The organism is Streptomyces sp. SAS_281 (assembly GCF_052542855.1).
The window spans coordinates 1-56,445 of sequence record NZ_JBMNDO010000049.1; the positions used below are offsets into that span (position 1 = coordinate 1).

Sequence of the window (56,445 nt, forward strand, 5' to 3'; positions counted from 1 at the left end):
CTCTCCTCGGGGAGCCCGGCCCGCGGGCTGTCCGGGAACCCCCCGGAAGGCTCAGAACGTCTGAAGCGTCACCAGGCTGATCCGCAGCCCGGCCCCCTCGCCCTCGCCCTCGATCCGCACCCGCTGCCCCGGCCGCAGCAGCCGCAGGCCGCCCGCGTCGAAGGCCGCCGCGTCGAAGTCCACCGGGGTGCCGTCGTCGAGCAGCACACTGCCGCTCCGCGTCTCGGGGTCGTACGTGTACGAGGTCGCCTGCATGGGTGCAGACTATCGGTCCCGCGCGGACGCCCCCGCGGCCCAGCGGCCCGCCGTGAACGGGCCGACGCCCAGCTCCAGCGCCACCCGCAGATCCTCGCCGGTGTCCACGTCCCGGCGTACCGAATCGATCCCCGGCAGCGAGATTTCCACCGCGCCCGAAGCCAGATGGCGCACCCGGGACGGTCCGCCGAAAACGGGCCGCAATTCCACCCCCGGAGCAGCCGACAGAAATGTCGTCCCGATTCCCGCCGCATCGGGAACAAATGCGCGGGGAAAAGCGGCAGAGAATTCGAGGACCCGGGACAATTCCGCCGGGCGCAGGGCGGGCAGATCTGCGTTGAGCGCGGCCAGCGGAGCCCCCGGCCTGCCCGCCCTGACCGCCCGCTCACCGTGTGCGAGGGCCGCGTTGAGCCCCGACCCCGGGGCATCGGGTACGACCAGGGCGCCGAGCGCGGCCAGCGCCGCTCCCGCCACCGGGTCGTCCGTGACGACCACCACATCCGCCACATCCGGGCAGGACAGCGCGGCGGCCACCGTGTCACGGGCGAAGGCGAGGGCCAGCCGGGGGCGCAACAGTGCGCCGGAGGCGGGCGCCAGCCTGGTCTTGGCCCGCGCCAGGGGTTTCACCGGGACGACCAGGGACCAGCGGCCGGCCGGGTCGGTGTTCGTGGCGGTCCCTCCCTCGATACGCATCGCCGCCTATTCTCGCCTGCCGGTGCGCCGACCCGGAGGGTCGCTCCCCGGGGCGAGGCGTACGGTGTTCTCGACAGAGCAGGGGCCTGGGGCGAGACTTGACCCTCGGTAGTCAGGCAGCAGACAGCTCCACGGTCTTGTTCACAGAGGAAAGGTGTCCGAGTGTCCCGCCGCACAATCGGCTTCTGGTACCGCCTGGCGGCGGTCATCGCGAAACCGCCGCTGGTGCTTCTGTTCAAGCGCGACTGGCGGGGAACGGAACACATTCCGGCCGACGGCGGATTCATCACAGCGGTCAACCACAACTCGTATCTGGACCCGCTCTCGTACGGGCACTTCCAGTACAACACCGGCCGCGTGCCGCGCTTTCTGGCCAAGGCGGGGCTCTTCAAGGGCACCTTCATCGGCACGATGCTGCGCGGCACCGGCCAGATCCCCGTCTACCGCGAGACCACCAACGCGATGGACGCCTTCCGGGCCGCCGTCGGCGCCATCGAGCGCGGCGAGTGCGTCTGCTTCTACCCGGAGGGCACCCTCACCCGCGACCCCGACATGTGGCCGATGGCCGGCAAGACCGGCGCCGCCCGCGTCGCGTTGATGACCCGGGCCCCCGTCATCCCGGTCGCGCAATGGGGCGCCAACGAGGCGATGCCGCCGTACGCCACGGAGAAGAAGATCCGCCTCCTGCCCCGCAAGACCCTCCGGGTCAAGGCCGGGCCGCCGGTCGACCTCTCCCGCTTCTACGGCCAGGAGCCGACGCCCGAGGTGCTGCGCGAGGCCACCGAGGTGATCATGCGGGCCGTCACCGCGCAACTGGAGGAGATCCGCGGGCAGCAGGCACCCGCCGAGCCCTACGATCACCGCAAGGCCCGGGCCGAACAGCGGCGCAAGGCCGAAGGAGAGGGACTCACGTGACGCACCCCGCGAAGGCCGCCGTCTTCGGAACAGGCTCCTGGGGTACCGCCTTCGCCCTCGTCCTCGCGGACGCGGGATGCGAAGTGACGCTCTGGGGCCGCCGGGCCGAACTCGCGGAGGCCGTCAACAGCACCCGCACCAACCCCGAGTACCTGCCGGGCATCGAGCTGCCCGCCTCGGTCCGGGCCACCACGGACGCGGCCGAGGCGCTGCGCGGCGCCGACTACGCGGTGCTCGTCGTACCCTCCCAGACGCTGCGCGCCAACCTCGCCGACTGGGCCCCGCACCTGGAGCCGCAGACGGTGCTCGTCTCCCTGATGAAGGGCGTCGAACTCGGCACCGCCAAGCGGATGAGCGAGGTCATCGAGGACGTCACCGGGGTGTCCGACGACCGCGTCGCCGTCATCACCGGGCCCAACCTCGCCAAGGAGATCGCCGAACGCCGCCCCGCCGCGGCCGTCGTCGCCTGCCGGGACGAGTCCGTCGCCCAGCGCCTCCAGGCCGCCTGCCACACCCCGTACTTCCGCCCGTACACCAGCACCGACGTGGTCGGCTGCGAACTCGGCGGCGCCGTCAAGAACGTCATCGGCCTCGCCGTCGGCATCGCGGACGGCATGGGGCTCGGCGACAACGCCAAGGGCTCGCTCATCACCAGGGGCCTCGCCGAGACGATCCGGCTGGGCGCGGCCATGGGCGCCGACCCGCTGACGTTCTCCGGTCTCGCCGGCCTCGGCGACCTGGTGGCGACCTGCTCCTCGCCGCTCTCGCGCAACCACACCTTCGGCACCAACCTCGGCCGGGGCATGACGCTCCAGGAGACCATCGCCGCCACCAAGCAGACCGCCGAGGGCGTCAAGTCCTGCGAATCGGTGCTCGACCTGGCGCGCAGGCACGGCGTCGAGATGCCGCTGACCGAGACCATCGTCGGCATCGTCCACGAGGGCAAGCCGCCGAAGGTCGCGGTCAAGGAGCTCATGTCGCGCAGCGCCAAGGCCGAACGGCACTGAGGCCACCCGGGTCCCACCCGCCCCGGGCGGCCCGTGCCGCGCTGACGTGGCTTGAACCAGCAGGTACGCTCATCGCGATATGAGCAGCGAGAACCCCCCCCAGAGCCCGGAGCAGCAGCTCCGCAAGCCGCGCGTTGCCGTCGTGTTCGGCGGCCGCAGCTCCGAACACGGCATTTCGGTGGTCACGGCCGGCGCCGTCCTGAACGCCATCGACCGGACCGCGTACGACGTCCTGCCGATCGGCATCACGACGGACGGCCGCTGGGCGCTCACCGCCGACGAACCGGAACGCATGGCCATCGCGAACCGCACCATGCCGGACGTGGCGCAGCTGGCCGAGTCCGAGGAGGGCGGGGTCGTGCTCTCCGTCGACCCCGGCAGCCGCGAAGTCGTCTACACCGAGCCCGGCGCGGTGCCCAAGGCCCTCGGCGAGGTCGACGTCGTCTTCCCCGTCCTGCACGGCCCGTACGGCGAGGACGGCACCCTCCAGGGACTCCTGGAGCTGTCCGGTGTGCCGTACGTGGGCGCCGGGGTCCTCGCCTCGGCCGTCGGCCAGGACAAGGAGTACATGAAGCGGGTCTTCACCTCCTTCGGCCTCCCGGTCGGCCCGTACCTGGTGGTGCGCCCCCGCGAGTGGGACACCGACCCGGCCGCCGCCCGCGAGCGCATCACCGGCTTCGCCGCCGAGCACGGCTGGCCGCTCTTCATCAAGCCCGCCCGGGCCGGCTCGTCCATCGGCATCACCAAGGTCGAGGACGCCTCCGGTCTCGACGCGGCCATCGAGGAGGCCCGCCGCCACGACCCGAAGTTCCTGGTCGAGTCGCTGCTGAGGGGCCGCGAGATCGAGTGCGGCGTCCTGGAGTTCGAGGACGGGCCGCGCGCCAGCGTGCCGGCCGAGATCCCGCCGGTCACCGCACACGACTTCTACGACTTCGAGGCCAAGTACATCGACGCCGCCTCCGGGATCGTGCCGGCGCCGCTCACCGAGGAGCAGACCGCCGAGGTCCAGCGGCTCGCCGTCGAAGCCTTCGACGCCTGCTCCTGCGAGGGCCTGGTGCGCGCCGACTTCTTCCTCACCGAGGACGGCGGCTTCGTGATCAACGAGATCAACACCCTGCCGGGCTTCACCCCGATCTCCATGTACCCGCGCATGTGGCAGGAGAGCGGCGTCAGCTACCCGCAGCTGGTGGACCGGCTCATCCAGGCCGCGCTGACCCGGCCGACCGGCCTGCGCTGACCCGGCGGAACACGGCGAAGGGTGTGCGCTCCCCGAGAGGAGCGCACACCCTAGAACCGGTTCGGGATCGTCTTCTTCACCGCGGGGGCGAACGCCGCGAGCGGGGTCGTGTCATGCGCGTACGCCTCCGAGAGCGACACCTCGACGTACGTCTCGCGCAGGGTCGTCGTCAGCCGGGGGCCGTCGCCCTCCCGTTGCTCCAGCATCCAGTTGACCCCGCTCGCGGTGATGCCCTTCGACTGGTCGTCGTCCATCTTCGCGGGGCGCTCCACACCGCAGCGCAGTACGATCGCCCCGTCCCCCCACCCGGCGGTCAGCTCCGAGGAGGGTTCGGGGTCACTCCGCTCCAGACCGCCGACGGTGTCCGGCAGTTCCCGGTCCAGCGCGCGGCAGTAGGCTGCGGCTTCCGGGGACGGCGAGGGCACCGTGACCGACGCCGTCGCGTCGCCCCCGGAACAGCCCGCCGTCAGCAGCACCAGGGCGGCGGACGGAACGAGGAGCGCGGGGTGGAGGAGCCGGCGGCTGGAGGACGTCACCGGCCCAGCGTAGACGGGGGCTACAGGTGAACGACCGGGCAGGTCAGGGTTCGGGTGATGCCGTCCACTTGCTGGACCCGCGCCACCACCATGCGCCCGAGCTCGTCCACCGTGTCGGACTGGGCGCGCACGATCACGTCGTAGGGACCGGTGACGTCTTCTGCCTGGATGACTCCCGGGAGCTTGGAGATGGTCTCGGCGACGGTCGACGCCTTGCCCACCTCGGTCTGAATGAGGATGTACGCCTGTACCACGGAACCTCCAGGGCGGCCACGAGGATCATGTGGGGGAAAGGGACGCCACGTTATCGCGTCGTCGCGCGGAGCGGGGAGACCCGCGGGCCGGATGACGTCCTCAGCGTGGCGTACAGAACGCGCAAGTTGACGTAACTCTTGACAGTAGCGACAGCAGAGACGGCACGCGACCGCGAGTGGGGCGGCGCGCACGGGGGACAGGCCGGAGCGTCCGGCCCGACAGATGAGAGGTGACACTCGGTGAAGGCAACCGTGGGCGAGTTGGGGGAGTTCGGGCTCATCAAGGAGCTCACGTCCCGGCTCACCACCACTCCGGCGGTCCGGCTCGGCCCGGGCGACGACGCCGCGGTCGTGACAGCCCCCGACCGCAGGGTCGTGGCCAGCACGGACATCCTGCTGGAGGGACGGCACTTCCGGCGCGACTGGTCGACGGCGTACGACGTCGGCCGCAAGGCCGCCGCGCAGAACCTCGCCGACATCGCCGCCATGGGCGCCGTGCCCACCGCGCTCCTCCTCGGCCTCGTCGTCCCCGCCGAACTCCCGGTCACCTGGGCCGCCGAGCTGATGGACGGACTGCGCGACGAGTGCCAGGTCGCGGGGGCGGCCGTGGTCGGCGGGGACGTCGTGCGCGGCGACCTCATCACCGTCTCGATCACCGCGCTCGGCGACCTGCGCAACCACGAGCCCGTCACCCGGGCCGGCGCCCAGCCCGGGGACGTCGTCGCCGTCACCGGCTGGCTCGGCTGGTCCGCCGCCGGGTACGCCGTGCTCTCCCGGGGCTTCCGCTCACCGCGCGCCTTCGTGGAGGCCCACCGCCGCCCCGAACCGCCCTACCACGCGGGCCCCGCTGCCGCCGGGCTCGGCGCCACCGCCATGACCGACGTCAGCGACGGGCTCGTCGCCGACCTCGGGCACATCGCCGAGGCCAGCAAGGTCCGCATCGACCTGCGGTCCGGGCTCATCGACGTGCCGTCCCAGATGTCGGACATCGGGCAGGCCGTCGGCGTCGACCCCATGCAGTGGGTGCTGACCGGCGGCGAGGACCACGCGATCGTCGCGACCTTCCCGCCCGACGTGAAGCTGCCGGCCCGCTGGAAGGTGATCGGCGAGGTCCTCAACCCCTCGGCGCTGCCCCAGGTGACGGTCGACGGGGCGCCCTGGACCAGCAAGAACGGCTGGGACCACTTCGGCGACATCGAGGACGCCCAGTAGATTGCGGCGTATGCCGATACCTCTCTCCGTACCGCCCCGCGTGCTCACCGTCGCCGGATCCGACTCCGGCGGCGGTGCGGGCATCCAGGCCGACCTCAAGACGATGCTCGCGCTGGGCACGCACGGGATGAGCGTGCTCACCGCCGTCACCGCGCAGAACTCCCTCGGCGTCCAGGGCGCCTGGGAACTGCCCGCCGAGGCGGTCCGCGCCCAGTACCGCAGCGTCGTGGACGACATCGGCGTCGACGCCGTCAAGACCGGAATGCTGGCGTCCGCCCCGCTCGTGGAGACCGTCGCGGAACTTCTCGCGGACACCGGGGCGCCCGTCGTCGTGGACCCGGTCGGCGTCTCCAAGCACGGCGACCCGCTCCTCGCCGCCGACGCCCTCGAATCGGTCCGTACGAAGCTGCTCCCCGTCGCGACCGTGGCGACGCCCAACCTGGACGAGGTGGCGCAGCTCACGGGCATCACCGTCACCGACGAGGCCGGGATGCGCCGGGCCGCCGGCGCGCTGCTCGCATTCGGACCCCGCTGGGTCGTGATCAAGGGCGGCCACCTGCCCGGTGAGCCCGTCGACCTGCTCACCGACGGCAGCGAGGAGCACTGGCTGCGCGCCCCCCGCCACGACAACCGGCACACCCACGGCACCGGCTGCACCCTCGCCTCCGCCATCGCGAGCCACCTCGCACGGGGCGCCGGGGTGCCGGAGGCGGTCCGGGCCGCGAAGGCGTACGTCACCGGGGCGATCGAGGCGGGCTTCCCGCTGGGCGCGGGCATCGGCCCGGTCCGCCACGCCTGGCGGCTGCGCGACGCGGGCTGACCGGCAGGCGTGAACCGTACGGGTACAGCAAAAAGCCGGTCCACCGAGGTGGACCGGCTTTTCGGGCAACCGGTAGGGCTGCGCTACGACGGGAACGTCAGCGCGCGACCTTGCCGGCCTTGATGCACGAGGTGCAGACGTTGAGCCGCTTCGGCGTCCGACCGACCACGGCACGCACGCGCTGGATGTTGGGGTTCCAGCGACGGGACGTACGGCGGTGCGAGTGCGAAATGTTGTTGCCGAAGCTCGGCCCCTTGCCGCAAACGTCGCAGTTGGCAGCCACGGGTCACTCCAAAGACTTCAGATGCACTTACAGTGAATTCCGGTACGCCGGATTCAAGGACTGAAGTGGCGGTACCGGGGGAATGGCCCGACTTTCATCGGGCAACCGAAGCAGCATACAACGCCTGCTCCGGAGATACGAAACTACCATGTCTTCCGCCCCCGCCCTCCCCGCCCCCGGACCGCCCGCACCCTCCGACCGGGGCTAACCTGCGGTGCAGCCAGCCGCCCCGCCCCCGTCACGAGTCCCCGTTCCGAGTCCCGTCCGAGGAGGACCCGAGGTGCCGCAGACCGCCGACGAACCGGATGCCGTCGCGGTACGGAGCTGGTGCTCCCTGGCCCTCGAAGCACTCGGCCGGGAGCGGGAGGCGATCGACGCGATCAACGTCTACCCCGTCGCCGACGGGGACACCGGCACCAACCTCTACCTGACCGTGGAATCCGCGGCGGCCGCCGTGGAAGCGGTCTTCGCCGCCCACGAGACCGGCACCTCGGTGCCTTCAGCGGCGGACGCGGTACGGGCCATGGCCCACGGTGCCCTCATCGGCGCCCGCGGCAACTCCGGCACCATCCTCGCCCAGCTCCTGCGCGGCATGGCCGGCGTCCTCGCGGAGGGCACCGGCGGCGACCGGATGCGCCTCGCCCTAGACCGGGCCGCCGCTTGGGCCCGCGAGGCCGTCGCCCACCCCGTCGAGGGCACCGTCCTCACCGTCGCGGACCGGGCCGCGGCCGCCGCCGCACAGGCGGCACCCGGCGCGGACACGGCCGAGGTGGCCAGGGCCGCCTACGAGGGCGCCCGCACCGCGCTGGACGCGACGCCCGGACAGCTCCCCGCCCTCGCCAGGGCCGGGGTGGTCGACGCCGGCGGGCGCGGCCTGGTCACCCTCCTCGGAGCCCTGGTCGAAGCCGTCTCCGGACGGGGCCCGGAGCGGCCGTACGAGGCCCCCGTCCCGTTCGTCCCGGCGGAGGGCGAGGAGGCGGAGTGCCCGGCGGGCGACGACGGGGACGGGGGCGGCCCCGCCTTCGAGGTCATCTACCTGCTGGAGGCCGGGGACGAGGCCGTCGAGCGGCTGCGCGCCCGGCTGGACGCCCTCGGCGACTCCCTGGTGGTGGTCGGCGGCGACGGCCTGTGGAACGTCCACGTCCATGTGGACGACGCCGGCGCCGCGGTCGAGGCGGGCGTCGAGGCCGGCCGGCCGTACCGCATCCGCATCACCCACTTCGCCGCCGACCGCGCCCACGCCCGCCCCGAGCCCGCCGGGCGCGCGGTCGTCGTGGTCGTCCCGGGGGACGGTCTCGCCGCCCTCTGCCGGGAGGCCGGCGCGACGACCGTGCTCGCGCGGCCCGGCGAACCGCCCGCCAGCGGCGAACTGGCCGACGCCATCCGCCGCGCCCACGCCCGCGAGGTGGTCCTGCTCCCGAACGACGCGGACCTGCGCCACACCGCGGCCGCCGCCGCCGGACAGGCCAGGGCCCACGGCGTCCGGGTCGCCGTCATCCCGACCCGGGCCGCCGTCCAGGGCATCGCGGCCCTCGCCGTCCATGAGCCGGACCGCAGCTTCGACGAGGACGTGGTCGCGATGACCTCGGCGGCCGGCGCCACCCGCTACGCCGAACTGGCCGTCGCCGAACGGCAGTCCTGGACCACGGCGGGCATCTGCCAGGCCGGGGACGTCCTCGGCCTCATCGACGGCGACGTGGCGGTCATCGGCCAGGACGTCCCCGGCACGGCCCGCAAGGTGCTGGACCGGATGCTCGCGGCCGGCGGCGAACTGGTCACCCTGGTCCTGGACGAGAACACCCCGCCCACGCTGGCCGAAGCCCTGGAACAGCACGTCCGCGACGGCCACCTCGCGGTGGACACCACCACCTACCGGGGCGGCCGCCAGGGCGCGCCGCTGCTGATCGGCGTCGAATAGCACCCGGCGCGACGACGGGCCCGGGCGGCGCCCGACGGACAACTGTCACTGCCGTGGTGTGCAATGGATCGCGTGTCTGCGTTCGAAGAACCCCTCAAGAAGCTGCTCGGCGGACCCACCGCGAAGGTGATGGCCGAGCACCTCGACCTGCACACGGTCGGTGATCTCCTCCATCACTACCCGCGCCGGTACGAGGAGCGCGGCCGGCTCACAGCGCTGACCGACCTCCCGCTGGACGAGCACGTCACGGTCGTCGCCCAGGTCGCCGACGCCCGCGTCCTCACCTTCAACGGCGGACGCGGCAAGCGCCTCGAAGTGACCCTCACCGACGGCCACGGCCGCCTCCAGCTCGTCTTCTTCGGCCACGGCGTCCACAAGCCGCACAAGGAACTGCTGCCCGGCCGGCGCGCCATGTTCGCCGGCAAGGTCTCGGTGTTCAACCGGAAGATGCAGCTCGCCCACCCCACGTACCAGCTGCTCGACACCGCCTCCGTGGACGACGCCGAGGCGACCGAGGCGGTGGACGCCTTCGCGGGCAAGCTGCTGCCGATCTACCCCGCCTGCAAGCAGCTCGACTCCTGGCGGATCGCCAAGGCGGTCGACGCCGTGCTGCCCAGCGCCCGCGAGGCCGTCGACCCGCTCCCCGAAGCCCTGCGCGAGGGACGCGGCTTCACCTCGCTGCCCGAGGCCCTGCTGAAGATCCACCGCCCGGCCACCAAGGCCGACGTGACGGAGGCCCGGGACCGGCTCAAGTGGGACGAGGCGTTCGTCCTCCAGGTCGCCCTGGCCCGCCGCAGGTACGCCGACACCCAGCTCCCCGCCGTCGCCCGCAGGCCCGTCCCCGGCGGCCTCCTCGACGCCTTCGACGCCAAGCTCCCGTTCACCCTCACCGACGGCCAGCAGAAGGTCTCCGGCGAGATCTTCGGGGACCTCGCCACCGAGCACCCGATGCACCGCCTCCTCCAGGGCGAAGTCGGTTCCGGAAAGACCATGGTGGCCCTGCGCGCCATGCTCGCCGTGGTCGACGCGGGCGGCCAGGCCGCCATGCTCGCCCCCACCGAGGTCCTGGCCCAGCAGCACCACCGGTCCATCACCGAGATGATGGGGGAGCTGGCCGAGCATTGGGGCCTGTGGCGCGAAGCGCCTCTCGACGAGGGGCGGCGGTCGGGCGACGGGCGGGCGCTCGGCGGGGCCGGCCAGGGCACCAAGGTCGTGCTGCTCACCGGGTCCATGGGCACCGCCGCCCGCCGGCAGGCGCTGCTCGACCTGGTCACCGGTGAGGCCGGCATCGTCATCGGGACGCACGCCCTGATCGAGGACAAGGTCAAGTTCCACGACCTGGGCCTGGTCGTCGTGGACGAGCAGCACCGCTTCGGGGTCGAACAGCGCGACGCCCTCCGCTCCAAGGGCAGGCAACCGCCCCACCTCCTCGTCATGACCGCGACGCCCATCCCCCGTACCGTCGCCATGACCGTCTTCGGGGACCTGGAGACCTCCGTCCTCGACCAGCTCCCGGCCGGCCGCTCGCCCATCGCCAGCCACGTCGTCCCCGCCAAGGACAAGCCGCACTTCCTCAGCCGCGCCTGGGAACGGGTCCGCGAGGAGGTGGAGAACGGCCACCAGGCGTACGTCGTCTGCCCCCGCATCGGGGACGACGAGGACGACGCCGCCAAGAAGAAGGGGAAGAAGGCAGCCGAGGAGGACGGCGGCAAGCGGCCTCCGCTGGCCGTCCTGGAGATCGCCGACCAGCTGGCCAAGGGGCCTCTGGACGGACTGCGCGTCGAGGTGCTGCACGGCAGGATGCAGCCCGACGACAAGGACGACGTGATGCGCCGCTTCGCCGCCGGCGACGTGGACGTCCTGGTCGCCACCACCGTCATCGAGGTCGGCGTCAACGTCCCCAACGCCACCGCGATGGTCATCATGGACGCCGACCGCTTCGGCGTCTCCCAGCTGCACCAGCTGCGCGGCCGGGTGGGCCGCGGCTCCGCCCCCGGGCTCTGCCTGCTGGTCACCGAGGCCCACGAGGCGAGCCCCGCCCGCGCCCGGCTCTCCGCCGTCGCCGCGACCCTGGACGGCTTCGAGCTCTCCCGCATCGACCTCGAACAGCGCCGCGAGGGCGATGTGCTCGGCCAGGCCCAGTCCGGGGTGCGCTCCTCGCTGCGCGTCCTGAACGTCATCGACGACGAGGAGGTCATCGCCGCCGCCCGCCAGGAGGCCGTCGCCGTCGTCGCCGCCGACCCCGGCCTGGAGCACCTGCCCGAGCTGCGCACCGCCCTGGACGCCCTGCTCGACAAAGAGCGCGAGGAGTACCTGGACAAGGGGTGAGGCCGCCCGCCCCCGGGCGCCCCGTCCTCCCCGACGCCATATCGTGGGAGGTACGGCGCCCACGGCACCCCGCGCGCCGCCCCGACCCGAGGACCAGACACCCATGACCCGCGTGATCGCAGGCGTGGCCGGCGGACGCCGCCTGGCCGTCCCGCCCGGCACCGGCACCCGGCCCACATCCGACCGCGCACGCGAGGGCCTGTTCTCCACCTGGCAGGCGCTCCTGGGCACCCTCGACGGGATGCGGATCGCCGACCTCTACGCCGGCTCCGGGGCCGTCGGCCTCGAAGCGCTCTCCCGGGGCGCCGCCCACGCCCTGCTCGTGGAGGCCGACGCCAAGGCCCTGCGCACCGTCAAGGAGAACGCCCGCACCCTCGGCCTGCCCGGCGCCGAGGTCCGCGGCGGCAAAGCCGAACAGATCGTGACGGGTCCGGCGCCCGCGGAGCCGTACGACGTGGTCTTCCTGGACCCGCCGTACGCCGTCACCGACCTGGATCTTGGCGAGATCCTGCTCACACTCCGTACGCAGGGGTGGCTCACGGGCGACGCACTCGTCACCGTGGAACGCAGCACCAGAGGCGGAGAATTCAGCTGGCCCAAGGGTTTCGAGCCATTGCGGGCCCGTCGCTACGGCGAGGGAACGCTTTGGTACGGTCGCGCCGCCGCCACGTGCGAAGACGCACGATGACCGGACCGGAGAGCGAGGGAATCAAGTTGCGCCGCGCCGTATGCCCGGGGTCGTTCGACCCCATCACCAACGGACATCTCGACATCATCGGCCGAGCTTCGAAGCTGTACGACGTCGTGCACGTCGCGGTGATGATCAACCAGTCCAAGAAGGGCCTGTTCACGGTCGAGGAGCGGATCGAGCTCATCCGCGAGGTCACCGCCGAGTTCGGCAACGTCGAGGTCGAGTCCTTCCACGGCCTGCTCGTGGACTTCTGCAAGCAGCGCGACATCCCGGCGATCGTGAAGGGCCTGCGGGCCGTCAGCGACTTCGACTACGAACTCCAGATGGCCCAGATGAACAACGGGCTCTCCGGCGTCGAGACGCTCTTCGTGCCGACCAACCCCACCTACAGCTTCCTGTCGTCCTCCCTGGTCAAGGAGGTCGCGGCCTGGGGCGGCGACGTCTCCCACCTGCTGCCGCCGGTCGTGCAGCAGGCCCTGACCGAACGCCTCGCACAGCGCTGATCCACTGACAGCACGTCAGCCGTACGCACCGCAGGTGTCGGGCGGGCGCCGACTGGCCGTACAGTCGTCCCGTCCGTCTCCAACCGGCAGTAGAGAGTGGCGAGCACACGGTGGACGTGCAGAAGAAGCTGGACGAGATCGTCGCGACGGTCGGGAACGCCCGGTCCATGCCCATGTCGGCGTCCTGCGTGGTCAACCGCGCCGACCTGCTCGCGATGCTCGAAGAGGTGCGCGAGGCCCTGCCCGGCTCGCTCGCCCAGGCCGCCGAGGTCATCGGCGGCCACGAGCAGCTGGTGGAGCAGGCCCGCCAGGAGGCCGGCCGCATCATCGAGAACGCCCACGCCGAGCGCACCGCCCTGATCGCCGACACGGAGATCGCCCGGCGCTCCCAGGCCGAGGCGGACCGCATCCTCGCCGACGCCCGCAAGGAGGCCGACGAGGTCCGCGCGGAGGCCGACGAGTACGTCGACAGCAAGCTCGCCAACTTCGAGGTGGTCCTCACCAAGACCATCGGTTCCGTCGACCGGGGCCGCGAGAAGCTCCTCGGCCGCGGCCAGGGCCTGGACGAGCAGGGCTACGAGGACCCGGACTTCGCCGAGGCCCCCGAGCGCAGCACCGACCCGGACACGCTCCGCCAGCGCGCCGACGCGTACGTGGACACCAAGCTCGGCGCCTTCGAGGCGGTGCTCGCCAAGACCCTGGAGGCCGTCGGCCGGGGCCGGCAGAAGCTGCACGGCCGGGTCGCCACCGACGAGCTCGGCGCGCACATCGCCGCCCAGGACGCGGCCGGCGAGCAGGGGCACACCAGTGACGAGGACCACTGGGCCGGACTGGCCGAGGTCGCCGCCCCGCAGCCGCTTCCGATCCCGCACCAGGCCGAGCCGTACGCCCAGCCGGAACCGCAGTACGCCCAGGGCTACGGCTACCAGGACCAGCAGCAGGACGCCTACCAGGCACCCCAGCCCCAGCAGGACGTCTACGGCTACCAGCAGCAGCCCGACCCGTACGCGGCCTACCAGCAGCAGGGCTACGACCAGGGCCAGGCGCAGGACGCGATGCAGACACAGGGCGGCTACGACGCCTGGCAGCAGCCGGCCCAGCCCCAGCAGCCCCTTCCGCAGCACGGCGATGCCGCCCTGGACGAGACCAGCCTCTTCGACACCAGCATGATCGACCTGGACCAGCTGCGCCGCTACGAACAGGAACGCTGACCGCCGGAAGAGCCCGGATTGGGAGCTGGGCGGTGTGTCCAGTATCCTGGCTCTTCGGTCGCGCGTATGTCCGCGATCCCGGCTGCCCGCTTCGACTCCGGACGGGCCGGCCCCCTCCCACCACGCGTGACGCGTTCGATCCGAAAGCAGGAGAAGCCCTGAACGGCCACCTCGACCACCGAAACCCCCTCGTGTTCGACACGCACGAGCTGGGCCGGCGTCCCGGTGCCATGAAGCGGCTGACCCGCACGGCGGACGCCCCCGCCGACCTCGGTATCGGCGACGTCATCGGAGTGCCGGAAGGCGCGCCGGTGAAGCTGGACCTCCGTCTCGAATCCGTCATGGAGGGCGTGCTCGTCACCGGGACCGCCCGTGCGACGGTCGAGGGGGAGTGCGTAAGGTGTCTGGAGCCGCTGAGCCGCGAGGTCGAGGCGGACTTCCAGGAGATGTTCTCGTACCCTGACGCCGATGACCGGAACCACGGCAAGCCCGCGGACCCGGTCGACGACGCCGAGGACGACGAGGACAGGCTTTTCCTCGAGGACGGCTTGTTCGACCTCGAGCCGGTGCTGCGTGATGCGGTGGTGCTCGCACTGCCGATGCAGCCGGTGTGCAAGGAATCCTGTGCCGGTCTGTGCTCCGAGTGCGGAGTCAGGCTGGACGAGAATCCGGGCCACCACCACGATGCCGTCGACGCTCGTTGGGCGGCACTGCAAGGACTCGCCGACACCGTTCAGGACGGCGAGAAGGACAACATGGGCGGCGCCGCACCCGGCGTCGACAAGAAGCAGGAGAAGTAGCCGTGGCTGTTCCGAAGCGGAAGATGTCGCGCAGCAACACGCGCCACCGCCGGTCGCAGTGGAAGGCTGCGGTCCCCACCCTGGTTTCGTGCGAGCGCTGCCAGGAGCCGAAGCTGCAGCACATCGCGTGCCCCAGCTGCGGCACGTACAACAAGCGCCAGGTCCTCGAGGTCTGAGCGGCTGGTGAGAGGCCCGATGTCTGAGTTGTCCCACGCCAAGAAGCAGGCAGACAACGTCAACACAGCCTCGTCCCACACGCTTCTGGAAGGGCGGCTCGGGTACCAACTCGAGTCCGCCCTTCTGGTGCGTGCGCTGACCCACCGTTCGTACGCGTACGAGAACGGCGGTCTGCCCACCAACGAGCGGCTGGAGTTCCTCGGGGACTCCGTGCTCGGTCTGGTGGTCACGGACACGCTGTACCGCACCCACCCCGACCTGCCCGAAGGCCAGCTGGCCAAGTTGCGGGCCGCGGTGGTCAACTCGCGTGCGCTTGCGGAGGTGGGCCGCGGCCTCGAACTCGGCTCCTTCATCCGGCTCGGCCGCGGTGAAGAGGGCACGGGGGGCCGGGACAAGGCTTCCATCCTCGCCGACACCCTGGAAGCGGTGATCGGCGCGGTCTATCTCGATCAGGGCCTCGACGCGGCGTCCGAGCTGGTCCACCGGCTCTTCGACCCGTTGATCGACAGGTCCTCGAACCTCGGCGCCGGCCTGGACTGGAAGACCAGCCTCCAGGAGCTCACCGCGAGCGAGAGCCTCGGAGTCCCCGAGTACCTCGTCACGGAGACCGGCCCGGACCACGAGAAGACCTTTACTGCTGCTGCTCGCGTCGGTGGTGTCTCGTACGGCACCGGCACCGGCCGTAGCAAGAAGGAAGCGGAGCAGCAGGCGGCCGAGTCCGCCTGGCGCGAGATCACCGCCGCCGCCGAGGCGCGGGAGGCGGCGGCGAAGGCCGTCGTCGACGGAGGGGCCGCCGACACCCCTGCCGACCCCGCCCCGTCCACGGACGTCGCTCCGGCCTGAGCATGTGAGAACCCCCCGGTGCCGCCGTGCACCGGGGGGTTCTTCCTTTCCCCGTACGCCTTTCGTCCCAGGAGCCGTGCCGTGCCCGAACTGCCCGAGGTCGAAGTCGTCCGCCGAGGCCTGGAACGCTGGGTCGCCGGGCGGACGGCCGGTGAGGTCGAGGTCCTGCATCCGCGCGCGGTCCGTCGCCACCTCGCGGGCGGCGTGGACTTCGCGGCCCGGCTCACGGGGACGCGGTTCGGGACGGCGATGCGCCGGGGCAAGTACCTGTGGGTGCCGCTGGACGAGGCGGCCGGCTCGCTCCTCGGCCACCTGGGCATGAGCGGTCAGCTGCTCGTCCAGCCCGAGGGGGCGCCGGACGAGAAGCATCTGCGGGTCAGGATCCGGTTCGCCGACGCGGTCGGCACCGAACTGCGCTTCGTGGATCAGCGCACCTTCGGCGGCCTCTCGCTCCACGAGAACACCCCGGACGGGCTGCCCGACATCATCGGGCACATCGCCCGCGACCCACTGGACCCGGCGTTCGACGACGCCGCCTTCCACACGGCGCTGCGACTGCGCCGTACGACGATCAAGCGTGCGCTGCTCGACCAGTCGCTGATCAGCGGGGTCGGCAACATCTACGCGGACGAGGCGCTGTGGCGCGCCCGGCTGCACTACGACCGGCCGACCGCGACGCTCACCCGCCCCAAGTCCGCCGAACTCCTCGGCCACGTCCGCGACGTGATGAACGCGGCCCTGACCCAGGGCGGCACCAGCTTCGACAGCCTCTACGTGAACGTGAACGGTGAGTCGGGCTACTTCGACCGTTCGCTCGACGCCTACGGCCGCGAGGGCGAGCCCTGCCACCGCTGCGGTACGCCGATGGCCCGGCGCCCCTGGATGAACCGGTCCAGCTACTACTGCCCCCGCTGCCAGCGCCCGCCGCGCGTCAGGCCCTAGTTTCCCGGGCGTCGTAGCGGGCCCGGGCCGCCAGGACCTCGGGCATCCGGCCCTCCACGAAGTGGATCAGGCCGAGCAGCCGCTCCGCGACCTCGTGGCCCAGCGGGGTCAGCTCGTAGTCCACCCGGGGCGGGTTGACGAGCTGGGCCTCGCGGTGCACCAGGCCGTCCCGCTCCAGCGCGTGCAGCGTCTGGGAGAGCATCTTCTCGCTCACCCCGTCGACCCGGCGGCGCAGCGCGTTGAACCGCAGGCTCTCCTCGTACAGGGCGCCGAGCGTGAGGGCGCCCCAGCGGCCGGTGGCGTGTTCGAGCAGACCGCGCGAGGGGCACTGCTTCGAGAACACGTCGAAGGGCAGGTCGTCCATTGACGTCTCCGGTGCGGTGCTCTGGTCCATGAAACCAGCGTACGCCCGCACAGCGCTTTCCCTGAGTCAGTGTGATCCGGGGGAGGCGAGTGGGGCGTACGAGATGGCGCGTACGGCGGTGCCTCGGGTCAGAAGCCGAAGTCCTGGGTCCACCAGGGGCCGCCGGCCCCGTAGTGGACGCCGACGCCGAGCGTCTTGTAATCGCAATTGAGAATGTTTGCGCGGTGGCCGTCGCTGTTCATCCAGGCGTCCATCACAGCCTGCGCGTCGGCCTGTCCGCGGGCGATGTTCTCGCCGCCGAGGCCCGGGACACCGGCCGCGTCCGCCCGGTCCCAGGGGGTCTTGCCGTCGGGGTCCGTGTGGTCGAAGAAGCCGCGCGCAGCCATGTCGTCGCTGAAGTCCTGGGCGAGCGAGGCGAGCGAAGCGCTCGCGGTGACCGGGCTGCACCCGACCTTTCCGCGCTCCTCGTTGACGAGGGCCAGGATCGCGGCCTGGGCCGAGGCGGCGGTGGACTTCGGCGTGCTGCTCTTCGACGGGGCCGGCGCGGAGGACTTCGGGGCGGCCGGCGCCGAGCTCTTCGCGGCCTTCGTGGCCGGGGCCTTCGACGTCGAGGAGGAGGGTTCGGCCGACTTCTTCTTCCCGGCCGACTCCTTCTTCCCGGACGCGGTCTTCGACGGCGACGCGGACGTGGAGGGCTTGGCCGTCTTCGAGTGCGAGGCAGAAGCGGAGTGCGAAGCGGAGGGCGAGTGGAAGGCGCCGGGCGAGGCCGAATCGGAGGGCTTCGACGTCGCGGAGTGCGACTTCTTGGGCGCGGCAGGGCGTTCGGTGCCCCGGCTCGCCGGCGCCGAAGCGGAGGAGCGGTCGGAGGGCGATGCGGTGATGCCCCCCTGGGTGAGCAGGTCCGGGGCGGCCTGGGAACGGATCTGGTCGGCGGCCGGACCGCCGCCCACGGTGTAGCTGTCCCCGCCGGGCAGCAGACCCGACGCCACGGCGACGGCGCCGACGGCCACGGCCGCCGAGACGCCTATGAGTCCGGTGCGCACGGGGATCGCGGACCGCTTCCTGCGGCCCGTCCCGCGGTGCCGGGCCGAGACCCCGTCCGCGTTCTCCTCAGCGGCGGGGACTGCGGCGCTGCGTCGATGGCGTCCCATCTGCTGTGCCCTTCTGACGACCTGGACGTCGTTTTCGACGCCCGTGCTCACCCGAATGAGTGAAGCTTTTGCGAGGGGACTGTACGCCATGGCGAGTCGCCGGAACGTGCTCCGAACGCAAGGGGACCGATAGCGTTCGGGCATGAACGAAGATGTACGGCTTACCGCTTGGGTACGCGGCCGAGTACAGCAAGTAGGCTTCCGCTGGTTCACCAGGGCAAACGCTTTGGAGATCGGTGGCCTCACCGGTTTCGCCCTCAATCTGGACGACGGCCGGGTGCAGGTCGTGGCGGAGGGCCGGCGTGACAATTGCCACCGTCTTCTCGATTGGCTCCGTTCCGACGACACACCCGGCCGAGTCGACGGCGTGACTGAGATATGGGACACGCCGCGCGGCGGATACGACGGATTCGCGATCCGCTGAGACCGCTCCCGAAAGGCCCGGGAAAGGGCTCGTGTTCGGCCCGTGTTCGATGCGCGGCGGGTGGTGACGGCATACGCCCCCGTCGCGCGTACACATGAAATGACCTGCGGAATGTCCGGATGGTTGCCAAGATTCGGTTGGCATGCCAGGCTGCCGCCCAAAGGATGATCTCCGTACCCCTGAGGGCCCCGTCGGAGAGCCGCGCCGCATGATCGTCTCGCCGCGCGCCCCGGGACGCCCGCCTCTGCGGGGTGTGATCGTGTTGACCGTCAAACTTTTTGGTGAGACTCTGAAATCCCCGCGCACCTCAGCTGTTCGGCAGAGCTGGTAGGCAGCAGGACAGCAGTGACAGTGAGCACTGCCGAACACCGCGGGTGCGATCCCTCACGACCCACACCGCATCGGTCGGTCACTCATTGTGGAGGACCATCCATCATGGCAAAGGCGCTTCTCGGTTACGTCGGCGGTTCCGACCCGCGACTCCTCGCCGAGATGCGACGGCTCCAGCAGCGCGTCCAGGACCTCGAATCCGAGCTCGTACGGATTCAGGAGGAGAACGACGCGCTGAACGCCGCCGCTCAGCACCAGTCGCTGCTCGACAGCATCGACATCGACGTACCCCAGGCGGAGCCGGCACTGACCTGACCGGCACGACGACCTGACCCGCACGGCACACCCGCATTCTCCGTCGCGTCGCGGGTACGCGTGCGGTACCGCCTGATCCACAGAATCACAGGGGACGCTTCGGCGTCCCTTCTTTCTTTTCCCCCCGGCCTCGCGCAGGTCCCGCCCCGGACATACACCCCTTCCCTTACCGTCTGATGTGCCCTGCACCTTCATCAGCGAAACCGAGAGCGAAAGGTAGAGTCCGGCGGCGTGCACCTCAAGGCCCTGACCCTGCGCGGTTTCAAGTCGTTCGCCTCCGCCACGACGCTGCGGTTCGAACCCGGCATCACCTGCGTCGTCGGGCCCAACGGGTCGGGCAAATCCAATGTGGTGGACGCGCTCTCCTGGGTCATGGGAGAACAGGGCGCGAAATCCCTGCGCGGCGGCAAGATGGAGGACGTGATCTTCGCCGGGACCACCGGCCGCCCGCCGCTCGGCCGGGCCGAAGTCTCGCTGACCATCGACAATTCCGACGGCGCCCTCCCCATCGAGTACGCCGAAGTCACCATTACGCGGATCATGTTCCGCAACGGCGGCAGCGAATACCAGATCAACGGCGACACCTGCCGGCTGCTGGACATCCAGGAACTCCTCTCCGACTCCGGTATCGGCCGCGAAATGCACGTCATCGTCGGCCAGGGCCAGCTGGACTCCGTCCTGCACGCCGACCCCATGGGCCGCCGCGCCTTCATCGAGGAGGCGGCCGGCGTCCTCAAGCACCGCAAGCGCAAGGAGAAGGCGCTGCGGAAGCTGGACGCGATGGGGGCGAACCTCGCCAGGGTCCAGGACCTCACCGACGAGCTGCGCAGACAGCTGAAGCCCCTCGGCCGGCAGGCGGCCGTGGCCCGCCGGGCCGCCGTCATCCAGGCCGACCTGCGCGACGCCAGGCTGCGCCTCCTCGCCGACGACCTCGTGACGCTGCGCACCGCCCTGCGCAGCGAGATCGCCGACGAGGCCGCGCTCAGACAGCGCCGGGAGGCCGCCGAGGCGGAGCTCAAGGGCGCCCTCGCCCGCGAGGCCGAACTGGAGGACCAGGTACGGCGGCTGACGCCCAGGCTCCAGCGCGCCCAGCAGACCTGGTACGAGCTGTCGCAGCTCGCCGAACGGGTACGCGGCACGATCTCGCTGGCCGACGCCCGGGTGAAGAGCGCCACCGCGCCGCCCGAGGAGGAGCGCCGGGGCCGCGACCCCGAGGACATGGAGCGCGAGGCCGCCCGCATCCGCGAGCAGGAGGCAGAGCTGACCGCCGCCCTGGAAGCGGCGGAACACGCGCTGGACGACACCGCCTCCCACCGTGCCCGGCTCGAAAGCGAGTTGGCGGCCGAGGAGCGCCGTCTCAAGGACGCCGCCCGCGCCCTCGCCGACCGCCGCGAAGGGCTCGCCCGGCTGCACGGCCAGGTCAACGCCGCCCGCAGCCGCGCCGGTTCCGCCCAGGCGGAGATCGACCGGCTCTCCGCCTCCCGCGACGAGGCCCGGGAGCGGGCCGTCGCCGCCCAGGAGGAGTACGAGGAGCTGAAGGCCGAGGTCGACGGCCTGGACGCCGGGGACACCGAACTCGGCGAACAGCACGAAGCCGCCCGCCGCGCGCTGAAGGAGGCCGAGGCGGCGCACTCCCGGGCCCGCGAGGAGGCCACCGCCGCCGAACGCCGGCGCGCCGCCGTAGCGGCCCGGCACGACGCACTCGCCCTCGGGCTGCGGCGCAAGGACGGCACGGGGGCGCTGCTCGGGGCCCGCGGCCGGCTCACCGGCCTGCTCGGGCCCGCCGCCGAACTGCTGACGGTGGCCCCGGGCCACGAGGTCGCGGTGGCCGCGGCGCTGGGCGCGGCGGCGGACGCCGTCGCGGTCACGGACCCGGCCACGGCGGCCGAGGCGATCCGGCTGCTGCGCAAGCAGGACGCGGGCCGCGCGGCCCTGCTCCTCGGCGGGGTACGGCGGGCCGATGACGGGGCACCGGAGCCCGTGGCGCCCGTCGGTACTCCCGCCGTCGCCGATCTCGTCAGCGGCCCCGCCGAACTGGTGGCCGCCGTCCGCAGGCTGGTGCGGGACATGGTGGTCGTCGCGACCCTGGAGGACGCCGAGGACCTGGTCGCCGCGCACCCGGAGCTGACCGCGGTGACCGGCGAGGGCGACCTGCTCTCCGCCCACTTCGCGCACGGCGGCTCCGCGGGGGCGCCCAGCCTCCTCGAAGTGCAGGCGTCCGTGGACGAGGCCGCCGCCGAACTAGCCGGGCTCGCCGTGCGCTGCACCGGACTGGCCGAGGCCCAGCGGCTCGCGGCCGCGCGGCGGACCGAGTCGGCGGCCCTGGTCGAGGAGCTGGGGGAGCGGCGCAGGGCCGTCGAGCGGGAGCGGTCCGGGGTCGCCCAGCAGCTCGGCCGCCTCGCCGGTCAGGCGCGGGGCGCCGCAGGTGAGGCCGAGCGCATGGACGCCTCCGCCGCCCGGGCCCAGGAGGCGCTGGAGCGGGCCACCGAGGAGGCGGAGGAGCTGGCCGAACGGCTGCTCGTCGCCGAGGAGGCGGCCGGGGACGGCGCCGACGACGAACCGGACACCGGCGTGCGCGACCGGCTCGCGGCCGACGGTGCCAACGCCCGCCAGACCGAGATGGAGGCCCGCCTCCAGGTCCGTACGCACGAGGAACGCGTCAAGGCCCTCGCCGGGCGCGCCGACTCGCTGGACCGGGCCGCGCGCGCCGAGCGCGAGGCGCGGGCCCGGGCCGAGCGGCGGCGCGCCCGGCTGCGCCACGAGGCGGAGGTGGCGGCGGCGGTGGCCTCGGGGGCCCGGCAGCTGCTCGCGCACGTCGAGGTGTCCGTCGTACGGGCGGAGCGGGAGCGGGCGGCGGCCGAGGCGTCCAAGGGGGAGCGGGAGCGCGAGCTGGCGGCGGAGCGGTTGCGGGGCCGGGACCTCAAGGGGGAGCTGGACAAGCTGACGGACTCGGTGCACCGGGGTGAGGTGCTGGGTGCCGAGAAGCGGCTGCGGATGGAGCAGCTGGAGACGAAGGCGCTGGAGGAGCTGGGCGTCGAGCCGGCCGGTCTGGTGGCGGAGTACGGCCCCGACCAGCCGGTGCCGCCGTCGCCGCCCGCCGAGGGCGAGGAGCTGCCGGAGGACCCGGAGCATCCGCGTAACCTGCCGCGGCCGTTCGTCAGGGCCGAGCAGGAGAAGCGGCTCCGCTCGGCCGAACGGGCGTACCAGCAACTCGGGAAGGTGAATCCGCTCGCCCTGGAGGAGTTCTCCGCACTGGAGGAGCGGCACAAGTTCCTCTCCGAGCAGCTGGAGGACCTGAAGAAGACCCGGGCCGACCTGCTCCAGGTCGTCAAGGAGGTCGACGAGCGGGTCGAGCAGGTGTTCACGGAGGCGTACCGGGACACGGCGCGCGAGTTCGAAGGCGTCTTCTCGCGGCTCTTCCCCGGCGGTGAGGGGCGGTTGATCCTGACCGATCCCGACCACATGCTGACCACCGGTGTCGACGTGGAGGCCCGGCCGCCGGGCAAGAAGGTCAAGCGGCTCTCCCTGCTGTCCGGCGGCGAAAGGTCCCTGACGGCCGTGGCGCTGCTGGTCTCGATCTTCAAGGCGAGGCCCAGCCCGTTCTACGTGATGGACGAGGTCGAGGCGGCGCTGGACGACACCAACCTCCAGCGGCTGATCCGGATCATGGAGGAGCTCCAGGAGAGCTCGCAGCTCATCGTGATCACGCACCAGAAGCGGACGATGGAGGTCGCCGACGCGCTCTACGGGGTGTCGATGCAGGGCGACGGCGTCTCGAAGGTGATCAGTCAGCGTCTTCGCTGAGCGCGGGGGTAGCCGAGTGGTGGCGGGGCCGAAGATGTGCGCCACTTGAGACCAGCTCACCCATGTCCGATGCCGCGGTCCCGCCCCAGGGAGGACTTTCGTGACCAGTACATCGCCCGGATCCGGACCGGAGTCCGGGGCCCGAACGGCCCACCCGGACCATCTCGGCCATGTCATCTTCATCACCGCCGCGGCTGCGATGGGCGGCTTCCTCTTCGGCTACGACAGCTCCGTGATCAACGGCGCCGTCGAGGCGATCCGCCACCGTTACGACATCGGCTCGGGAACGCTCGCCCAGGTCATCGCCATCGCGCTCATCGGCTGCGCGATCGGCGCCGCCACGGCCGGCCGGATCGCCGACCGCATCGGGCGCATCCGCTGCATGCAGATCGCCGCCGTCCTGTTCACCATCAGCGCCGTGGGCTCCGCGCTCCCGTTCGCGCTCTGGGACCTGGCGATGTGGCGCATCATCGGCGGCTTCGCGATCGGCATGGCCTCGGTGATCGGCCCCGCCTACATCGCCGAGGTCTCGCCGCCCGCCTACCGGGGCCGCCTCGGCTCCTTCCAGCAGGCCGCGATCGTCATCGGCATCGCCATCTCCCAGCTCGTCAACTACGGCATCCTGCAGATCGCCGACGGCGACCAGCGCGGCAAGATCGGCGGGCTCGAAGCCTGGCAGTGGATGCTCGGTGTGATGGTCGTGCCCGCCATCCTCTACGGGCTGCTCTCGTTCGCGATCCCCGAGTCGCCGCGCTTCCTGCTCTCCATCGGCAAGCGGGAACGGGCCCGGAAGATCCTCGAAGAGGTCGAGGGCAAGGACGTCGACCTCGACGCGAGGGTCGAGGAGATCGAGACGGCGATGCGCCGTGAGCACAAGTCCAGCTTCAAGGACCTGCTGGGCAGTCGCTTCGGCTTCCTGCCGATCGTCTGGGTCGGCATCGGCCTCTCGGTGTTCCAGCAGCTCGTCGGCATCAACGTCGCGTTCTACTACTCGGCGACGCTGTGGCAGTCCGTCGGCATCGACCCGACCGACTCGTTCTTCTGGTCGTTCACCACGTCGATCGTCAACATCATCGGTACCGTCATCGCGATGATCCTGGTGGACCGCGTCGGCCGCCGCCCGCTCGCCCTCGTCGGCTCCTGCGGCATGGCCGTCGCCCTCGCCTTCGAGGCGTGGGCCTTCTCCGCCGACCTGGTCGACGGCAAGCTCCCGACCGCCCAGGGTGCGGTCGCCCTCGTCGCCGCCCACGTCTTCGTGCTCTTCTTCGCCCTGTCGTGGGGTGTGGTGGTCTGGGTCTTCCTCGGCGAGATGTTCCCCAACCGCATCCGCGCCGCCGCGCTCGGCGTCGCCGCGTCCGCGCAGTGGATCGCCAACTGGGCGATCACCGCCAGCTTCCCGAGCCTCGCGGACTGGAACCTCTCGGGCACGTACATCATCTACGCCTGCTTCGCGACGCTCTCGATCCCCTTCGTCATCAAGTTCGTGAAGGAGACCAAGGGCAAGGCGCTCGAAGAGATGGGCTAGGCCGTTTCGTCAGGGCGGCCCGGGCGCGGCAGGATCGCGTACAGGCCGCCCGAGACGAGCGCCGTGGCCGCCCAGCCCAGGCCGCTGCGGCCCGGCCAGGTAGCGGCCAGCGGACCGGTGAACCACTCCACGCCGGTGAACAGCAGCCCCACCGCGAGACCCGCGCCCCACGCGGCGACGGCGGGCCACGCGACGCCTCCCGTGTACCAGTACGCACTGCCCCGGCCGGTGTCCACGAGCGCCGCCGGATCGTAGGCGCGGCCGCGCAGCATGTCCGTGGCGAAGACCCCGATCCACGCCGAGAACGTCACCGCGAGCAGACGCAGGAACGACACGAAGGCGTCGATGAAGCTGCCGGCCACCATCATCAGGAGCGCGCCGAGGAACAGGCTGATCGCCGCGTTCACCCCGACGGCCCAGGCGCGCGGCACGGTGAAGCCGAGGGTCTGCGCGGTGAACCCGGCCGAGTACATCGACAGCGCGTTGATCAGCACCATGCCCGTGACCGCGACCGCGAGGTACGGGGCGGAGAGCCAGGTCGGCAGCAGGACGCCGATGAAGGAGACCGGGTCGCGGGTCAGCGCGAGTTCCGGCGCCCGCACCGCCATCACCGCCCCCATCACCACCAGCGGCACCAGCACCACCAGCGCCCCGCCCACCGTCGCCGCGACCATCGCCCGGCCCGGCGCGGAACGCGGCAGATAGCGGGCGAAGTCCGGACCGGACGGCGCCCAGCTGATCCCCCCGGCCGTCAGCGTGCCGATGCCCGCGATCACCATCGGCACCGGTCCCGCCGGCCGGTCGAGCACCGCGCGCCACGGCACCGCCACGGCCAGATGTGCCAGCACCAGGAGGCTGAAGGCGCCGAAGAGATACGCCGACCACGTGCAGCACACCCGCAGCGCCCGCAGCCCGAGCCCCGACAGCAGAAAGCTCGCCGCCACGAACGCGAGCAGCGTCGCCATGATCAGCGCGGGCGTGCTGCGGACCCCGAACAGCACCTCGCCCACGGTCAGCAGGGCGTACGCGCCGGTGACCGCGTTCATCGTCTCCCAGCCCCACCGCGCCACCCAGATCAGCGCCCCCGGCGCCAGATTGCCCCGTACGCCGAAGACCGCCCGCGACAGCGCCATGCCCGGGGCCCCGCCGCGCTTCCCGGCCAGCGAGACGAAGCCGACCAGGCCGAACGAGATCAGCGGCGCCACCACGGCCGCCACCAGCACCTGCCAGAAATTCAGCCCGTTCAGCACGACGAGCCCCGCGCCCACCGTGAGCAGCAGCACGGTCATGTTGGCCGTGGCCCAGGTGGGGAAGAGGGCGCGGACCCGGCCGGTGCGCTCCTCGTCGGGCACGGGGTCCAGGCCACGGGTCTCCACGACCGGGATCGTACCTTTCCGGCATACCGGTCGTAATGACCACGAGGTCGCACGGGCCGGCGATCCTGTGCCGCACCCGTCCCTTCCCCGTTTGCCGGCCCGGGTGACTGATACTGGGTGGGTTATGGAATTCGTCATCCTTGCTGTAGTCATCGCCCTGGTCGCGGTCGGCGTGATCAGCGGGCTCGTGGTCAGCAGCCGCAAGAAGAAGCAGCTGCCCCCGGCACCGTCGAGCACGCCGACCATCACACCTCCCGCCGAGCCCCGTGTCGGCGAGGAGGCCGAAGAGCCGCGCGAGGAATCGCGCCGCACCATCGAGGACGTCGCGGCCCCGCCCGCCGAGGCCGGACCGGAGACCGCGGAGCCGGAGGCGCCCGCCGCCCCCGCGCTCGACGTCCCCGAGCCCACCGCCGGCCGGCTCGTCCGGCTGCGCGCCCGCCTCGCCCGCTCGCAGAACACCCTCGGCAAGGGGCTCCTCGCGCTCCTGTCCCGGGACAATCTGGACGAGGACACCTGGGAGGAGGTCGAGGACACCCTCCTCACCGCCGATGTCGGCGTCGTCCCCACCCAGGAGCTGGTCGAGCGCCTCCGCGAGCGCGTCCGCGTGCTCGGCACCCGCACGCCCGAGGAGCTGCGCGGCCTGCTCCGCGAGGAGCTGCTCGCCCAGCTCGGCACCGGCTTCGACCGCGCCGTGAAGACGGAGGGCGGCCTGGAGACCCCCGGCATCGTGATGGTCGTCGGCGTCAACGGCACCGGTAAGACCACCACCACCGGCAAGCTGGCCCGGGTGCTCGTCGCCGACGGCCGCAGCGTCGTGCTCGGCGCGGCCGACACCTTCCGCGCCGCCGCCGCCGACCAGCTCCAGACCTGGGGCGAGCGGGTCGGTGCCCGTACCGTGCGCGGCCCCGAGGGCGGCGACCCGGCGTCCATCGCCTTCGACGCCGTCAAGGAGGGCATCGCCGAGGGCGCCGACGTGGTGCTCATCGACACCGCCGGCCGGCTGCACACCAAGACCGGGCTCATGGACGAGCTGGGCAAGGTCAAGCGGGTCGTGGAGAAGCACGGCCCGCTGGACGAGGTGCTGCTCGTCCTGGACGCCACCACCGGGCAGAACGGCCTCGTGCAGGCGCGGGTCTTCGCCGAGGTGGTCGACATCACCGGCATCGTCCTCACCAAGCTGGACGGCACCGCCAAGGGCGGCATCGTCATCGCCGTCCAGCGCGAGCTGGGCGTCCCGGTCAAGCTCGTCGGACTCGGCGAGGGCCCGGACGACCTGGCCCCGTTCGAGCCGGAGGCGTTCGTGGACGCGCTGATCGGGGACTGACCCCCACTGGACAGCCTGGAAGCCCGGCCGCCGCGTGCGGCCGGGCTTCCTGCTGTGCGGACGGTACGCGGCTCAGCCGCAGGGCGCCGCCCACCGGTGGCAGAGGTACGCCAGCGTGCCCAGCAGCAGCCGGGCCTCCGGCGGCGTCGCGCTGTCGGGCCCCGGCGCCCGCAGCCAGCGGACCGGTCCGAGCCCGCCCCGGTCCGAGGGCGGCGCCGTGATGTGGCTGCCCGGGCCGAGCGCCCGCAGATCGAGCCCCGCGTCGTCCCAGCCCATCCGGTACAGCAGCCGGGGCAGCTCGTCGGCGGCCCCTGGCGCGACGAAGAACTGCGCCCGGCCCTGCGGGGTCACCGAGACCGGGCCCAGCGGCAGGCCCATCCGCTCCATCCGGACCAGGGCCCGGCGCCCGGCCCCCTCCGCCACGTCGAGCACGTCGAAGCTCCGGCCCACGGGGAGCATCAGCGAGGCGCCCGGCACCTCGGCCCAGGCGCGTGCCGCCGCGTCGAGCGTCGCCCCGGCGGGCACCTCCCGGGCGAACTCCAGCGGATGGGCGCCCGGGGCCGTGCAGCCGGGGGCCCCGCAGGAGCAGACGCCGCCCACCGCGCGGGCCCCGGGCACCACGGCCCAGCCCCACAGGCCGGTGTACTCCGCCACCTCCGTACCGCCGGCGGCGGCACGGGCGCGACGCCGTGCGCCGGTGCGCATCTCGCGGATTCCGATCGTGAAGCCCATGCCCCCTCCAACGGGTCCGGTTCGCCGGTGGTTACGACGAGGAGCGTGCAACCGCCCGCGCGCCCCCGGGCGCTTCCTCGCGCCCGTACGAATCGTCCTGTCAAGTGAATCGCGGCCCACGGGGGTGGCGTTCAATCGAAGGGGTGGCGAATGGTGGCGATTACGCAAAGGGCCTCGCGGGGCCCGTGATCGCAGGATTACCGTCGGTACACGAACCATGGAAGTATGTGCGCCCGTGGGTATGCCGCAGGCAACCCGGTTCTCTGTTCGATCGGGCCCAATGCCCGTACGGGCAACATGAGTTCGAGGCATTCTGATAATGCTTCGCGCGACACGTATTCGGCGGGATGGGGGCTTATCCGTGAGTGGCAGCGGCGCAGGCGAGACGAACGCCGGCAAGCGCCCGAACGGGCAACTGGGATCATGGTTCGTGCGCAGCGGCTGGTCGAAGGGCGAGCTGGCACGGCAGGTGAACCGCCGGGCGCGCCAGATGGGCGCCCACCACATCAGCACCGACACCTCCCGGGTGCGGCGCTGGCTGGACGGCGAGCAGCCGCGCGAGCCGATCCCGCGCATCCTGTCCGAGCTGTTCTCGGAGCGTTTCGGCAGCGTCGTCGCCGTCGAGGACCTGGGGCTGCGCACCCCGCACCAGGCACCCTCCGTGGCCGGTGTGGACCTGCCCTGGGCGGGCCCGCAGACCGTCGCCCTGCTCAGCGAGTTCTCGCGGAGCGACCTGATGCTCGCCCGCCGGGGCTTCCTCGGCAGCTCCCTCGCCCTCGCCGCCGGCCCCGCGCTCATCGAGCCCATGCAGCGCTGGCTGGTGCCGGTCGCGGCCGCCCCCGCCGCCGAACCGGAACCCGCCGCCGCCCGCCGTCCGTCGCGGCTCTCCGGACCCGAGCTGGACCTGCTGGAGTCGACCACCGCGATGTTCCGCTCGTGGGACGCGCAGTGCGGCGGCGGACTGCGCCGCAAGGCCGTCGTCGGCCAGCTCCACGAGGTCACCGACCTGCTCCAGGAGCCCCAGCCGGCCGCCACCTCCAAGCGCCTCTTCCGCTGCGCCGCCGAACTGGCCGAGCTGGCGGGCTGGATGAGCTACGACGTCGGCCTCCAGCCCACCGCCCAGAAGTACTTCGTGCTCGCCCTGCACGCCGCGAAGGAGGCCGGCGACAAGCCGCTCGGGTCGTACGTGCTGTCCAGCATGAGCCGGCAGATGATCCACCTCGGCCGCCCCGACGACGCCCTGGAGCTGATCCACCTCGCCCAGTACGGCAGCCGCGACTGCGCGACCCCGCGCACGCAGGCCATGCTGTACGCGATGGAGGCCCGCGCCTACGCCAACATGGGCCAGCCCAGCAAGTGCAAGCGGGCGGTCCGCATGGCCGAGGACACCTTCCTTGACGCCGGGGTCGACGGCGAGCCGGAGCCCGACTGGATCCGCTTCTTCTCCGAGGCCGAGCTCAACGGCGAGAACTCGCACTCGTTCCGGGACCTCGCCTACGTGGCCGGCCGCAGCCCCACGTACGCCTCGCTCGCCGAGCCCGTCATGGAGCGGGCGGTCCAGCTCTTCGGCGAGGACGACGAGCACCAGCGCTCCTACGCGCTCAACCTGATCGGCCTCGCCACCGTCCACCTCCTCAAGGGCGAGCCCGAGGCGTCCACCGCACCGGCCGAACGGGCTCTGCGCGTCGCCAGGAAGGTGCGCTCCGAGCGGGTCAACACCCGGCTCCGCAAGACCGTCGACACCGCCGCCAGGGACTACGGGGACGTGCCCGAGGTCGCCCGGCTCACCGAACTCCTCATCGAACAGCTGCCCGAGACCGTGGAAACCGTCTAGCGACGGCCACCGGGCCCTCAGACCCCGGCCACGACGATCACCCAGCACAGACCGACTTCGGCTCCCCCCATTGCCAGGTCAACGGGTGATCGCCGTGGCCGGTTCGTGTGGTCGTTCCCCTGCCGGAGCGTCGTAACCGCACCGTATGCGGCCCGGGCCGCAGAGTGGGCGCGAGCGTGGGTACGGCACGCGCGGTTCATGGGGACGTAACACGTCGCATCCCTTCGTCACTGCCGCGAAACATCGCGGCGCACCGGCCGAAACGGCGCTGGGCGAACCTCGTGGCTCATAACCGGCCCGCACGTTCCCCAGTGGTCCCGCAGTGGTTGTGCCCCCACCGCCCGCACGCGGCCGCACCGACGACGAGGAGACGCCGATGCCCCCAGGCATCACGACGCTTGCCGCAGACACCCCGACGCTGTCTGCCGCCAACACCGGCTTCATGCTCATCTGCTCGGCCCTGGTGATGCTCATGACCCCGGCCCTCGCCTTCTTCTACGGAGGCATGGTCCGCGTCAAGAGCACCCTCAACATGCTGATGATGAGCTTCATCAGCCTCGGGATCGTCACGGTCCTGTGGGTGCTGTACGGCTTCAGCCTCGCCTTCGGGACCGACGCCGGATCCGTCATCGGCTGGAGCCAGGACTTCCTCGGCCTCAGCGGGATCGGCGTCACGGAGCTCTGGGACGGCTACACCATCCCGGTCTACGTCTTCGCCGTGTTCCAGCTGATGTTCGCCGTCCTCACACCCGCGCTGATAAGCGGTGCCCTCGCCGACCGCGTCAAGTTCACCTCCTGGGCCCTGTTCATCACGCTGTGGGTCACCGTCGTCTACTTCCCGGTCGCGCACTGGGTGTGGGGCGCCGGCGGCTGGCTGTTCGAGCTCGGCGTCATCGACTTCGCCGGCGGTACGGCCGTCCACATCAACGCGGGTGCCGCCGCCCTCGGCGTGATCCTGGTGATCGGCAAGCGCGTCGGCTTCAAGAAGGACCCGATGCGGCCGCACAGCCTGCCGCTCGTCATGCTCGGCGCCGGTCTCCTCTGGTTCGGCTGGTTCGGCTTCAACGCCGGCTCCTGGCTCGGCAACGACGACGGCGTGGGCGCGGTCATGTTCGTCAACACCCAGGTCGCCACCGGTGCGGCGATGCTCGCCTGGCTCGCCTACGAGAAGATCCGCCACGGCGCCTTCACCACCCTCGGCGCCGCCTCCGGCGCGGTCGCCGGACTCGTCGCCATCACCCCGGCCGGCGGCGCGGTCAGCCCGCTCGGCGCCATCGCGGTCGGCGCCATCGCCGGTGTGCTGTGCGCCATGGCCGTCGGCCTCAAGTACAGGTTCGGCTACGACGACTCCCTGGACGTCGTCGGCGTCCACCTCGTCGGCGGCATCATCGGCTCCCTGCTCGTCGGCCTCTTCGCCACCGGAGGCGTCCAGTCCGACGCCAAGGGCCTCTTCTACGGCGGCGGGCTCGACCAGCTCGGCAAGCAGGCCGTCGGCGTCTTCGCGGTCCTCGCGTACTCTCTCGTCGTCTCCGCGCTCCTCGCCTTCCTGGTCGACAAGATCCTCGGGATGCGCGTGGACGAGGACGACGAGGTCTCCGGCATCGACCAGGTCGAACACGCCGAGACCGCGTACGACTTCAGCGGCGCCGGCGGCGGCGCGGCCTCCCGTTCCGCCACCCCCGCCCCCGGCCCGGCCGCCCCGACGAACAAGAAGGTGGACGCATGAAGCTCATCACCGCAGTCGTGAAGCCCCACCGCCTCGACGAGATCAAGGAAGCCCTCCAGGCGTTCGGCGTCCAGGGCCTCACCGTCACCGAGGCCAGCGGCTACGGACGTCAGCGCGGCCACACCGAGGTCTACCGGGGCGCCGAGTACACCGTCGACCTCGTCCCCAAGATCCGCATCGAGGTCCTGGTCGAGGACGAGGACGCCGAACAGCTCCTCGACGTCGTCGTCAAGGCCGCCCGCACCGGCAAGATCGGCGACGGCAAGGTCTGGACCGTCCCCGTCGAGTCCGCCGTCAGGGTCCGTACGGGCGAACGCGGCCCGGACGCCCTCTGACCGGCCCCCACCGACTGTTTCGCACGGTTCCGCACACGGAAAGGGCAGCTGGGTGACGAGCACCGAAGCGACCACCGAATCCGAGGACTCGCGCCCCAGCGGCTACGCGGCGGCCCGGCTGCGCCTTCTCCAGGAGAAGGAGCGGCCCGGGCCGCCGCGCCGTGCGGCCCTCGCCGCCCTCACCGACGACTGGCTCACCACCCTGTTCACCGGCGCCGCCCGGCACGCCGGTGTCCGGGGCGCCGCCCTCGTCGCCGTCGGCGGCTACGGCCGGGGCGAGCTCTCCCCGCGCAGCGACCTCGACCTCCTCCTGCTGCACGACGGCACCGCCGACGCCACGGCCGTCGCCGCCCTCGCCGACCGGATCTGGTACCCCGTCTGGGACCTGGGCCTCGCCCTCGACCACTCCGTACGCACCCCCGCCGAGGCCCGCGGGACCGCCGCCGACGACCTCAAGGCGCAGCTCGGACTGCTCGACGCCCGCCCCGTCGCCGGCGATCTCGGCCTCGTCGCCTCCCTGCGCACCGCGATCCTCGCCGACTGGCGCAACCAGGCACCCAAGCGCCTCCCGGACCTCCGGGAACTCTGCCGCGAACGCGCCGAACGCCACGGCGAACTGCGGTTCCTCCTCGAACCCGACCTCAAGGAGGCCCGCGGCGGCCTCCGCGACGTCACCGCCCTGCGCGCCGTTGCCGCCTCCTGGGTCGCCGACGCCCCCCGCGAAGGGCTCGCCGAGGCCCGCCGCGTCCTCCTCGACGCCCGCGACGCCCTCCACCTCACCACCGGCCGGGCCACCGACCGCCTCGCCCTCCAGGAACAGGACCAGGTCGCCCAGGCCCTCGGCCTCCTCGACGCCGACGCCCTGCTCCGCCAGGTCTACGAGGCCGCCCGCACCGTCGCGTACGCCGCCGACGTCACCTGGCGCGAGGTCGGCCGGGTCCTGCGCTCCCGCTCCGCCCGGCCCCGGCTGCGCGCCCTGCTCGGCGGCGGCCGGACCCCCGCCCCCGAGCGGACCCCGCTCGCCGACGGGGTCGTGGAGGCCGACGGCGAGGCCGTGCTCGCCCGCACCGCCCGGCCCGAACGCGACCCGGTGCTCGTCCTGCGCGCCGCCGCCGCGGCCGCCCAGTCCGGACTGCCGCTCTCCCGCCACGTCGTACGCCACCTCGCCACCACCGCCCAGCCGCTCCCGGTGCCCTGGCCGGCCGAGGCCCGCGAGGAACTGGCCACCCTCCTCGGCGCCGGCGAGGCCACCATCCCCGTCTGGGAGGCCCTGGAGGCCGAAGGGCTGATCACCCGCCTCCTGCCCGACTGGGAACGCGTCCACTGCCGCCCCCAGCGCAACCCCGTCCACACCTGGACCGTCGACCGCCACCTGGTCGAGACTGCCGTCCGCGCCGCCTCGCTCACCCGCCGCGTCGGCCGCCCCGACCTCCTCCTGGTCGCCGCCCTGCTGCACGACATCGGCAAGGGCTGGCCCGGCGACCACTCCGTCGCCGGTGAGGTCATCGCCCGCGACATGGCCGCCCGCATCGGCTTCGACCAGCACGACGTGGGCGTCATCGCCACCCTCGTACGCCACCACCTCCTGCTCATCGAGACCGCCACCCGGCGCGACCTGGACGACCCCGCCACCGTCCGCGCCGTCGCCGACGCCGTCGGCACCACCGCGACCCTGGAGCTCCTGCACGCACTCACCGAGGCCGACGCCCTGGCCACCGGGCCCGCCGCCTGGTCCGCCTGGCGCGCCTCCCTCGTCACCGCACTCGTCGAACGCGTCGCCCAGGTCCTGGCCGGGGAGGCCCCCGAGGAGCCCGGCCCCGCCGCCCCGAGCGCCGAGCAGGAACGCCTCGCGATCGAGGCGCTGCGCACCGGCACCCCCGTCCTCGCCCTGCACACCAGGACCGAGACCCCGCACGAGGAGGACGGCCCCGAACCCGTCGGCGTCGAACTCCTCATCGCGCTCCGCGACCGGCCCGGCGTGCTGCCCGCCGCCGCCGGCGTCCTCGCCCTGCACCGCCTCACCGTCCGCGCCGCCGACCTGCGCGCCGTGGAACTGCCCACGGAGCTGGGGGACTCCGCGGACCTGCTGCTGCTCAGCTGGCGGGTGGCCGCCGCATACGGCTCGCTGCCCCGTGCGGACCGGCTGCGCGCCGACCTCGTGCGCGCCCTGGACGGCACCCTGGACATCCCCGCCCGCCTCGCCGAGCGCGAGGCCGCCTACCCCCGGCGGCGCGGCATGAAGGCGCCACCTCCCCGGGTGACGGTCGCCCCGGCGGGCTCCCGGCTCGCCACGGTGATCGAGGTGCGCGCCCAGGACGCCCCCGGGCTGCTGCACCGCATCGGGCACGCGCTGGAGCGGAGCGCGGTACGGGTGCGGAGCGCGCACGTGTCGACGCTGGGGGCCAACGCGGTGGATGCCTTCTACGTCACGGACGCGGACGGGGAGCCGCTGACGGCGAAGCGGGCGGCGGAGCTGGTCCAGGAGGTCGAGAGGGCGCTCGGCTGAGACCGGAACCGGGCGAGGTCTTGGCGTTCTCCGGCGTCCGGATACCCTGGGAACCTACTGACCCGACCCGCCCCCGACCCTGAGGACCGACGAGCGCCGTGTTCGATACTCTCTCCGACCGCCTTGCCGCGACTTTCAAGAACCTCCGGGGCAAGGGCCGCTTGTCCGAGGCGGACATCGACGCCACGGCTCGCGAGATCCGTATCGCCCTGCTCGAAGCCGACGTGGCGCTGCCCGTCGTCCGGTCCTTCATCGCCAACGTCAAGGAGCGGGCGCGCGGCGTCGAGGTCTCCCAGGCGCTGAATCCGGCCCAGCAGGTCGTCAAGATCGTCAACGAGGAGCTCGTCTCCATCCTCGGCGGCGAGACCCGGCGGCTGCGGTTCGCCAAGAACCCGCCCACCGTGATCATGCTCGCCGGTCTCCAGGGCGCCGGTAAGACGACCCTCGCCGGAAAGCTCGGTCTCTGGCTCAAGGGCCAGGGCCACTCCCCGCTGCTCGTCGCCTGCGACCTCCAGCGCCCCAACGCCGTCAACCAGCTGAGCGTCGTCGCCGACCGTGCCGGTGTCGCGGTGTACGCCCCCGAGCCGGGCAACGGCGTCGGCGACCCGGTCCAGGTCGCCAAGGACTCCATCGAGTACGCGAAGACCAAGGTCCACGACATCGTGATCGTGGACACCGCCGGCCGCCTCGGCATCGACCAGGAGCTGATGCAGCAGGCCGCGGACATCCGCGACGCCGTCAGCCCGGACGAGATCCTGTTCGTGGTCGACGCGATGATCGGTCAGGACGCGGTCAACACCGCCGAGGCGTTCCGCGACGGCGTCGGCTTCGACGGCGTGGTGCTCTCCAAGCTCGACGGTGACGCCCGCGGTGGTGCCGCCCTGTCGATCGCCCACGTCACGGGCAAGCAGATCATGTTCGCGTCGAACGGCGAGAAGCTGGACGACTTCGACGCGTTCCACCCGGACCGCATGGCGTCCCGGATCCTCGACATGGGCGACCTGCTCACCCTGATCGAGCAGGCGGAGAAGACCTTCAGCCAGGAAGAGGCCGCCAAGATGGCCTCCAAGCTGGCGTCCAGCAAGGGCAAGGACTTCACGTTCGACGACTTCCTGGCGCAGATGGAGCAGGTCAGGAAGATGGGCTCCATCTCCAAGCTGCTCGGCATGCTGCCCGGCATGGGGCAGATCAAGGACCAGATCAACAACATCGACGAGCGCGACATCGACCGCATGGCCGCGATCATCAAGTCGATGACCCCGAAGGAGCGCGCCGACCCGACGATCATCAACGGCTCGCGCCGGGCCCGTATCGCCAAGGGCTCCGGCTCCGAGGTCTCCGCCGTCAAGGGGCTGGTCGAGCGGTTCTTCGAGGCCCGCAAGATGATGTCGAAGATGGCGCAGGGCGGCGGCATGCCGGGGATGCCCGGGATGCCGGGCATGGGCGGCGGTCCGGGCCGGCAGAAGAAGCAGGTCAAGCAGGCCAAGGGCAAGCGCAAGAGCGGCAACCCGATGAAGCGCAAGGCCGAGGAGCAGGCCGCGGCCGCCCGCCGCGAGGCCGCGCAGAACGGCGTCCCCGGTCTCCCGGCCGGCCAGGACGCCCAGAACTTCGAGCTGCCGGACGAGTTCAAGAAGTTCATGGGCTGACGCTCGCTCCACGTCATGCCGGAGGGGCGCTCACCGTATGCGGTGGGCCCCCCTCCGGCGTACGTTCACGTCGTGCAGACCAGGTACCGGAACACGTTGGACATCCACACCGTGCCGTCCGGGCGCCGGTGCGGGTGCAGGGCCTCCGTGAGCTCCTTCTCCACCTGCCACCGGTCCGTCGCCCGGACCGCCGCCTCGAACAGCCGGGTCGACAGCAGGCCGCGTACCGCGCTGTCCATGTCCGCGTAGCCGAACGGGCAGGCCACCCGGCCGGAGCCGTCCGGCCGCAGCCCGGACCGGAACGCCACGTCCTCCAGATCGTCGCGGCGCGGTCCGCGCCAGCCCCCGCCCGGTCCGCGCCCGTCGTCGGCGAGCCGCCCGGCCACCCGGAGCACCGCCTCGGTGGCGCACCGCTCCGGCGGACCCCAGCCGGTCAGCACGACCGTGGCGCGCCGGTCCGCCGACGGCACGGCGGTCTCCAGCGCCCGCACCAGATTCTCGCCGTCGCCCGCCTCGCAGCCGATCGGGGTGAACGCGGTGATCAGGTTGTGCGGCCCGTCGTCCGCCGCGGCGGACACGGCGTCCGTGAGCAGCGGGGCGCCGGCCGGCGCCCCGCGGTCCTCCGGCGCGGGCGACAGCCGGGCCCGGGCGAGGGCGAGCCGGTCGGGGTCGGTGTCCACGCCGGTGACCCCGGCGCCCCGGCCCACGGCCATCAGCAGCGCCAGGCCGGAGCCGCAGCCGAGCGAGAGCATCCGCGTGGCGGGCCCCACCTCCAGCCGCGTGTACACCGCTTCGTACAGCGGTGCCAGCATGCGTTCCTGGATCTCCGCCCAGTCGCGGGCGCGCGAGGCGCCGTCCGCGGGGGCGGACGACTCCGTGTGCCGGTGGTGCCGAACGAGCGTTGGTGTCATGGAATGCGCCCCAATCCGCCGAGGTTGCCGGTTCTGCCGATCGGTCGTGCCCGAGTGGACGGCCGTCCCGTCCGTGACGCGCGCTTCCCCCGTATGCCAGAGAACTGCGCATCGGGCGCCGCGTCCAGAGGTCTGCGGGGCGTGGTTGTCCGCACTGCCGTCCGGCGCACGACGGCACCGGCGCACCCGGACGGCGGGGACGCCCCGGGGGGTTCGTCCCGTCCTCCGCCGGTCCCAGTCTCACCCGGCGCGCCGGTGGAGGCACGTCGAGCACGTCAGGGCGGTGCGGGTACCCTCGGCCCCTGCCGTCCGTGCCCGGAGGGGGCGCGCACCGCGTCTACGCGCGCAGGCGTACGCGCCGCTACGTACCGGCTTGGTGCGAGCTGTGAGGCTTCTCCGCAGATCAGCGCACCCGCCCTCGTCGCGACGCATGAAGGTCAACCGACTGGTACGTGCAAAATATTTGGGATGGCCCGGAATCGGAACACCGAGGGCCCCGCGCTCGTTGGTCACGACGTGAGCACGACACCACCTGTACTTGCCGCAGAGCTGGCGCAGGCGTGGGCCGATATTCAGCGGTACCACCCCGAGCTGCCCGATCTCGCCGCACCCGAGTCCCTGATCGGAGAGTCCTCGTCCGCCTGTGGCGCCGAACTCTCCTTCGAGCGACTGCTCCACGAGGCAGTCCACGGCATCGCCGCCGCCCGAGGTGTCCGCGACACCTCGCGCGCCGGCCGTTACCACAACCGACGATTCCTGGCGATCGCCGAGGAGCTGGGCCTCGACCATGCCGAGGAGCCCCATCCCAGCAGCGGCTTCTCGCTGGTCACCCTCAACCCCGAGGCCAAGCGGCGCTACCGGCCGACGACGGAACGGCTTCAGCGCGCCCTCAAGGCGCACACCGTGGCCACCGCCGCCGACACCAAGCGCTCCTTCCGCGGCCCTGCCGCCCGGCACGGCTCCTCCGGAGGGGGCGTGCGGGTCAAGGCCGTCTGCGACTGCGGCCGCAACGTGCGCGTGGTCCCCTCGGTCCTCGCCCAGGCGCCGATCGTCTGCGGCGGCTGCGGAAAACCGTTCAGGATCCCGGAGCCCGCGGTCGCGGTGGGGTGAGCCGATGGGGTGTGGCACAATGGCTAGCTGTACTCGACAGTCGCACAGGACCCCTCTCTCCTCCGGCTGACGCGTCCATCGGGCACCCGAGTACCGCAACCCCACGTGGCATTTTCGTTGTGCCCAACCACGTCATAGACCAGGAGACACCACTTCCGTGGCAGTCAAGATCAAGCTGAAGCGTCTGGGCAAGATCCGTTCGCCTCACTACCGCATCGTCGTCGCCGACTCCCGTACCCGCCGTGACGGCCGGGCCATCGAGGAGATCGGTCTGTACCACCCGGTGCAGAACCCGTCGCGCATCGAGGTCAACTCGGAGCGTGCGCAGTACTGGCTGTCCGTCGGCGCCCAGCCGACCGAGCCGGTTCTCGCGATCCTGAAGCTCACCGGCGACTGGCAGGCGCACAAGGGCCTCCCGGCCCCCGCGCCGCTGCTGCAGCCGGAGCCCAAGGCCGACAAGCGCGCCCTGTTCGAGGCCCTCGCCGGCGACGGTGAGGAGTCGAAGGGCGAGGCCATCACGCCGAAGGCGAAGAAGGCCGACAAGAAGGCGGACGAGGCTGCTGCCGCCTCCGCCGAGTCGACCGAGGCCTGAGCATGCTCGAGGAGGCTCTCGAGCACCTCGTGAAAGGCATCGTCGACAACCCCGACGATGTGCAGGTCGCCTCGCGCAACCTGCGCCGTGGCCGTGTGCTCGAGGTCCGGGTCCACCCCGACGACCTCGGCAAGGTGATCGGCCGCAACGGCCGCACCGCACGCGCGCTGCGTACCGTCGTGGGCGCCATCGGCGGCCGTGGCATCCGCGTCGACCTCGTCGATGTGGACCAGGTTCGCTGAAAGAGTTGAACACCGGCACGGGCCGGGGAGGGCCGAGCGCCCGCCCCGGCCCGTCGTCGTACGACAGGAGAGACACAAGGTGCAGTTGGTAGTCGCGCGGATCGGTCGCGCCCACGGCATCAAGGGCGAGGTCACCGTCGAGGTGCGTACGGACGAGCCGGAGCTGCGGCTCGCGCCCGGCGCCGTCCTGGCCACCGACCCCGCCACGGCGGGCCCGCTGACGATCGAGACCGGCCGGGTGCACAGCGGCAGGCTGCTGCTGCGCTTCGAGGGCGTGAAGGACCGCACGGGCGCCGAGGCGCTGCGCAACACCCTGCTGATCGCCGACGTCGACCCGGCGGAGCTCCCCGAGGACCCCGAGGAGTTCTACGACCACCAGCTGATGGACCTGGACGTGGTCCTCGCCGACGGCACCGAGATCGGCCGGATCACCGAGATCACGCACCTGCCCTCGCAGGACCTCTTCATCGTGGAGCGGCCGGACGGCAGCGAGGTGATGATCCCGTTCGTGGAGGAGATCGTCGCCGAGATCGACCTGGAGGAGCAGCGCGCGGTGATCACCCCGCCGCCCGGCCTGATCGACGCGAGCGAGGCGGTCGTCGCCTCCGCGCGCGAGGAGGAGGCCGGGACCGAGGGGTCCGCGCCGAAGGCCGAGGACGCCTGATGCGGCTCGACGTCGTCACGATCTTCCCCGAGTACCTGGAACCGCTGAACGTCTCCCTGGTCGGCAAGGCCCGCACGGCCGGCCGCCTCGACGTCCATGTGCACGACCTCCGCGACTGGACGTACGACCGGCACAACACCGTGGACGACACCCCGTACGGCGGTGGCCCCGGCATGGTCATGAAGACCGAGCCCTGGGGCGAAGCCCTGGACGAGGCCCTGGCGGACGGATACGAGGCCGGTGCGCACTCCCCGGTCCTCGTGGTGCCCACGCCGAGCGGCCGGCCGTTCACCCAGGAACTGGCCGTCGAGCTCTCCGAGCGGCCCTGGCTGGTCTTCACCCCGGCGCGCTACGAGGGCATCGACCGGCGCGTGACCGAGGAGTACGGCACCCGGATGCGGGTGGTCGAGGTGTCCATCGGCGATTACGTGCTGGCGGGCGGGGAGGCCGCGGTGCTGGTGATCACCGAGGCGGTGGCCCGGCTGCTGCCCGGCGTCCTCGGCAACGCGGCCTCGCACCAGGACGACTCCTTCGCCCCCGGCGCGATGGCCAATCTGCTGGAGGGCCCGGTCTACACCAAGCCGCCCGAGTGGCGCGGCCGGGGGATCCCCGATGTGCTGCTCAGCGGCCACCACGGGCGGATCGCCCGCTGGCGGCGGGACGAGGCGCTGCGGCGTACGGCCGCCAACCGGCCCGATCTGATCGAGCGGTGCGAGGCGTCCGCCTTCGACAAGAAGGACCGCGAGATGCTCTCCATCCTCGGCTGGTCCCCGGAACCGGGTGGCCGATTTTGGCGCAGGCCCGAGGCCGTGGAAGAATAGGCCGCTGCTGTCCGTCCGGCGTGCGCCCCTGCCACAGGGGGACACGACGCCCGTCCGACGCGATCGGCCCCTAGCATTCATCACTCTCCCGTCGATGACCTGTGGCATCGGCGAAGAAAGCAGACAACATGGCTTCCCTGCTCGACGACGTCAATGCCGCGTCGCTGCGGTCCGACATCCCGGCCTTCCGCCCGGGTGACACGGTCAACGTTCACGTCCGCGTGATCGAGGGCAACCGCTCCCGTGTCCAGCAGTTCAAGGGCGTCGTCATCCGCCGCCAGGGCGCGGGCGTCAGCGAGACCTTCACGGTCCGCAAGGTCTCCTTCAGCGTCGGCGTCGAGCGCACCTTCCCGGTGCACAGCCCGATCTTCGAGAAGATCGAGCTCGTGACCCGCGGTGACGTCCGTCGCGCCAAGCTGTACTTCCTCCGTGAGCTGCGCGGCAAGGCCGCGAAGATCAAGGAGAAGCGCGACCGCTGAGCTGACTGCCTCGTCCACAGGGTGTCCGGTTAAGCTCTGGCCCCGATGGACACGCAAGCAGAACTCCAGGAGCGCGATCTCTCCTCCGCACCCGATCCGGGTCCGGGGGAGGGGTCGCGCTCTTCGCGTGTCCGCGGCTGGCTCGCCCGACTCGGGGCGTGGCGGCTGTCCTGGCGGGGGACGCTCGGGCTCGGCGCCGTCTGCGCGGTCTTCGTGCTTCTCTTCAGCACCTTCGTGGTGCAGCCCTTCCTGATCCCCAGCGGTTCGATGGAGCAGACGCTCCGGGTGGGCGACCGGGTGCTCGTGAACAAACTCGCGTACCGCTTCGGTGCCGTCCCGCGCCGCGGCGACGTGGTGGTCTTCGACGGCACCGGCTCGTTCGTACGCGAGGGGGCGGAGCAGAACCCCGTCACCGCGCTGCTGCACGGGGCCGCCGCGTCGCTCGGGCTCGCCGAGCCCGCCGAGACCGACTTCGTGAAGCGGGTGGTGGGCGTGGGGGGCGACCGGGTGGTCTGCTGCGACGTCCGGGGCCGGATCGAGGTGAACGGCCGGCCGCTGGACGAGGACTACCTCTTCCCCGGGGACGCGCCCTCCAAGGTGCCCTTCGACATCGTGGTGCCGGAGGGCACCCTGTGGATGATGGGCGACCACCGCGCCCGGTCCCGGGACTCCCGCGACCACCTGGGGGAGCCGGGCGGCGGCATGGTGCCGGTGGAGCGGGTGATCGGGCGGGTCGACTGGTTCGGCTGGCCGCTCGGCCGGGTGGGCTCGCTGCCGGGGACCGCCGCCTTCGACTCCGTACCGGCGCCCGGCCCGTCCCATGGGTAGCCACGGGCGCCACGGCGCCCCTGCCGCGGACGAAGGGCCGCGCTCGCTGCCCACCCGGGCGGAGCGGCGCAAGCTCGCCCGCAAGGTGAAGCGCAAGCGGCGCGGATCGGCCGTACGGGAGATCCCGCTGCTGATCACGGTGGCGCTGCTGATCGCGCTCGTCCTCAAGACCTTCCTCGTGCAGGCGTTCGTGATCCCGTCCGGGTCGATGGAGCAGACCATCCGGATCGGTGACCGGGTGCTCGTGGACAAGCTGACGCCCTGGTTCGGCTCGAAGCCGCAGCGCGGCGACGTCGTGGTCTTCCGGAACCCGTCGGACTGGCCGCCGCCGAACCCGGAGAGCTCCGGGGAGTCACCCGTCGTCGTGAAGCAGGTGAAGCAGGTGCTCACCTTCGTCGGGCTGCTGCCGTCGGACGACGAGCAGGACCTGATCAAGCGGGTCGTGGCCGTCGGCGGCGACACCGTGAAGTGCTGCGCGTCGGACGGAAGGCTCCTCGTCAACGGCGTGGCGGTCGAGGAACCGTACGTCTATCCCGGGGATTCACCCTCCACCATCAAATTCGAGGTAAAGGTTCCTGAGGGCCGCCTCTTCGTCATGGGGGACCACCGCTCCAATTCCGCCGATTCGCGCTTCCACATGGACAAGACGGCGAACGGCACGATCTCAGAGGACGCGGTCGTGGGACGGGCGAAATGGATCGTCTGGCCCTTCGGGCACTGGACCGGTCTCGAGGAGCGCTCGGCGTTCGCCTCGGTCCCGGACGCGCGCGCCGGTACGGGGGGCGCCTCGGGGCCGTCGAATAGTGTGTCCAGTGATCCAGGCGGATCGATCCGGCTCCCGACCCCTGCGGAACTCCCGCTCGTTATGGGAGTGGTGGGCCTGCGTCGGCTAGGACGCGGGCGGTGGCACGGAGTAAGGAGTGGATGTGGGGGATTTGGCGGTCGGCGCACGATCCGGACACGACGAACCCGAGGACCGGCCGGGCCGTTCGGCGTATTCCGAGTCCGCCGGTGCGGCGGAGGACGGGACGACGGTGAGCGGTACGGAAGGTGACGGCGGCACGTCCGGGGGCAGCACGGCCCGGAAGAAGAATCCCCGCCCGTTCTGGAAGGAGCTGCCGCTCCTCATCGGCGTCGCCCTGGTTTTGGCGCTGCTGATCAAGACGTTTCTGGTGCAGGCGTTCTCGATTCCGTCGGACTCGATGCAGAACACGTTGCAGCGGGGCGACCGGGTCCTGGTGGACAAGCTGACGCCGTGGTTCGGGTCGGAGCCGGAGCGCGGCGAGGTCGTCGTCTTCCACGACCCGGGCGGCTGGCTGGAGGACAGCCAGGCCCCCGAGCCGAACGCGGTGCAGAAGTTCCTCAGCTTCATCGGTCTGATGCCCTCGGCCGAGGAGAAGGACCTGATCAAGCGGGTCATCGCGGTCGGCGGTGACACCGTGGAGTGCAAGAAGGGCGGCCCGGTCCAGGTCAACGGCAAGGCGCTGGACGACAAGTCCTTCATCTTCGAGGGCAACAGCGCCTGCGACGACGAGCCGTTCGGGCCGATCAAGGTGCCCAAGGGCCGGATCTGGGTCATGGGCGACCACCGGCAGAACTCCCTGGACTCGCGCTACCACCAGAACCTGCCGGGCGGCGGCACCGTCTCCAACGACGAGGTGGTCGGCCGGGCCATCGTGATCGCGTGGCCGGTCAGCCGCTGGGCGACCCTCCCGGTCCCGAAGACCTTCGACCAGCCCGGCATCAACGCCGCCGCCGCGGCGGCCCCCGGAGTGATCGGTCTCGCGGGTGCGGTGCCCCTGGTGCTCTGGCGCAGGCGGCGCCGAACCACGACCGCCGGCACAGTGAGGAACGACGCGTGAGCGACCTGGCAGACGGAGCACGGTCCGGGCAGGAGCGGTCCGCGGAACCTTCCGGCGTCGCGCCTTCCGACATCGACCCTTCCGGCGTCGAGCCTTCCGCCTCTGAGCCGGAGGCCGGCGCGGACAGCGGAACCGACGGCACCGCCGGCAAGAAGAAGAGCAATCGCCCGTTCTGGAAGGAGCTGCCGCTCCTCATCGGCATCGCGCTGGTCCTGGCACTGTTCATCAAGACGTTTCTGGTGCAGGCGTTCTCGATTCCGTCGGACTCGATGCAGAACACGTTGCAGCGGGGCGACCGGGTCCTGGTGGACAAGCTGACGCCGTGGTTCGGGTCGGAGCCGGAGCGCGGCGAGGTCGTCGTCTTCCACGACCCGGACGGCTGGCTGAGGGACGAGCCGACCCCCAGGCCCAACGCCGCTCAGAAGTTCCTGAGCTTCGTCGGGCTGATGCCGTCCGCCGAGGAGAAGGACCTGATCAAGCGGACGATCGCGGTCGCCGGTGACACCGTGGAGTGCAAGAAGGGCGGCCCGGTCGAGGTCAACGGCAAGGCGCTCACCGAGCCCTACGTCTTCCCCGGCAACAGCGCCTGCGACGACATGCCCTTCGGGCCGTTCAAGGTGCCGGACGGCAAGATCTGGGTGATGGGCGACCACCGCCAGGACTCGGCGGACTCCCGCTACCACACCGACGACGTGAACAAGGGCTTCGTGCCGGTGAGCCAGGTCGTGGGCCGGGCCGTGGTCGTCGCGTGGCCCGTGAACCGCTGGTCCGTGCTGTCCGTCCCGGACACCTTCGACCAGCCCGGGATCAGCGCCGCGGCCGGCGCCGCACCGGGCGCCCTGGGGGTCGCGGGCGCGCTGCCGCTCGTGCTGCGGCGCAGGCGGAGGCTGACCGCCGGGCGTACTGCCGGGTAGGGTGCCGACGCGGATCAGCGATTGTCGATCTCCGATGGGGGATGCCGGTATGGGTGCAACAGGTCGTACGGACGACGGCCGCGGCCGGCTCGGCAGCAGGCTCTCCGGGGCGGCGGTGGCCCTCGGCTGCCTGCTCTTCCTCGGCGGCTTCGTCTGGGGCGCGCTCGTCTACCAGCCGTACACGGTGCCCACCGGGTCGATGACCCCGACGGTCGAGGCGGGCGACAAGGTCCTCGCGCAGCGCGTGGACGGCAGCGAGGTCCGGCGCGGTGACGTCGTGGTGTTCAACGACCCGGAGTGGGGCAACACCCCCATGGTGAAGCGGGTCGTCGGGGTCGGCGGCGACAAGGTCGCCTGCTGCGGCGAGGACGGCCGCCTCACGGTCAACGGCATACCCATCGACGAACCGTATCTGCGGTCGCCCGGCAGCGCCTCGGCCCAGGACTTCACCGCCGAGGTCCCCAAGGGGCAGCTCTTCCTGCTGGGCGACGACCGCACGGTCTCGCTGGACTCCCGGGTCCACCTGGAGGACGCCATGCACGGCTCGGTGCCCCGGTCCGCCGTGGAGTCCAGGGTCGACGCCGTCGCCTGGCCGCTGGGCTCCATGATCGACCGGCCCGAGGCGTTCGCCGCGCTGCCGGGCGGCATCTCGTCGGCCGGGCCGCTGGGGATCCAGCTGACCGCCATGGCGGTGGGCGTCGTGCTCATCCTGGGCGGGGCGGCGTACGGTCCGCTCGCGGCCCGTGCCGCCCGGCCGAAGCGGAGTGCGGAGCCCGAGGCGGCCGCGCATGTCCGCTGAGGTGCGCAGGGTCGCCCGCCTGGTGCTCCTCGATCCGGACGACCGGATCCTGCTGATGCACGGCTTCGAACCGGAGGACCCGGCCCGCACCTGGTGGTTCACCCCGGGCGGCGGCCTGGAGGGCGACGAGACGCACGAGCGGGCCGCGCTGCGCGAGCTGGCCGAGGAGACCGGGATCACCGACGCCGAACTGGGCCCGGTGATCTGGCGGCGCCGGTGCTCCTTCACCTTCGACGGCCGGCTGTGGGACCAGGACGAGTGGTATTTCCTGGCCCGTACCGCACAGACCGCCACGGACACCAGCGGCCACACGTGGCTGGAACGCCGCAGTGTCGCGGGGCTGAGGTGGTGGACCTACGCCGAACTGTCGGCGGCGCGTGAGACGGTGTACCCCACCGGGCTCGCCGACCTGCTCCGGAGGCTGCTCGACGAGGGTCCTCCGCGTACGCCGGTGGACCTGGCCCCCGGAAGCGGCTGAGCGGCCGGGGCGCCGGAGTCCGGCGCACAATGGGGAAACGCACGGCTGAAGGGGAACATGCCAATGAGCGCCGAGGACCTCGAGAAGTACGAGACCGAGATGGAGCTGAAGCTCTACCGGGAGTACCGCGATGTCGTCGGTCTGTTCAAATTCGTGATCGAGACCGAACGGCGCTTCTACCTCACCAACGACTACGAGATGCAGGTGCACTCGGTCCAGGGCGAGGTGTTCTTCGAGGTGTCCATGGCGGACGCCTGGGTCTGGGACATGTACCGGCCCGCCCGGTTCGTGAAGCAGGTACGGGTACTGACGTTCAAGGATGTCAACATCGAAGAGCTCAACAAGAGCGATCTCGAACTTCCGAGTGGCTGAGTTATCCACAATCGCCCGCTTGTCCACCAAGATCCACTGAAGTAGGGCGGACGCGTCAGAGTCGGTGCCGGAGGTGGTGCCGATATGAACGCACGGGGGGCTCTCGGGCGGTACGGCGAGGACCTGGCGGCGCGGCTGCTGGCCGACGCCGGCATGTCCGTACTGGAACGGAACTGGCGCTGTCGCGCCGGTGAGATCGACATCGTCGCGATGGACGGGGACGCGCTCGTCATCTGCGAGGTGAAGACCCGCAGATCGGGTGCGTACGAGCACCCGATGGCCGCGGTCACCCCGGTCAAGGCGGAGCGGCTGCGCCGGCTGGCCGCGCTCTGGCTGGAGCGGCACGGCGGCCCGCCGCCGGGCGGGGTGCGCATCGACCTGGTCGGGGTGGTCCTGCCCGAGCGCGGCGCGCCCCTGGCCGAGCACGCGCGGGGGGTGGCCTGATGGGGTTCGCACGTGCCTGCTCGGTCGCCCTGGTCGGCGTCGAGGGCGTGGTGGTGGAGGTCCAGGCGGACCTGGAGGCCGGTGTGGCGGCGTTCACGCTGGTGGGGCTGCCCGACAAGAGCCTGGTGGAGAGCCGGGACCGGGTCAGGGCGGCCGTGGTCAATTCCGGGGCGGAGTGGCCGCAGAAGAAGCTCACCGTGGGGCTGTCGCCGGCCTCGGTGCCCAAGGGCGGCTCGGGCTTCGACCTGGCCGTGGCATGCGCGGTCCTGGGCGCGGCGGAGCGGATCGACCCCGAGTCGATCGCCGACGTGGTGATGATCGGGGAGCTGGGGCTCGACGGCCGGGTGCGTCCGGTCCGGGGGGTGCTGCCCGCGGTCCTGGCGGCGGCCGACGCCGGCTACCGCCAGGTGGTCGTCCCGGAACAGACCGCGGGCGAGGCGGCCCTCGTGCCCGGCGTCTCCGTTCTCGGGGTGCGCAGCCTGCGGCAGTTGATCGCGGTGCTGTGCGACGAACCGGTGCCGGACGAAGAGCGCTCCGACGACGATGGGCGCCCCGATCCGATGCTCGCCGGGCTGATGGTGCCCGGTGCCGGACTGGGCACCGGCCTCGCCCGGGGCCCGGCGGCGGGGGACGGCGCCCGGCCCGACCTGGCGGACGTGGCGGGGCAGGAGCGGCCGCGCAAGGCCCTGGAGGTCGCCGCGGCCGGCGGCCACCACCTGCTGCTGACCGGCCCACCGGGAGCAGGCAAGACCATGCTGGCCGAGCGCATGCCCGCGATCCTGCCGCCGCTCACCCGGCAGGAATCCCTCGAAGTGACCGCCGTCCACTCGGTGGCCGGCATCCTGCCACCGGGCGAGCCCCTGATCGCCCGGGCCCCGTACTGCGCGCCGCACCACTCGGCGACCATGCAGTCACTGGTCGGCGGGGGCAACGGACTGCCCAGGCCGGGAGCGGTCTCGCTCGCCCATCGCGGAATCCTCTTCCTGGACGAGGCGCCGGAGTTCTCCGTGAAGACACTGGACGCGCTGCGCCAGCCCCTGGAGTCCGGGCACGTCGTGGTGGCCCGCAGCGCGGGGGTGGTGCGGCTGCCGGCCCGGTTCCTGATGGTGCTCGCAGCCAACCCGTGCCCCTGCGGGCGGCACACCCTGAGCGGTGCCGGCTGCGACTGCCCGCCGTCGGCGGTGCGGCGCTATCAGGCCAGGCTCTCCGGGCCGCTGCTCGACCGGGTGGACCTCCGGGTGACCGTCGCCCCGGTCACGCGGGAGGACCTGATGGGCCGGGGCGGCCGGGGCGAGTCCACGGCGACCGTCGCCGCCCGGGTGCGGGAGGCCCGGGACCGGGCGGCCGAGCGGCTGGCCGGCACGCCCTGGACGACCAACAGCGAGGTGCCCGGCCACGAGCTGCGGACCCGGCTGGCCGCGGCCCCGGGCGCGCTGATGGCGGCCGAGCGGGACATGGAGCGCGGGCTGCTCACGGCCCGGGGCCTGGACCGGGTGCTGCGGGTGGCGTGGACGGTCGCGGACCTGCGCGGCGCGGCCCGCCCCGACGCGTCGGACGTGGCGGCCGCCCTGGAGCTGCGCAGCGGCATCCCGCGCGGGGTGCCGCTGGGGGCGGGCGCGCCATGACGGGCCACGGGGGAGCCGGGCTCGCGTGCGGCGCGGGGGCGGCGGGAGGCATGGGTCCGGAGGCGGCCGGGGGCGCGTACGGCACCGGGGCGGCGGGGGGTGCGGACGCGCCGGAGCGGCTGGCGCGGGCGGCCCTGACCCGGGTGCTGGAGCCGGGCGACGAGCGGGGCGGACGGTGGCTGCGGGAGTGCGGCGCGGCAGGACTGTGGCGGCGCATCACGGACCCGGCCGGGGAGGCCGAGCGGCTGCGCGGTATGACGGCGCGGCGGCTCGCGGGCTACCGGCTCCGGGCCGCCCGGGCCGACCCGGAGCGGGACCTGGCCGCCGTCGCGGCGGCCGGCGGGCGCTTCGTCTGCCCCGGCGACCGCGAGTGGCCGACGCAGTTGGACGACCTGGGCGACGCGCGGCCGACCGGGCTGTGGGTGCGGGGCGGGCCCGATCTGCGGCTCTGGGCGCTGCGCTCGGTCGCCCTGGTCGGCGCCCGCGCGTGCACCCCGTACGGGGCGCACATGGCGGCGACGCTGGGCGCGGGGCTCGCGGAGCGCGGCTGGGTGGTGGTCTCGGGCGCCGCCTTCGGGGTGGACGGCGCGGCGCACCGGGGTGCGCTGGCGGCGGGCGGGGCGACGATCGCGGTGCTGGCCTGCGGGGTGGACGTGGCCTATCCGCCGGGGCACGCCGAGCTGATCGCGCGGGTGGCCGGGCAGGGGCTCGTCATCGGTGAGCTGCCGCCGTCCGAGCACCCGACGCGGAGCCGGTTCGTCCTGCGGAACAGGGTGATCGCCGCGTTGACGCGGGGGACGGTGGTCGTGGAGGCGGAGTACCGCAGCGGTTCGCTGGTGACGGCACGGGTCGCGCAGCGGCTGGGGCGCTTCACCATGGGGGTTCCGGGCCCGGCGACCAGCGGTCTGTCGGCCGGTGTCCACGAACTCCTGCGCGGGGAGGGCGTGCTGGTGACGGACGCCGCCGAAGTGGCCGAGCTGGTGGGCGACATCGGGGACCTGGCGCCGTCCAGGAGCGGTCCGGTGCTGGCCCGGGACCTGCTCGACACCGTCGCCGGGCGGGTGCTGGAGGCGCTTCCGGCGCGCGCCGCCGTCGATGTCCGGGAGGTGGCGCGGGGCGCCGGGACCAGCACCGACGAGGCCCTCGGCAAACTGTACGAACTGCACTCACTGGGATACGTCGAACGTGAGGGCGAGGGCTGGAGGTTGACGCGGAGGGCGACTTGCCGGGACGACGCGCGGCGAGGCGGTTCTTGACCTGGGGCATTCGGGTGAAAAGGTGATTGCGATGACCTCGGCGGACGTTGCGACGGTGGCTCCGGGGCCGGTGCCTGCGGCGACGGCCCCGGGCGCCCGACGTGTCCGCACTCCGGCGGGCCGGCATGTCCGCCGCCGGTTCGCGCGTCATGCCCGCAGGCCCGGGGGCGCCCGGTCGCCATCCTCTATCCTGCGCGCACCGCGACAGCTCGGTCACGCTACGCTCACAAGGATTCCGCCCCAGAGACACGTCCCAGTACTTCACGGCAGAACGGCTCAAGGCACCACATGCCCCAGCACACCTCCGGGTCTGACCGCGCGGCAGTACCACCGGCTGCGCGTGGCACTGTGCGCCCTCCCGCCCCGTCCTCGCTCGACGAGTTGTGGCGCTCGTACAAGACGACCGGCGACGGGCGGCTGCGGGAGCAGCTGATCCTGCACTACTCGCCCCTGGTCAAGTACGTCGCCGGCCGGGTGAGCGTGGGCCTGCCGTCCAACGTCGAGCAGGCCGACTTCGTCTCGTCCGGGGTGTTCGGGCTGATCGACGCGATCGAGAAGTTCGACATCGAACGGGCCATCAAGTTCGAGACGTACGCGATCACCCGCATCCGGGGCGCGATGATCGACGAACTCCGGGCGCTGGACTGGATCCCGCGCTCGGTGCGGCAGAAGGCCCGCGCCGTCGAACGCGCCTACGCGACGCTGGAGGCGCAGCTGCGCCGCACCCCGTCCGAGGCGGAGGTCGCGGCGGAGATGGGCGTCACGCTGGACGACCTGCACGCCGTCTTCAGCCAGTTGTCCCTGGCCAACGTGGTGGCGCTGGAGGAGCTGCTGCATGTCGGCGGCGAGGGCGGCGACCGGCTGAGCCTGATGGACACGCTGGAGGACACCGCCGCCGACGACCCGGTGGAGGTGGCGGAGGACCGGGAGCTCAGACGGCTGCTGGCCCGGGCGATCAACACCCTCCCGGACCGCGAGAAGACGGTCGTCACGCTCTACTACTACGAGGGTCTGACCCTTGCCGAGATCGGCAACGTCCTCGGAGTCACCGAGAGCCGGGTCAGCCAGATCCACACCAAATCGGTGCTCCAGCTCCGCGCGAAGCTGGCGGACGCCGGGCGCTGAGCCGTCCCGCCGGGCGCCCGGTCCGGTCACTTCGGCCCGCACGCGTACCTCTGTGTGGCGGTCGCCGTAGAGTGGAGCCGTGCCCAGGATTCGAGCGGCCTCCGTGGCCGAGCACCGGACCATGCAGCGCGGCGCCCTCCTGGACGCAGCGCGCTCCCTCTTGTCCGAAGGGGGCACGGAAGCGCTGACCTTCCCCGCCCTCGCCGAACGCACGGGCCTCGCCCGGTCCTCCGTCTACGAGTACTTCCGCTCCCGCGCCGCCGTCGTGGAAGAGCTCTGCGCCGTCGACTTCCCCGTCTGGGCGGCCGAGGTGGAGAGCGCGATGGAGCGGGCGGAGACGCCCGAGGAGAAGATCGAGGCGTACGTGCGGCGCCAGCTCGACCTGGTCGGTGACCGGCGCCACCGGGCCGTGGTCGCGATCTCCGCCAGCGAACTGGACGCGGGCGCCCGCGAGAAGATCCGGGCCGCGCACGGCGGGCTGATTGCCATGATCGTGGAGGCGCTCGGCGACCTCGGCCACGCGGAGCCCCGTCTCGCGGCCATGCTGCTGCAGGGCTCCGTGGACGCGGCAGTCCGGCGCATCGAGCTGACCGTGGCGGAGGAGCCCGGCGTCATCGCCGACACCGCCGTCGCCATGATCCTCGACGGCGTCCGGGGCGCCGGCGCCCGCGACTGACCCCGGCTCCACCACGGCACGGCGAGCACCACCAGCAGGCCAGGCGCGGTACCCCCGCTCGCGACCGGGGCCACCGCTGTATTCGGGGCCTCCGGCAGCGGCACGCCGTACACCGGCAGCAGGCGCGACGGACCGCGCCGCAGCAGTGACGGGGGCAGCAGCGACAACGGGTCCAGGTAGGTGCCGGCCCGGCGCAGCCCCCAGTGCAGGCAGCCCGCCGCGCAGTGGGACGGCCCCGCCTCCAGCACGGCCACCACCTGCCCAGCCGCGACCTCGTCGCCCTCCGCGACCAGCGGGCGCACCGGCTCGTACGTCGTCCGCAGCGGTGGGTCACCCGTCCCCGCGAGTTCGACGGCGACCACCCCGCGACCGGCGACCGCCCCGGCGAACGAGACCCGGCCCGCGGCGGCGGCCAGCACCTCCGTGCCCGGAGCGGCGGCCAGGTCCACGCCCCGGTGTCCCGGCCCGTACGGTCCGGCGGGCGGCTCCCAGCCCCGTACCATCGAAGGCCGCCCCGCCAGCGGCCAGAACCGCTCCCCGACGCCAGGGCCCTCCCTCTGGGTCAGGCCGGGTTCGCGGGCTCCGGCCTGCCCCGGCGGGAAGGCCCTGGCCGCGACGGCCGTGCCGGGGCACCCGCACCACGCCGCCAACGCGGCGAGCGCCACGGCCCAGGGCGCCCACCACCGCACCCGTTCGCTTGTGATTCGCATGGCACCACCGTCCCCCGGCCCCCGCCCGCGTGGCGATCACGAGCCGCATCTGTGGACTACCGGCCGGTTGTGGACAGCGCCGTCACCCGGGACCCGGACGGTCCCGTACACTTCTTCTGGCGACCCGGGTCACCGGGTCGACTTCGCACGCCCCGCCACCACCCGTTCAGCGGAGGTGGCCGCGCCCCTCGGTCCCTTGCGGCACGGCGCGCCGGGGCGTCAGGCGCGGCAGTAATCCTGCTGCCGCGGCAACCGAGAAAACCAAGGAGTACGGCCATGGCCGTCGTCACGATGCGGGAGCTGCTGGAAAGCGGCGTCCACTTCGGTCACCAGACCCGTCGCTGGAACCCGAAGATGAAGCGCTTCATCTTCACCGAGCGCAACGGCATCTACATCATCGACCTGCTCCAGTCGCTGTCGTACATCGACCGCGCCTACGAGTTCGTCAAGGAGACCGTCGCGCACGGCGGCTCCATCATGTTCGTGGGTACGAAGAAGCAGGCCCAGGAGGCCATCGCCGAGCAGGCGACGCGCGTCGGCATGCCGTACGTCAACCAGCGCTGGCTCGGTGGCATGCTCACCAACTTCTCCACCGTCTACAAGCGCCTCCAGCGCCTGAAGGAGCTGGAGCTCATCGACTTCGAGGACGTGGCCGCCTCCGGCCTCACCAAGAAGGAGCTCCTGGTCCTCTCCCGCGAGAAGGCCAAGCTGGAGAAGACCCTCGGTGGTATCCGCGAGATGCAGAAGGTGCCGAGCGCCGTCTGGGTCGTCGACACCAAGAAGGAGCACATCGCCGTCGGTGAGGCGCGCAAGCTCCACATCCCGGTCGTCGCGATCCTCGACACCAACTGCGACCCCGACGAGGTCGACTACAAGATTCCGGGCAACGACGACGCGATCCGCTCCGTCACCCTGCTCACCCGCGTGATCGCCGACGCCGTCGCCGAGGGCCTCATCGCCCGCTCCGGCGCCGCGACCGGCGACTCGAAGCCGGGCGAGAAGGCCGCCGGCGAGCCCCTCGCCGAGTGGGAGCGCGACCTGCTCGAGGGCGACAAGAAGGCCGACGCCGAGGTCCAGTCCTCCGTCGAGACCGAGAAGGACGCCGCCGCCGACGCGGAGCCGGCCGCCATCGCCGCCGAGCAGGCCGAGGCCCCGGCCGCGGACGCCGAGCAGTCCTGACCCCCGTCACGGCTGAAGACGGCGGGGGCCGGTGCACTGGCACCGCCCCCGCCGTCCACCCGTAGATCTTTCAGACTTCGAGAGAGAACACAGACTCATGGCGAACTACACCGCCGCTGACGTCAAGAAGCTCCGCGAGCTCACCGGCGCCGGCATGATGGACTGCAAGAAGGCGCTCGACGAGGCCGACGGCAACGTCGACGGCGCCGTCGAGGCGCTCCGCATCAAGGGCCAGAAGGGCGTCGCGAAGCGCGAGGGCCGTTCCGCCGAGAACGGCGCGGTCGTCTCCCTCGTCTCCGAGGACAGCACCTCCGGTGTCCTCGTCGAGCTCAAGTGCGAGACCGACTTCGTCGCCAAGGGCGACAAGTTCCAGGCCGTCGCCAACGCCCTTGCCGCGCACGTCGCCGCGACGTCCCCGGCCGACCTCGAGGCGCTCCTCGCCTCCGAGATCGAGCCCGGCAAGACCGTCCAGGCGTACGTGGACGAGGCCAACGCCAACCTCGGCGAGAAGATCGTCCTGGACCGCTTCGCGCAGTTCCAGGGTGCCTTCGTCTCGGTCTACATGCACCGCACCATGCCCGACCTGCCCCCGCAGATCGGTGTGATGGTCGAGCTGGACAAGGCCGACGCCGACCTGGCCAAGGGCCTCGCCCAGCACATCGCCGCCTTCGCGCCGAAGTACCTCTCCCGCGAGGACGTCCCGGCCGAGGTCGTCGAGGCCGAGCGCCGCGTCGCCGAGGAGACCACCCGCGCCGAGGGCAAGCCCGAGGCCGCCCTCCCGAAGATCGTCGAGGGGCGCGTCAACGGCTTCTTCAAGGAGGCCACCCTCCTCGGCCAGCCGTACGCGCTGGACAACAAGAAGTCGGTCCAGAAGGTCCTGGACGAGGCCGGTGTCACCCTGAAGCGCTTCACGCGTATCAAGGTCGGCATCTGAGTCCGTCCGCGAAAAACGGCGGACCCGGTAGGGTCTGGTGCAGTCGACGGCCGCACACCGCCGTACGACCGCAGATCTGACGAGGAGGCCATTGCCGCTGAGGGACACCAGACCCACCGGCAATGGCCTTCTTCGTATGTGCACGAGGAGAATCCCCATGAACAAGGGCGCGGACGCCGCCAAAGACGACGACAAGCGCGAGGACGGCAAGGTGCCCGGACGCTTCATGCTGAAGCTGTCCGGTGAGGCGTTCGCCGGCGGCGGGGGCCTCGGTGTCGACCCCGACGTCGTGCACGCCATCGCCCGCGAGATCGCGGCGGTCGTCCGGGACGGCGCGGAGATCGCGATCGTCATCGGCGGCGGCAACTTCTTCCGCGGCGCCGAGCTCCAGCAGCGGGGCATGGACCGGGCGCGCTCCGACTACATGGGCATGCTCGGCACCGTGATGAACTGCCTCGCCCTCCAGGACTTCCTGGAGAAGGAGGGCATCGACTCCCGCGTCCAGACCGCCATCACCATGGGTCAGGTCGCGGAGCCGTACATCCCGCTGCGCGCCGTGCGACACCTGGAGAAGGGCCGCGTCGTGATCTTCGGCGCGGGCATGGGCATGCCGTACTTCTCCACCGACACCACCGCCGCCCAGCGTGCCCTGGAGATCGACGCCGAGGCCCTGCTCATGGGGAAGAACGGCGTGGACGGGGTCTACGACTCCGACCCGAAGACCAACCCCGCCGCGGTCAAGTTCGACGCGCTGGAGTACAGCGAGGTGCTCGCCCGCGATCTCAAGGTCGCCGACGCCACCGCCATCACGCTCTGCCGTGACAACGAGCTGCCGATCCTCGTCTTCGAGCTCACCACCGCGGGCAATATCGCCCGCGCCGTCAAGGGTGAGAAGATCGGCACGCTCGTGAGCGACCAGGACACCCGCGCCTGACCATGGGCGCTTCCACCGGTGAGGCCCGGTGGAACAGGGGCGCGGGACCGCCCCGGAAGATCGACAACGGCCTGCCGGTCGGACACCGTGCAGGTGAGGACGCGACGCAGGACCCGCCGGGCCCGCCGGGCCCGTTCACAACACGCAGGAGCACGTGGTGATCGAAGAAACCCTCCTCGAGGCCGAGGAGAAGATGGAGAAGGCCGTCGTCGTCGCGAAAGAAGACTTCGCAGCGATCCGTACCGGCCGTGCGCACCCGGCGATGTTCAACAAGATCGTCGCCGACTACTACGGCGCGCCGACCCCGATCAACCAGCTGGCCTCGTTCTCGGTGCCCGAGCCCCGTATGGCCGTCGTGACGCCGTTCGACAAGACCGCGCTGCGCAACATCGAGCAGGCCATCCGCGATTCGGACCTCGGCGTCAACCCGAGCAACGACGGCAATATCATCCGGGTCAACTTCCCCGAGCTGACCGAGGAGCGCCGCCGCGACTACATCAAGGTCGCGAAGACCAAGGCCGAGGACTCCAAGATCTCGATCCGGGCCGTCCGCCGCAAGGCCAAGGAAGCGCTCGACAAGCTGGTCAAGGACAAGGAGTCCGGCGAGGACGAGGTGCGCCGCGCCGAGAAGGAGCTCGACGACACCACCGCGAAGTACGTCGCGCAGGTGGACGAGCTGCTGAAGCACAAGGAAGCCGAGCTGCTCGAAGTCTGATGAACGACTCCTCCTGGGGCGCTCCGCAGGGCGCCGGCCACCGGGTCGCTCCGGAGATGCAGGGTGCTGCGGCGGGTCCTGCCTACGATGTGCACGATGCCCAGCAGACTCGGCCCATGCCCATCGTGCCGGACGTTCCCGACGCAGGTAGAGACGCTGAAGACCGTGATCACCGGGACCAGGGGGCCGGACGCCTGAGCGGCGGCCCCCTGTTCCGCGACGAGAAGCCGCAGGAGCCCATGCCGACCGCGCCGCCGCCGCCCCCGCCTCCGCAGAAGAAGCGCGCGGGCCGGGACCTGGGAGCCGCCATAGGGGTCGGCCTGGGGCTCGGTGCCCTGGTCGTCGTCTCGCTCTTCGTCGTCAAGGCGGTCTTCGTCGGCGTGATCGTTGTCGCCGTCGTGGTCGGGCTCTGGGAGCTCACCTCCCGCCTGGAGGAGCGCAAGGGCATCAAGGCGCCCCTGGTACCGCTCGCGGTCGGCGGAGCCGCCATGGTCGTCGCCGGGTACGCGCGCGGGGCCGAGGGCGCCTGGATCGCCATGGCGCTGACCGCCCTGGCGGTGCTCGTGTGGCGGATGGCCCAACCGCCCGAGGACTACCTCAGGGACGTCACGGCGGGCATCTTCGCCGCGTTCTACGTGCCCTTCCTGGCCACCTTCGTCGCCCTGCTCCTGACCGCCGACGACGGCCCGCAGCGGGTGCTGACCTTCCTGCTGCTGACCGTGGTCAGCGACACGGGGGCCTACGCGGTCGGCTGGCGG

Annotated in this window: 57 protein-coding genes and 1 pseudogene (1 of these 58 only partly in view); 47 read left to right on the plus strand and 11 right to left on the minus strand. The window is 72.0% G+C overall.

Translation table 11 applies throughout. The annotated features are described in order from the left end of the window. Nucleotides 1-51 precede the first annotated feature (51 nt). Nucleotides 52-255, minus strand: coding sequence for a hypothetical protein (locus ACN6LM_RS19740; RefSeq protein WP_018102423.1), 204 nt, complete (start codon nt 253-255; stop codon nt 52-54). A gap of 9 nt (nt 256-264) precedes the next feature. Then, nucleotides 265-948 carry a 2-phospho-L-lactate guanylyltransferase gene (cofC, locus tag ACN6LM_RS19745; RefSeq protein WP_445066706.1) on the minus strand — a complete coding sequence of 228 codons (684 nt, stop codon included), beginning with the start codon at nt 946-948 and terminating at the stop codon, nt 265-267. Between the two features lie 162 nt (nt 949-1,110). Between cofC and ACN6LM_RS19750 the strand changes: the two genes are divergently transcribed. From ACN6LM_RS19750 to ACN6LM_RS19760, 3 genes are all read left to right on the plus strand, one after another. Continuing rightward, entirely contained in the window at nt 1,111-1,863 is a 753-nt protein-coding gene (locus ACN6LM_RS19750; RefSeq protein ID WP_445066707.1) for a lysophospholipid acyltransferase family protein, read from the plus strand. Further along, nucleotides 1,860-2,870, plus strand: coding sequence for an NAD(P)H-dependent glycerol-3-phosphate dehydrogenase (locus tag ACN6LM_RS19755; protein ID WP_445066708.1), 1,011 nt, complete (start codon nt 1,860-1,862; stop codon nt 2,868-2,870). Before ACN6LM_RS19750 ends, ACN6LM_RS19755 begins: the two co-directional genes overlap by 4 nt. A gap of 79 nt (nt 2,871-2,949) precedes the next feature. Beyond that, nucleotides 2,950-4,107: a D-alanine--D-alanine ligase family protein gene (locus ACN6LM_RS19760; protein WP_445066709.1), complete on the plus strand. Its 1,158-nt coding sequence runs from the start codon at nt 2,950-2,952 to the stop codon at nt 4,105-4,107. Nucleotides 4,108-4,157: 50 nt separating this feature from the next. Here the strand turns inward: ACN6LM_RS19760 and ACN6LM_RS19765 are convergent, their stop codons facing one another. Together ACN6LM_RS19765 and ACN6LM_RS19770 are read right to left on the minus strand one after the other, a co-directional pair. Next, on the minus strand, nt 4,158-4,643 hold the full coding sequence (locus ACN6LM_RS19765; RefSeq protein ID WP_445066710.1) for a DUF3515 domain-containing protein: 486 nt from the start codon (nt 4,641-4,643) through the stop codon (nt 4,158-4,160). Between the two features lie 20 nt (nt 4,644-4,663). Further along, nucleotides 4,664-4,897: an Lrp/AsnC family transcriptional regulator gene (locus ACN6LM_RS19770; protein WP_030402344.1), complete on the minus strand. Its 234-nt coding sequence runs from the start codon at nt 4,895-4,897 to the stop codon at nt 4,664-4,666. Nucleotides 4,898-5,137: 240 nt separating this feature from the next. Between ACN6LM_RS19770 and ACN6LM_RS19775 the strand changes: the two genes are divergently transcribed. Both ACN6LM_RS19775 and thiD read left to right on the plus strand, forming a co-directional pair. Beyond that, nucleotides 5,138-6,109 carry a thiamine-phosphate kinase gene (locus tag ACN6LM_RS19775; protein WP_445066711.1) on the plus strand — a complete coding sequence of 324 codons (972 nt, stop codon included), beginning with the start codon at nt 5,138-5,140 and terminating at the stop codon, nt 6,107-6,109. 10 nt (nt 6,110-6,119) lie between these two features. Beyond that, a complete protein-coding gene (gene thiD / locus ACN6LM_RS19780; protein WP_445066712.1) occupies nt 6,120-6,929 on the plus strand; it encodes a bifunctional hydroxymethylpyrimidine kinase/phosphomethylpyrimidine kinase in 810 nt (269 codons plus the stop codon). Nucleotides 6,930-7,026: 97 nt separating this feature from the next. On the opposite strand, the gene rpmB is transcribed toward thiD, so the two are convergent. After that, nucleotides 7,027-7,212: a 50S ribosomal protein L28 gene (gene rpmB / locus ACN6LM_RS19785; protein WP_026171429.1), complete on the minus strand. Its 186-nt coding sequence runs from the start codon at nt 7,210-7,212 to the stop codon at nt 7,027-7,029. A gap of 280 nt (nt 7,213-7,492) precedes the next feature. On the opposite strand from rpmB, the gene ACN6LM_RS19790 reads away from it, so the two are divergent. The 9 genes from ACN6LM_RS19790 (at nt 7,493) to mutM (ending at nt 16,625) form a co-directional block, all read left to right on the plus strand. Next, nucleotides 7,493-9,130 (plus strand): DAK2 domain-containing protein, encoded by a 1,638-nt coding sequence (locus ACN6LM_RS19790; protein WP_445066713.1) that lies wholly within the window; start codon nt 7,493-7,495, stop codon nt 9,128-9,130. Nucleotides 9,131-9,193: 63 nt separating this feature from the next. Beyond that, the gene (gene recG / locus ACN6LM_RS19795) at nt 9,194-11,458 is read left to right on the plus strand and encodes an ATP-dependent DNA helicase RecG (protein ID WP_445066714.1); all 2,265 of its coding nucleotides are present in this window, start codon (nt 9,194-9,196) and stop codon (nt 11,456-11,458) included. Nucleotides 11,459-11,561: 103 nt separating this feature from the next. Beyond that, a complete protein-coding gene (rsmD, locus tag ACN6LM_RS19800; protein ID WP_445066715.1) occupies nt 11,562-12,146 on the plus strand; it encodes a 16S rRNA (guanine(966)-N(2))-methyltransferase RsmD in 585 nt (194 codons plus the stop codon). A gap of 26 nt (nt 12,147-12,172) precedes the next feature. Then, nucleotides 12,173-12,652 (plus strand): pantetheine-phosphate adenylyltransferase, encoded by a 480-nt coding sequence (gene coaD / locus ACN6LM_RS19805; RefSeq protein WP_445066747.1) that lies wholly within the window; start codon nt 12,173-12,175, stop codon nt 12,650-12,652. Nucleotides 12,653-12,762: 110 nt separating this feature from the next. Continuing rightward, nucleotides 12,763-13,863: a cell division initiation protein gene (locus ACN6LM_RS19810; RefSeq protein WP_445066716.1), complete on the plus strand. Its 1,101-nt coding sequence runs from the start codon at nt 12,763-12,765 to the stop codon at nt 13,861-13,863. A 191-nt stretch (nt 13,864-14,054) separates the two neighbouring features. Beyond that, on the plus strand, nt 14,055-14,663 hold the full coding sequence (locus tag ACN6LM_RS19815) for a YceD family protein (protein ID WP_445066717.1): 609 nt from the start codon (nt 14,055-14,057) through the stop codon (nt 14,661-14,663). 2 nt (nt 14,664-14,665) lie between these two features. Next, nucleotides 14,666-14,839 (plus strand): 50S ribosomal protein L32, encoded by a 174-nt coding sequence (rpmF, locus tag ACN6LM_RS19820; RefSeq protein WP_003965982.1) that lies wholly within the window; start codon nt 14,666-14,668, stop codon nt 14,837-14,839. A gap of 19 nt (nt 14,840-14,858) precedes the next feature. Beyond that, a complete protein-coding gene (gene rnc, locus ACN6LM_RS19825) occupies nt 14,859-15,683 on the plus strand; it encodes a ribonuclease III (RefSeq protein ID WP_445066718.1) in 825 nt (274 codons plus the stop codon). 81 nt (nt 15,684-15,764) lie between these two features. Further along, nucleotides 15,765-16,625, plus strand: coding sequence for a bifunctional DNA-formamidopyrimidine glycosylase/DNA-(apurinic or apyrimidinic site) lyase (gene mutM / locus ACN6LM_RS19830; protein ID WP_445066719.1), 861 nt, complete (start codon nt 15,765-15,767; stop codon nt 16,623-16,625). On the opposite strand, the gene ACN6LM_RS19835 is transcribed toward mutM, so the two are convergent. After that, nucleotides 16,615-17,019: a winged helix-turn-helix transcriptional regulator gene (locus tag ACN6LM_RS19835; protein ID WP_445066720.1), complete on the minus strand. Its 405-nt coding sequence runs from the start codon at nt 17,017-17,019 to the stop codon at nt 16,615-16,617. The two genes, mutM and ACN6LM_RS19835, sit on opposite strands and share 11 nt — an antisense overlap. A 98-nt stretch (nt 17,020-17,117) precedes the next feature. Continuing rightward, the gene (locus ACN6LM_RS19840) at nt 17,118-18,140 is read right to left on the minus strand and encodes a CAP domain-containing protein (protein ID WP_445066721.1); all 1,023 of its coding nucleotides are present in this window, start codon (nt 18,138-18,140) and stop codon (nt 17,118-17,120) included. 142 nt (nt 18,141-18,282) lie between these two features. Between ACN6LM_RS19840 and ACN6LM_RS19845 the strand changes: the two genes are divergently transcribed. From ACN6LM_RS19845 to ACN6LM_RS19860, 4 genes are all read left to right on the plus strand, one after another. Continuing rightward, entirely contained in the window at nt 18,283-18,564 is a 282-nt protein-coding gene (locus tag ACN6LM_RS19845) for an acylphosphatase (RefSeq protein ID WP_311310009.1), read from the plus strand. 435 nt (nt 18,565-18,999) lie between these two features. Then, nucleotides 19,000-19,209: a hypothetical protein gene (locus ACN6LM_RS19850; RefSeq protein ID WP_018102403.1), complete on the plus strand. Its 210-nt coding sequence runs from the start codon at nt 19,000-19,002 to the stop codon at nt 19,207-19,209. Nucleotides 19,210-19,440: 231 nt separating this feature from the next. Beyond that, nucleotides 19,441-23,013, plus strand: a complete 3,573-nt coding sequence (smc, locus tag ACN6LM_RS19855) for a chromosome segregation protein SMC (protein WP_445066722.1) — start codon at nt 19,441-19,443, stop codon at nt 23,011-23,013. A gap of 100 nt (nt 23,014-23,113) precedes the next feature. Beyond that, nucleotides 23,114-24,538: a sugar porter family MFS transporter gene (locus ACN6LM_RS19860; protein ID WP_445066723.1), complete on the plus strand. Its 1,425-nt coding sequence runs from the start codon at nt 23,114-23,116 to the stop codon at nt 24,536-24,538. Here ACN6LM_RS19860 and ACN6LM_RS19865 read toward each other — a convergent pair. Further along, on the minus strand, nt 24,535-25,914 hold the full coding sequence (locus ACN6LM_RS19865; RefSeq protein WP_445066724.1) for a purine-cytosine permease family protein: 1,380 nt from the start codon (nt 25,912-25,914) through the stop codon (nt 24,535-24,537). The two genes, ACN6LM_RS19860 and ACN6LM_RS19865, sit on opposite strands and share 4 nt — an antisense overlap. A gap of 124 nt (nt 25,915-26,038) precedes the next feature. On the opposite strand from ACN6LM_RS19865, the gene ftsY reads away from it, so the two are divergent. Then, nucleotides 26,039-27,238, plus strand: a complete 1,200-nt coding sequence (ftsY, locus tag ACN6LM_RS19870) for a signal recognition particle-docking protein FtsY (RefSeq protein ID WP_445066725.1) — start codon at nt 26,039-26,041, stop codon at nt 27,236-27,238. A gap of 72 nt (nt 27,239-27,310) precedes the next feature. On the opposite strand, the gene ACN6LM_RS19875 is transcribed toward ftsY, so the two are convergent. Then, nucleotides 27,311-27,970: a bifunctional DNA primase/polymerase gene (locus tag ACN6LM_RS19875; protein ID WP_445066726.1), complete on the minus strand. Its 660-nt coding sequence runs from the start codon at nt 27,968-27,970 to the stop codon at nt 27,311-27,313. Between the two features lie 361 nt (nt 27,971-28,331). On the opposite strand from ACN6LM_RS19875, the gene nsdA reads away from it, so the two are divergent. The 5 genes from nsdA to ffh all read left to right on the plus strand — a co-directional run bounded on the left by nsdA (nt 28,332) and on the right by ffh (nt 36,017). Then, nucleotides 28,332-29,804, plus strand: coding sequence for a transcriptional repressor NsdA (nsdA, locus tag ACN6LM_RS19880; RefSeq protein WP_445066727.1), 1,473 nt, complete (start codon nt 28,332-28,334; stop codon nt 29,802-29,804). 376 nt (nt 29,805-30,180) lie between these two features. Further along, a complete protein-coding gene (locus tag ACN6LM_RS19885) occupies nt 30,181-31,530 on the plus strand; it encodes an ammonium transporter (RefSeq protein ID WP_445066728.1) in 1,350 nt (449 codons plus the stop codon). Further along, entirely contained in the window at nt 31,527-31,865 is a 339-nt protein-coding gene (locus tag ACN6LM_RS19890; RefSeq protein ID WP_445066729.1) for a P-II family nitrogen regulator, read from the plus strand. The genes ACN6LM_RS19885 and ACN6LM_RS19890 overlap by 4 nt, the downstream gene beginning before the upstream one ends. A gap of 52 nt (nt 31,866-31,917) precedes the next feature. Then, nucleotides 31,918-34,371: a [protein-PII] uridylyltransferase gene (locus tag ACN6LM_RS19895; protein ID WP_445066730.1), complete on the plus strand. Its 2,454-nt coding sequence runs from the start codon at nt 31,918-31,920 to the stop codon at nt 34,369-34,371. Between the two features lie 98 nt (nt 34,372-34,469). Next, the gene (gene ffh / locus ACN6LM_RS19900) at nt 34,470-36,017 is read left to right on the plus strand and encodes a signal recognition particle protein (RefSeq protein ID WP_445066731.1); all 1,548 of its coding nucleotides are present in this window, start codon (nt 34,470-34,472) and stop codon (nt 36,015-36,017) included. Nucleotides 36,018-36,082: 65 nt separating this feature from the next. Here the strand turns inward: ffh and ACN6LM_RS19905 are convergent, their stop codons facing one another. Beyond that, the gene (locus tag ACN6LM_RS19905; protein WP_445066732.1) at nt 36,083-36,928 is read right to left on the minus strand and encodes an SAM-dependent methyltransferase; all 846 of its coding nucleotides are present in this window, start codon (nt 36,926-36,928) and stop codon (nt 36,083-36,085) included. A gap of 516 nt (nt 36,929-37,444) precedes the next feature. Between ACN6LM_RS19905 and ACN6LM_RS19910 the strand changes: the two genes are divergently transcribed. The 18 genes from ACN6LM_RS19910 to ACN6LM_RS19995 all read left to right on the plus strand — a co-directional run bounded on the left by ACN6LM_RS19910 (nt 37,445) and on the right by ACN6LM_RS19995 (nt 51,215). Beyond that, the gene (locus ACN6LM_RS19910; RefSeq protein WP_445066733.1) at nt 37,445-38,038 is read left to right on the plus strand and encodes a hypothetical protein; all 594 of its coding nucleotides are present in this window, start codon (nt 37,445-37,447) and stop codon (nt 38,036-38,038) included. 157 nt (nt 38,039-38,195) lie between these two features. Further along, on the plus strand, nt 38,196-38,630 hold the full coding sequence (gene rpsP, locus ACN6LM_RS19915; protein ID WP_164400952.1) for a 30S ribosomal protein S16: 435 nt from the start codon (nt 38,196-38,198) through the stop codon (nt 38,628-38,630). Between the two features lie 2 nt (nt 38,631-38,632). Further along, nucleotides 38,633-38,872, plus strand: a complete 240-nt coding sequence (locus ACN6LM_RS19920) for an RNA-binding protein (RefSeq protein ID WP_005311361.1) — start codon at nt 38,633-38,635, stop codon at nt 38,870-38,872. Between the two features lie 79 nt (nt 38,873-38,951). Beyond that, entirely contained in the window at nt 38,952-39,536 is a 585-nt protein-coding gene (gene rimM, locus ACN6LM_RS19925) for a ribosome maturation factor RimM (RefSeq protein WP_445066734.1), read from the plus strand. Beyond that, nucleotides 39,536-40,357, plus strand: coding sequence for a tRNA (guanosine(37)-N1)-methyltransferase TrmD (gene trmD / locus ACN6LM_RS19930; RefSeq protein ID WP_445066735.1), 822 nt, complete (start codon nt 39,536-39,538; stop codon nt 40,355-40,357). Before rimM ends, trmD begins: the two co-directional genes overlap by 1 nt. A 128-nt stretch (nt 40,358-40,485) precedes the next feature. Next, on the plus strand, nt 40,486-40,836 hold the full coding sequence (gene rplS, locus ACN6LM_RS19935) for a 50S ribosomal protein L19 (protein WP_164400955.1): 351 nt from the start codon (nt 40,486-40,488) through the stop codon (nt 40,834-40,836). 45 nt (nt 40,837-40,881) lie between these two features. Beyond that, nucleotides 40,882-41,664 (plus strand): signal peptidase I, encoded by a 783-nt coding sequence (gene lepB, locus ACN6LM_RS19940; protein ID WP_445066736.1) that lies wholly within the window; start codon nt 40,882-40,884, stop codon nt 41,662-41,664. Beyond that, nucleotides 41,657-42,718 carry a signal peptidase I gene (gene lepB / locus ACN6LM_RS19945; RefSeq protein ID WP_445066737.1) on the plus strand — a complete coding sequence of 354 codons (1,062 nt, stop codon included), beginning with the start codon at nt 41,657-41,659 and terminating at the stop codon, nt 42,716-42,718. Before lepB (ACN6LM_RS19940) ends, lepB (ACN6LM_RS19945) begins: the two co-directional genes overlap by 8 nt. Continuing rightward, a complete protein-coding gene (gene lepB / locus ACN6LM_RS19950; RefSeq protein WP_445066748.1) occupies nt 42,600-43,526 on the plus strand; it encodes a signal peptidase I in 927 nt (308 codons plus the stop codon). Before lepB (ACN6LM_RS19945) ends, lepB (ACN6LM_RS19950) begins: the two co-directional genes overlap by 119 nt. Further along, nucleotides 43,523-44,440, plus strand: a complete 918-nt coding sequence (lepB, locus tag ACN6LM_RS19955) for a signal peptidase I (protein ID WP_445066738.1) — start codon at nt 43,523-43,525, stop codon at nt 44,438-44,440. The genes lepB (ACN6LM_RS19950) and lepB (ACN6LM_RS19955) overlap by 4 nt, the downstream gene beginning before the upstream one ends. Before the next feature lie 49 nt (nt 44,441-44,489). Next, nucleotides 44,490-45,239, plus strand: a complete 750-nt coding sequence (lepB, locus tag ACN6LM_RS19960) for a signal peptidase I (protein WP_445066739.1) — start codon at nt 44,490-44,492, stop codon at nt 45,237-45,239. Next, nucleotides 45,229-45,717 (plus strand): NUDIX hydrolase, encoded by a 489-nt coding sequence (locus ACN6LM_RS19965; RefSeq protein WP_445066740.1) that lies wholly within the window; start codon nt 45,229-45,231, stop codon nt 45,715-45,717. The genes lepB (ACN6LM_RS19960) and ACN6LM_RS19965 overlap by 11 nt, the downstream gene beginning before the upstream one ends. Before the next feature lie 63 nt (nt 45,718-45,780). Beyond that, the gene (locus ACN6LM_RS19970) at nt 45,781-46,089 is read left to right on the plus strand and encodes a DUF2469 domain-containing protein (protein ID WP_018102380.1); all 309 of its coding nucleotides are present in this window, start codon (nt 45,781-45,783) and stop codon (nt 46,087-46,089) included. Between the two features lie 84 nt (nt 46,090-46,173). Then, entirely contained in the window at nt 46,174-46,533 is a 360-nt protein-coding gene (locus tag ACN6LM_RS19975) for a YraN family protein (protein ID WP_445066741.1), read from the plus strand. Next, the gene (locus tag ACN6LM_RS19980; RefSeq protein ID WP_445066742.1) at nt 46,533-48,158 is read left to right on the plus strand and encodes a YifB family Mg chelatase-like AAA ATPase; all 1,626 of its coding nucleotides are present in this window, start codon (nt 46,533-46,535) and stop codon (nt 48,156-48,158) included. Before ACN6LM_RS19975 ends, ACN6LM_RS19980 begins: the two co-directional genes overlap by 1 nt. Continuing rightward, nucleotides 48,155-49,414, plus strand: coding sequence for a DNA-processing protein DprA (gene dprA, locus ACN6LM_RS19985; protein WP_445066743.1), 1,260 nt, complete (start codon nt 48,155-48,157; stop codon nt 49,412-49,414). The genes ACN6LM_RS19980 and dprA overlap by 4 nt, the downstream gene beginning before the upstream one ends. Nucleotides 49,415-49,702: 288 nt before the next feature. Further along, nucleotides 49,703-50,539 carry an RNA polymerase sigma factor WhiG gene (whiG, locus tag ACN6LM_RS19990; protein WP_143625984.1) on the plus strand — a complete coding sequence of 279 codons (837 nt, stop codon included), beginning with the start codon at nt 49,703-49,705 and terminating at the stop codon, nt 50,537-50,539. Nucleotides 50,540-50,642: 103 nt separating this feature from the next. After that, nucleotides 50,643-51,215 (plus strand): TetR/AcrR family transcriptional regulator, encoded by a 573-nt coding sequence (locus ACN6LM_RS19995; protein WP_445066749.1) that lies wholly within the window; start codon nt 50,643-50,645, stop codon nt 51,213-51,215. Nucleotides 51,216-51,301: 86 nt separating this feature from the next. Here ACN6LM_RS19995 and ACN6LM_RS20000 read toward each other — a convergent pair. Beyond that, nucleotides 51,302-51,925: pseudogene (locus ACN6LM_RS20000) on the minus strand (murein hydrolase activator EnvC family protein); the annotation flags it as partial. A gap of 276 nt (nt 51,926-52,201) precedes the next feature. Here ACN6LM_RS20000 and rpsB point away from each other — a divergent pair. The 5 genes from rpsB to ACN6LM_RS20025 form a co-directional block, all read left to right on the plus strand. After that, the gene (gene rpsB, locus ACN6LM_RS20005; protein ID WP_445066744.1) at nt 52,202-53,104 is read left to right on the plus strand and encodes a 30S ribosomal protein S2; all 903 of its coding nucleotides are present in this window, start codon (nt 52,202-52,204) and stop codon (nt 53,102-53,104) included. Between the two features lie 97 nt (nt 53,105-53,201). After that, entirely contained in the window at nt 53,202-54,038 is an 837-nt protein-coding gene (tsf, locus tag ACN6LM_RS20010; protein ID WP_093705743.1) for a translation elongation factor Ts, read from the plus strand. Nucleotides 54,039-54,195: 157 nt separating this feature from the next. Further along, nucleotides 54,196-54,972, plus strand: a complete 777-nt coding sequence (pyrH, locus tag ACN6LM_RS20015; RefSeq protein ID WP_445066745.1) for a UMP kinase — start codon at nt 54,196-54,198, stop codon at nt 54,970-54,972. Between the two features lie 157 nt (nt 54,973-55,129). Continuing rightward, nucleotides 55,130-55,687: a ribosome recycling factor gene (gene frr, locus ACN6LM_RS20020; protein WP_018102371.1), complete on the plus strand. Its 558-nt coding sequence runs from the start codon at nt 55,130-55,132 to the stop codon at nt 55,685-55,687. Continuing rightward, nucleotides 55,687-56,445 carry the 5' portion of a phosphatidate cytidylyltransferase gene (locus tag ACN6LM_RS20025; protein WP_445066746.1) on the plus strand. Its footprint extends 336 nt past the window's final position, so 759 of the gene's 1,095 nt are visible here — the first part of the coding sequence; the start codon lies at nt 55,687-55,689; its stop codon lies off the right edge, out of view. The genes frr and ACN6LM_RS20025 overlap by 1 nt, the downstream gene beginning before the upstream one ends.

Coding starts and splice junctions, on each gene's coding strand:
- ACN6LM_RS19740 (WP_018102423.1), bottom strand. CDS start 255: ATGCAGGCGACCTCGTACACGTACGACCCCGAGACGCGGAGCGGCAGT.
- cofC (WP_445066706.1), bottom strand. CDS start 948: ATGCGTATCGAGGGAGGGACCGCCACGAACACCGACCCGGCCGGCCGC.
- ACN6LM_RS19760 (WP_445066709.1), top strand. CDS start 2,950: ATGAGCAGCGAGAACCCCCCCCAGAGCCCGGAGCAGCAGCTCCGCAAG.
- thiD (WP_445066712.1), top strand. CDS start 6,120: ATGCCGATACCTCTCTCCGTACCGCCCCGCGTGCTCACCGTCGCCGGA.
- recG (WP_445066714.1), top strand. CDS start 9,194: ATGGATCGCGTGTCTGCGTTCGAAGAACCCCTCAAGAAGCTGCTCGGC.
- rsmD (WP_445066715.1), top strand. CDS start 11,562: ATGACCCGCGTGATCGCAGGCGTGGCCGGCGGACGCCGCCTGGCCGTC.
- rnc (WP_445066718.1), top strand. CDS start 14,859: ATGTCTGAGTTGTCCCACGCCAAGAAGCAGGCAGACAACGTCAACACA.
- ACN6LM_RS19835 (WP_445066720.1), bottom strand. CDS start 17,019: ATGGACCAGAGCACCGCACCGGAGACGTCAATGGACGACCTGCCCTTC.
- ACN6LM_RS19840 (WP_445066721.1), bottom strand. CDS start 18,140: ATGGGACGCCATCGACGCAGCGCCGCAGTCCCCGCCGCTGAGGAGAAC.
- ACN6LM_RS19845 (WP_311310009.1), top strand. CDS start 18,283: ATGAACGAAGATGTACGGCTTACCGCTTGGGTACGCGGCCGAGTACAG.
- ACN6LM_RS19850 (WP_018102403.1), top strand. CDS start 19,000: ATGGCAAAGGCGCTTCTCGGTTACGTCGGCGGTTCCGACCCGCGACTC.
- ftsY (WP_445066725.1), top strand. CDS start 26,039: ATGGAATTCGTCATCCTTGCTGTAGTCATCGCCCTGGTCGCGGTCGGC.
- ACN6LM_RS19875 (WP_445066726.1), bottom strand. CDS start 27,970: ATGGGCTTCACGATCGGAATCCGCGAGATGCGCACCGGCGCACGGCGT.
- ACN6LM_RS19885 (WP_445066728.1), top strand. CDS start 30,181: ATGCCCCCAGGCATCACGACGCTTGCCGCAGACACCCCGACGCTGTCT.
- ACN6LM_RS19890 (WP_445066729.1), top strand. CDS start 31,527: ATGAAGCTCATCACCGCAGTCGTGAAGCCCCACCGCCTCGACGAGATC.
- ACN6LM_RS19905 (WP_445066732.1), bottom strand. CDS start 36,928: ATGACACCAACGCTCGTTCGGCACCACCGGCACACGGAGTCGTCCGCC.
- ACN6LM_RS19920 (WP_005311361.1), top strand. CDS start 38,633: ATGCTCGAGGAGGCTCTCGAGCACCTCGTGAAAGGCATCGTCGACAAC.
- trmD (WP_445066735.1), top strand. CDS start 39,536: ATGCGGCTCGACGTCGTCACGATCTTCCCCGAGTACCTGGAACCGCTG.
- rplS (WP_164400955.1), top strand. CDS start 40,486: ATGGCTTCCCTGCTCGACGACGTCAATGCCGCGTCGCTGCGGTCCGAC.
- lepB (WP_445066736.1), top strand. CDS start 40,882: ATGGACACGCAAGCAGAACTCCAGGAGCGCGATCTCTCCTCCGCACCC.
- lepB (WP_445066737.1), top strand. CDS start 41,657: ATGGGTAGCCACGGGCGCCACGGCGCCCCTGCCGCGGACGAAGGGCCG.
- lepB (WP_445066739.1), top strand. CDS start 44,490: ATGGGTGCAACAGGTCGTACGGACGACGGCCGCGGCCGGCTCGGCAGC.
- ACN6LM_RS19965 (WP_445066740.1), top strand. CDS start 45,229: ATGTCCGCTGAGGTGCGCAGGGTCGCCCGCCTGGTGCTCCTCGATCCG.
- ACN6LM_RS19970 (WP_018102380.1), top strand. CDS start 45,781: ATGAGCGCCGAGGACCTCGAGAAGTACGAGACCGAGATGGAGCTGAAG.
- ACN6LM_RS19975 (WP_445066741.1), top strand. CDS start 46,174: ATGAACGCACGGGGGGCTCTCGGGCGGTACGGCGAGGACCTGGCGGCG.
- ACN6LM_RS19980 (WP_445066742.1), top strand. CDS start 46,533: ATGGGGTTCGCACGTGCCTGCTCGGTCGCCCTGGTCGGCGTCGAGGGC.
- dprA (WP_445066743.1), top strand. CDS start 48,155: ATGACGGGCCACGGGGGAGCCGGGCTCGCGTGCGGCGCGGGGGCGGCG.
- whiG (WP_143625984.1), top strand. CDS start 49,703: ATGCCCCAGCACACCTCCGGGTCTGACCGCGCGGCAGTACCACCGGCT.
- rpsB (WP_445066744.1), top strand. CDS start 52,202: ATGGCCGTCGTCACGATGCGGGAGCTGCTGGAAAGCGGCGTCCACTTC.
- tsf (WP_093705743.1), top strand. CDS start 53,202: ATGGCGAACTACACCGCCGCTGACGTCAAGAAGCTCCGCGAGCTCACC.
- pyrH (WP_445066745.1), top strand. CDS start 54,196: ATGAACAAGGGCGCGGACGCCGCCAAAGACGACGACAAGCGCGAGGAC.